The 57,671-nt window shown below is 59.5% G+C and carries 44 protein-coding genes, 1 tRNA gene and 1 pseudogene (1 of these 46 only partly in view); 22 read left to right on the top strand and 24 right to left on the bottom strand.

Annotated features, from left to right (window positions below):
- On the top strand, nt 1-641 hold the 3' portion of the coding sequence (locus tag A4R35_RS10700) for a GNAT family N-acetyltransferase (protein ID WP_112429193.1). The gene continues 238 nt to the left of window position 1, outside the view; 641 of the gene's 879 nt are visible here — the last part of the coding sequence; its start codon lies beyond the left edge, outside the window; it ends in the stop codon at nt 639-641.
- 174 nt (nt 642-815) lie between these two features.
- Here the strand turns inward: A4R35_RS10700 and A4R35_RS10695 are convergent.
- Nucleotides 816-1,343: pseudogene (locus A4R35_RS10695) on the bottom strand (DNA-methyltransferase); the annotation flags it as partial.
- 448 nt (nt 1,344-1,791) lie between these two features.
- On the opposite strand from A4R35_RS10695, the gene A4R35_RS10690 reads away from it, so the two are divergent.
- On the top strand, nt 1,792-2,019 hold the full coding sequence (locus A4R35_RS10690) for a hypothetical protein (protein ID WP_112429191.1): 228 nt from the start codon (nt 1,792-1,794) through the stop codon (nt 2,017-2,019).
- 123 nt (nt 2,020-2,142) lie between these two features.
- Here the strand turns inward: A4R35_RS10690 and A4R35_RS10685 are convergent, their stop codons facing one another.
- The 6 genes from A4R35_RS10685 to A4R35_RS25295 form a co-directional block, all read right to left on the bottom strand.
- Nucleotides 2,143-3,588 (bottom strand): glycosyltransferase 87 family protein, encoded by a 1,446-nt coding sequence (locus A4R35_RS10685; RefSeq protein WP_112429189.1) that lies wholly within the window; start codon nt 3,586-3,588, stop codon nt 2,143-2,145.
- Between the two features lie 305 nt (nt 3,589-3,893).
- A complete protein-coding gene (locus A4R35_RS10675) occupies nt 3,894-4,844 on the bottom strand; it encodes a glycine betaine ABC transporter substrate-binding protein (protein ID WP_112429185.1) in 951 nt (316 codons plus the stop codon).
- Between the two features lie 133 nt (nt 4,845-4,977).
- Entirely contained in the window at nt 4,978-5,655 is a 678-nt protein-coding gene (locus A4R35_RS10670) for an ABC transporter permease (protein WP_112429183.1), read from the bottom strand.
- A gap of 42 nt (nt 5,656-5,697) precedes the next feature.
- Nucleotides 5,698-6,357 (bottom strand): ABC transporter permease, encoded by a 660-nt coding sequence (locus A4R35_RS10665; RefSeq protein ID WP_112429181.1) that lies wholly within the window; start codon nt 6,355-6,357, stop codon nt 5,698-5,700.
- A gap of 122 nt (nt 6,358-6,479) precedes the next feature.
- A complete protein-coding gene (locus A4R35_RS10660; protein ID WP_112429179.1) occupies nt 6,480-7,487 on the bottom strand; it encodes an ABC transporter ATP-binding protein in 1,008 nt (335 codons plus the stop codon).
- 590 nt (nt 7,488-8,077) lie between these two features.
- Nucleotides 8,078-8,320 (bottom strand): helix-turn-helix domain-containing protein, encoded by a 243-nt coding sequence (locus A4R35_RS25295; RefSeq protein WP_112429177.1) that lies wholly within the window; start codon nt 8,318-8,320, stop codon nt 8,078-8,080.
- 366 nt (nt 8,321-8,686) lie between these two features.
- On the opposite strand from A4R35_RS25295, the gene A4R35_RS10650 reads away from it, so the two are divergent.
- From A4R35_RS10650 to A4R35_RS10625, 6 genes are all read left to right on the top strand, one after another.
- Entirely contained in the window at nt 8,687-10,060 is a 1,374-nt protein-coding gene (locus A4R35_RS10650; RefSeq protein WP_112429174.1) for a hypothetical protein, read from the top strand.
- Between the two features lie 567 nt (nt 10,061-10,627).
- Nucleotides 10,628-10,963 carry a tRNA-binding protein gene (locus tag A4R35_RS10645; RefSeq protein ID WP_112429172.1) on the top strand — a complete coding sequence of 112 codons (336 nt, stop codon included), beginning with the start codon at nt 10,628-10,630 and terminating at the stop codon, nt 10,961-10,963.
- Between the two features lie 553 nt (nt 10,964-11,516).
- Nucleotides 11,517-12,974 (top strand): proline--tRNA ligase, encoded by a 1,458-nt coding sequence (gene proS / locus A4R35_RS10640; protein WP_112429170.1) that lies wholly within the window; start codon nt 11,517-11,519, stop codon nt 12,972-12,974.
- Nucleotides 12,975-13,285: 311 nt separating this feature from the next.
- The gene (locus A4R35_RS10635) at nt 13,286-14,725 is read left to right on the top strand and encodes a MurT ligase domain-containing protein (protein WP_112429168.1); all 1,440 of its coding nucleotides are present in this window, start codon (nt 13,286-13,288) and stop codon (nt 14,723-14,725) included.
- 6 nt (nt 14,726-14,731) lie between these two features.
- The gene (locus tag A4R35_RS10630; RefSeq protein WP_223258292.1) at nt 14,732-15,571 is read left to right on the top strand and encodes a type 1 glutamine amidotransferase; all 840 of its coding nucleotides are present in this window, start codon (nt 14,732-14,734) and stop codon (nt 15,569-15,571) included.
- A 274-nt stretch (nt 15,572-15,845) separates the two neighbouring features.
- Nucleotides 15,846-16,631, top strand: a complete 786-nt coding sequence (locus tag A4R35_RS10625) for a phosphodiester glycosidase family protein (RefSeq protein ID WP_189361644.1) — start codon at nt 15,846-15,848, stop codon at nt 16,629-16,631.
- 194 nt (nt 16,632-16,825) lie between these two features.
- Here the strand turns inward: A4R35_RS10625 and A4R35_RS10620 are convergent, their stop codons facing one another.
- The gene (locus tag A4R35_RS10620; protein WP_112429164.1) at nt 16,826-18,610 is read right to left on the bottom strand and encodes a D-alanyl-D-alanine carboxypeptidase family protein; all 1,785 of its coding nucleotides are present in this window, start codon (nt 18,608-18,610) and stop codon (nt 16,826-16,828) included.
- A 248-nt stretch (nt 18,611-18,858) separates the two neighbouring features.
- Here A4R35_RS10620 and A4R35_RS10615 point away from each other — a divergent pair, with 248 nt between their 5' ends.
- Complete coding sequence (locus tag A4R35_RS10615; protein ID WP_112429161.1) at nt 18,859-20,244, top strand: glutamine synthetase family protein; 1,386 nt, start codon at nt 18,859-18,861, stop codon at nt 20,242-20,244.
- Between the two features lie 120 nt (nt 20,245-20,364).
- On the opposite strand, the gene A4R35_RS10610 is transcribed toward A4R35_RS10615, so the two are convergent.
- Together A4R35_RS10610 and A4R35_RS10605 are read right to left on the bottom strand one after the other, a co-directional pair.
- Nucleotides 20,365-22,065 (bottom strand): phospholipase D-like domain-containing protein, encoded by a 1,701-nt coding sequence (locus A4R35_RS10610; RefSeq protein ID WP_112429159.1) that lies wholly within the window; start codon nt 22,063-22,065, stop codon nt 20,365-20,367.
- Nucleotides 22,066-22,312: 247 nt separating this feature from the next.
- Nucleotides 22,313-23,710, bottom strand: a complete 1,398-nt coding sequence (locus tag A4R35_RS10605) for an NAD-dependent succinate-semialdehyde dehydrogenase (protein ID WP_112429157.1) — start codon at nt 23,708-23,710, stop codon at nt 22,313-22,315.
- 279 nt (nt 23,711-23,989) lie between these two features.
- Between A4R35_RS10605 and A4R35_RS10600 the strand changes: the two genes are divergently transcribed.
- Together A4R35_RS10600 and A4R35_RS10595 are read left to right on the top strand one after the other, a co-directional pair.
- Nucleotides 23,990-24,781 (top strand): class I SAM-dependent methyltransferase, encoded by a 792-nt coding sequence (locus A4R35_RS10600; protein WP_112429155.1) that lies wholly within the window; start codon nt 23,990-23,992, stop codon nt 24,779-24,781.
- Nucleotides 24,782-24,825: 44 nt separating this feature from the next.
- Nucleotides 24,826-25,464, top strand: a complete 639-nt coding sequence (locus tag A4R35_RS10595) for a GNAT family N-acetyltransferase (protein ID WP_112429153.1) — start codon at nt 24,826-24,828, stop codon at nt 25,462-25,464.
- Here the strand turns inward: A4R35_RS10595 and A4R35_RS10590 are convergent, their stop codons facing one another.
- A complete protein-coding gene (locus tag A4R35_RS10590) occupies nt 25,465-26,742 on the bottom strand; it encodes a cytochrome P450 (protein WP_112429152.1) in 1,278 nt (425 codons plus the stop codon).
- 307 nt (nt 26,743-27,049) lie between these two features.
- Between A4R35_RS10590 and A4R35_RS10585 the strand changes: the two genes are divergently transcribed.
- Entirely contained in the window at nt 27,050-28,552 is a 1,503-nt protein-coding gene (locus A4R35_RS10585) for an alkaline phosphatase family protein (RefSeq protein WP_112429150.1), read from the top strand.
- A 422-nt stretch (nt 28,553-28,974) separates the two neighbouring features.
- On the top strand, nt 28,975-30,015 hold the full coding sequence (locus A4R35_RS10580; RefSeq protein WP_146747183.1) for an alpha/beta hydrolase: 1,041 nt from the start codon (nt 28,975-28,977) through the stop codon (nt 30,013-30,015).
- Here the strand turns inward: A4R35_RS10580 and A4R35_RS10575 are convergent, their stop codons facing one another.
- Both A4R35_RS10575 and A4R35_RS10570 read right to left on the bottom strand, forming a co-directional pair.
- Nucleotides 30,016-30,972 (bottom strand): ribonuclease Z, encoded by a 957-nt coding sequence (locus A4R35_RS10575; protein WP_112429146.1) that lies wholly within the window; start codon nt 30,970-30,972, stop codon nt 30,016-30,018. It abuts the gene before it with no gap.
- Between the two features lie 13 nt (nt 30,973-30,985).
- Nucleotides 30,986-31,168 carry a hypothetical protein gene (locus A4R35_RS10570; protein WP_112429143.1) on the bottom strand — a complete coding sequence of 61 codons (183 nt, stop codon included), beginning with the start codon at nt 31,166-31,168 and terminating at the stop codon, nt 30,986-30,988.
- Nucleotides 31,169-31,435: 267 nt separating this feature from the next.
- Between A4R35_RS10570 and A4R35_RS10565 the strand changes: the two genes are divergently transcribed.
- Nucleotides 31,436-32,110, top strand: coding sequence for a DUF3267 domain-containing protein (locus A4R35_RS10565; protein WP_189361642.1), 675 nt, complete (start codon nt 31,436-31,438; stop codon nt 32,108-32,110).
- A 113-nt stretch (nt 32,111-32,223) separates the two neighbouring features.
- Nucleotides 32,224-33,252, top strand: a complete 1,029-nt coding sequence (gene mutM / locus A4R35_RS10560; RefSeq protein ID WP_112429139.1) for a bifunctional DNA-formamidopyrimidine glycosylase/DNA-(apurinic or apyrimidinic site) lyase — start codon at nt 32,224-32,226, stop codon at nt 33,250-33,252.
- Here mutM and A4R35_RS10555 read toward each other — a convergent pair.
- Nucleotides 33,239-33,724: a hypothetical protein gene (locus A4R35_RS10555; protein WP_146747182.1), complete on the bottom strand. Its 486-nt coding sequence runs from the start codon at nt 33,722-33,724 to the stop codon at nt 33,239-33,241. The two genes, mutM and A4R35_RS10555, sit on opposite strands and share 14 nt — an antisense overlap.
- A 771-nt stretch (nt 33,725-34,495) precedes the next feature.
- Here A4R35_RS10555 and larB point away from each other — a divergent pair.
- Together larB and A4R35_RS10545 are read left to right on the top strand one after the other, a co-directional pair.
- Nucleotides 34,496-35,308 carry a nickel pincer cofactor biosynthesis protein LarB gene (gene larB, locus A4R35_RS10550; protein WP_112429135.1) on the top strand — a complete coding sequence of 271 codons (813 nt, stop codon included), beginning with the start codon at nt 34,496-34,498 and terminating at the stop codon, nt 35,306-35,308.
- A gap of 104 nt (nt 35,309-35,412) precedes the next feature.
- Nucleotides 35,413-35,721, top strand: a complete 309-nt coding sequence (locus tag A4R35_RS10545) for a KGG domain-containing protein (protein WP_112429133.1) — start codon at nt 35,413-35,415, stop codon at nt 35,719-35,721.
- Between the two features lie 379 nt (nt 35,722-36,100).
- On the opposite strand, the gene ftsZ is transcribed toward A4R35_RS10545, so the two are convergent.
- Together ftsZ and A4R35_RS10535 are read right to left on the bottom strand one after the other, a co-directional pair.
- Complete coding sequence (gene ftsZ / locus A4R35_RS10540) at nt 36,101-37,606, bottom strand: cell division protein FtsZ (protein ID WP_223258291.1); 1,506 nt, start codon at nt 37,604-37,606, stop codon at nt 36,101-36,103.
- Nucleotides 37,607-38,214: 608 nt separating this feature from the next.
- Complete coding sequence (locus tag A4R35_RS10535; protein WP_069802887.1) at nt 38,215-38,712, bottom strand: response regulator; 498 nt, start codon at nt 38,710-38,712, stop codon at nt 38,215-38,217.
- A 510-nt stretch (nt 38,713-39,222) separates the two neighbouring features.
- Between A4R35_RS10535 and A4R35_RS10530 the strand changes: the two genes are divergently transcribed.
- Nucleotides 39,223-39,296 (top strand) — tRNA-Arg (locus A4R35_RS10530).
- Nucleotides 39,297-39,752: 456 nt separating this feature from the next.
- The gene (locus A4R35_RS10525; RefSeq protein WP_112429130.1) at nt 39,753-41,024 is read left to right on the top strand and encodes a tyrosine-type recombinase/integrase; all 1,272 of its coding nucleotides are present in this window, start codon (nt 39,753-39,755) and stop codon (nt 41,022-41,024) included.
- Between the two features lie 204 nt (nt 41,025-41,228).
- Here A4R35_RS10525 and A4R35_RS10520 read toward each other — a convergent pair whose 3' ends face one another.
- From A4R35_RS10520 to A4R35_RS10510, 3 genes are all read right to left on the bottom strand, one after another.
- A complete protein-coding gene (locus tag A4R35_RS10520; protein WP_112429128.1) occupies nt 41,229-41,690 on the bottom strand; it encodes a hypothetical protein in 462 nt (153 codons plus the stop codon).
- Nucleotides 41,690-43,018, bottom strand: coding sequence for a hypothetical protein (locus A4R35_RS10515; RefSeq protein ID WP_146747181.1), 1,329 nt, complete (start codon nt 43,016-43,018; stop codon nt 41,690-41,692). Before A4R35_RS10515 ends, A4R35_RS10520 begins: the two co-directional genes overlap by 1 nt.
- A gap of 659 nt (nt 43,019-43,677) precedes the next feature.
- The gene (locus A4R35_RS10510) at nt 43,678-43,920 is read right to left on the bottom strand and encodes a hypothetical protein (RefSeq protein ID WP_112429124.1); all 243 of its coding nucleotides are present in this window, start codon (nt 43,918-43,920) and stop codon (nt 43,678-43,680) included.
- Nucleotides 43,921-44,124: 204 nt separating this feature from the next.
- Between A4R35_RS10510 and A4R35_RS10505 the strand changes: the two genes are divergently transcribed.
- The gene (locus tag A4R35_RS10505) at nt 44,125-45,315 is read left to right on the top strand and encodes a hypothetical protein (RefSeq protein ID WP_112429122.1); all 1,191 of its coding nucleotides are present in this window, start codon (nt 44,125-44,127) and stop codon (nt 45,313-45,315) included.
- Here the strand turns inward: A4R35_RS10505 and A4R35_RS10500 are convergent.
- The 5 genes from A4R35_RS10500 to A4R35_RS10480 form a co-directional block, all read right to left on the bottom strand.
- The gene (locus tag A4R35_RS10500; protein ID WP_112429120.1) at nt 45,303-47,291 is read right to left on the bottom strand and encodes a replication-relaxation family protein; all 1,989 of its coding nucleotides are present in this window, start codon (nt 47,289-47,291) and stop codon (nt 45,303-45,305) included. The genes A4R35_RS10505 and A4R35_RS10500 overlap by 13 nt on opposite strands.
- Complete coding sequence (locus A4R35_RS10495) at nt 47,278-50,190, bottom strand: type IV secretory system conjugative DNA transfer family protein (protein ID WP_112429118.1); 2,913 nt, start codon at nt 50,188-50,190, stop codon at nt 47,278-47,280. The genes A4R35_RS10500 and A4R35_RS10495 overlap by 14 nt, the downstream gene beginning before the upstream one ends.
- Nucleotides 50,191-50,521: 331 nt before the next feature.
- The gene (locus A4R35_RS10490) at nt 50,522-53,533 is read right to left on the bottom strand and encodes a helicase HerA domain-containing protein (RefSeq protein WP_112429116.1); all 3,012 of its coding nucleotides are present in this window, start codon (nt 53,531-53,533) and stop codon (nt 50,522-50,524) included.
- 39 nt (nt 53,534-53,572) lie between these two features.
- Complete coding sequence (locus A4R35_RS10485) at nt 53,573-53,821, bottom strand: hypothetical protein (RefSeq protein ID WP_112429114.1); 249 nt, start codon at nt 53,819-53,821, stop codon at nt 53,573-53,575.
- Nucleotides 53,822-53,871: 50 nt separating this feature from the next.
- A complete protein-coding gene (locus tag A4R35_RS10480; RefSeq protein WP_112429111.1) occupies nt 53,872-54,690 on the bottom strand; it encodes a hypothetical protein in 819 nt (272 codons plus the stop codon).
- A gap of 869 nt (nt 54,691-55,559) precedes the next feature.
- Between A4R35_RS10480 and A4R35_RS10475 the strand changes: the two genes are divergently transcribed.
- Both A4R35_RS10475 and A4R35_RS10470 read left to right on the top strand, forming a co-directional pair.
- Nucleotides 55,560-56,243: a hypothetical protein gene (locus A4R35_RS10475; protein ID WP_112429109.1), complete on the top strand. Its 684-nt coding sequence runs from the start codon at nt 55,560-55,562 to the stop codon at nt 56,241-56,243.
- 197 nt (nt 56,244-56,440) lie between these two features.
- Nucleotides 56,441-57,244, top strand: coding sequence for a hypothetical protein (locus A4R35_RS10470; RefSeq protein WP_112429107.1), 804 nt, complete (start codon nt 56,441-56,443; stop codon nt 57,242-57,244).
- Nucleotides 57,245-57,671: the final 427 nt, after the last annotated feature.

Raw genomic sequence — 57,671 nt, 5'->3', positions numbered from 1 at the left:
TGGTTCATCCTGACAGGCGTCGCCAGGGTATCTTTTCGCTGCTCTTCCGCCTGGCCAACCAAGAGCTGAGGTCTCGTGGTGTGCCGCGGATTCTGCTCTTTTTTGATCGCAACTCGCTGGGGGCCCAGGGCTTTGCGCAAGCGGTAAAGGCGCGCTATCACAACTCGGAGTATCGAATGGTGCGCGAGTTGGAGAGTGCACCCCTCCAGGTGGAGCGACAGGATGGAGTGCGTATTCGCCCGGCCAGAGCGGATGAGGCCCCTCTGCTGACGCATATTACGGCGCGGGCTTTTGAGATGACGGAGGATAGAGCGCTCTTAGCGGAGACGACACGGGATATTACCAGTCCGCGGCGCGTGACGCTGGTGACGGAGGTGGCTGGCGAGGTTGTGGGGCTGATCCGTTATATCGATGATGAGGACGAGGCCTTCATCTATGGCTTCTGTATGTTGCCCGAACACCAGGGCAAAGGCTATGGACGCCAGACCCTGGCCTGGACGGTTGAGCATGTTCTCCGCCGGCGTCCGCGCCGGATTGCGCTAGAGGTGGATACCAGCAACGAGGGGGCGCTGGCGCTTTACCGTTCCTGTGGCTTCGAGATCACCACCACTTTTGATTATTACGAGGTGCCGGTTGGCTGATCGGACTGGTTCAGTAACAGCCATAAGTCGTGAAAGAGCAGGTCCTGAAAGGGCCTGACTTGCCCTTGGAGTCTCTGGTCTGGCACCCAGTTCGGGCCGATAGTCTACATAGTAGACTCCTTCCAGGCGCGTGAGGAGATAGCTGTAAACGAGAAAATGGTTTCTTACAAGCGGTTAGAAGTATCTGATCGATTGTCTGCGCCTGGCGTTCTCCTGGTCATATAAAATCCACCTCTCTATTGGCCAGTCCTCGACAAGCTCGAGACGTTCAACTGCCCAACGACAGTACTCGACGGATATATCGCAGCCCTTCCAGCGGCGCTTGAGCTGCTCGGCGACGACAGCAGTGGTGCCGGAGCCGATGAAGGGGTCAAGGATCAGATCGCCGGGGTTGGACGAGGCAAGCACTATTTTGCGCAACAGCTCTTCAGGCTTCTGTGTTGGATGAGGAGTTTTCTCGTGCATGCCGTTACAGGTTGTGGGGATCTCCAGGACATCGCGCGGCTTGGCTCCGTGTGGATGTGGTTGCCAGAGATGCGGATGGCCTCGTCCATACTGGCTGCTTGCAGCTTGTGGGTGCTCGGGGTACTTCAGGGTGTGGTTGCCGTAGGGGATGCGTACCGCATCAATATTAAAGGTGAATTGCCGCGTCCGAGTCTCGCTCCCCTTTCTGGTCTCGCGCTCTAAAAGCCACGGGCAACCACCTCTCTCATCCCTCGGACTGGCGACGCTCTCCTGACGAGGGATCATGTGTTTAGTATAGCTATGATACCACACCCTGCCCTCTGGGACCAGTATGGTGCTGGCTTTCCCAAGGCTTCCTGATCAAAGTGCCAGGGACGAGGAGGGCTACGGGCGCATGGGGCGAACGGCAGCGCCCCGCTATCGGAGATCGCGCGATTGGCCCGCATTGATTCCTGCGAAAAGCTGTAGATTGGCTGTGGTTACGCAACCATCTTTCCTCTATGGTTGTTTCCAGGAAAGGAAGAATAACGATGGCAACATGAGCGGGCGGGATGTGGCTAGACCTGGTCGTTCATCGCATCTCTCCCCAGTCAGCAAGGCAGCTGCTAGCTACCGCTGCGCACGGTCGCCGTCGGTCCAAGTACGTTGGTTGGCACATGGCCTGTCCTCATTCAGGAGGTACCTGGTGACTGGCATACTTCTCCTCTTACTGCTGATCTTGCTCATCGCGTTGTTCGACATAGCGGCCCTCCTCTGGGGAGCGGATAGCCGCGATGGCCCTGACAGCCCCGAATGGCAGCGGCGCGGCTCCTGGTTCCTACCCATCGACCATGCGCGTCCCTCGGGCCGCAGCGCTCATGAGACCTATCTCTATCTCTATCGACGCCCACCTCATGATGAGCGAACGTCGTAACAAGAAGCTGTCCTATTCTCACAGGTAGCCGGATCTGAGAGGAAGCTGCCTGCGAAAGTCTAAAGCATCTCTGCCATCGGACGGGGCGCGGCAATGACGCAGCGCCTCCTTATCAGGCGACCTCTACTGACGGACGCGACGATACAGGCTCAGCGCTGTTGCCAGTGTCAGCCCGAGGAGCGGAGGCCAATAGACCAGCGCATAGTAGAGTGTCCAGTCGCGTTCATACATGAAAAAGTAGGCCAGCGGAGTCGTGCAAGCAAAATACCAGGCCCAGAAAGCTATTGGCCTTCTCAATCCCAGCTCGCTCTCGCTGGAGCTAAGGAGCAGCGCAGCCAGCGGGATCAGCACGGTCGTATACCAGGGGAAAATATGGGCTGACACGGCGAACAAGGCGCTGATCAGTAAGAGCGCTGCAGTCTCACCAGCGATGTGGTGCCGCCAGCGCAGCCAGAGCACTGCCAGCGCTGAACCTCCCATGATTGCCCCGATCACGGTCTCCTCCAGCCAATGCAGCAAGGCCGGATTCAGAGAGGTATGCAGGGCCAACCAGTGACTCAGTTGCTGAGGTAAGCCTGCGTTCGGGGTATAGCTACCAGCATAGCTCTCAAAAGGGCTGAGCAGCTGGCCCTGCCCTAGAATCAGATACGGCAGGTAACCGGCGACCAGGGTCACGGCCCAGACCAGCACCAGCAGCCAGTCGCGACGCCGGACAAGGGCCAGCAGCAGCAGGGCTGGATAAAGGCGTACCAGCGTTGCCATGCCCAACAGAAACCCAGTGACAGCTCGCCCGCGAGCACTGGCCTGCCCGGCGTGCCCAGCGGCCAGCAGTGTCAGGAGGGTGAGCAACACCGCTGGCGCATCGACATGGCCTTGAATAGCGAACTCCACGATCGGCAGCGGGCACCAGGCGTAGAGCACACAGAACCCTCCATCTTTTCCCCGCCGATGGAGCAGCCAGGCCAGGACTACACAGGTCAGCCAGTCACAGCCCGCGAAGATCGCCTTCAAAACCGTGAGATTGCTGGGCGCCAGCAGATAGCTGACCAGAAAGAAGAGCTGGGCACCGGGCGGATAGAGCGTTGGCACATTGCGATAGCGACTGTTGGCAAAGACAAAATCGCGCAGATGGATGAAATGGGGATCGCCAGGAGCATAAACATAGGGACTGTAGCCCAACAGCGTCACGCGCGCATCCCACAAATAGCGCCAGGCGTCTGGCGAAAGCACTGGGGGGATAGGCAGCAGCATCAGACGGAGCAGCAGGGCCCCGCCTAGGAGCAGTCCAAGCTCAACGATGCGCGTTCGACCTGAGAGCGGGGGGCTAGTCAGCACAACCAGGCAGGCCAACACATAGGGAAGAAAGGTCAGCAGCCAGTGCCAGACAAAGGCATTGATCAAAGGTGCAGGACTACTCGTCGTCGGAGGATTAATCAGCAGAGGTACCTGTAAAATAAACTGTAGAAGCAGTAGTAGAGATAACAGGGCAAGGCGCCGATTTGCAAGCGGAGGGAAGGCCGCTGGCCTGCGTGCTGCTGGCTGTTCGACCTCTCTAGCCAACCGTGCCATCGCTGTCTCCCAGTGCGATCAGTGAGAATCAAGAGCGGGGCCGTCCTGGCCAGCCTCTATAATAACACAGTGAGCGCATGGCTCCTCTGCTGGTTTTCCCCTGGCTGAGGCAGCAAGAGAGGAAAACCAGGCTGCAAGGCCGGAACGCCTCTGGCTGCGAGCGAGCGAGCGAGCCAGCCAGCCAGCCAGTCAACCAGCCACAGCTAAAAAGAGCAAGGCTGCTGCCCTGTGACGGTAAAAAGGTGGGCAGCAGCCAGTCAGCTAATGCGCAGATTGCGCGTTTGAAGCAGGTGGGCGGAGCGTAGCTAGAGCAGGCCGACGCTCTTCAGCCAGTTCGTTGCCACCTGCGTAATCGCCTGGGAGCGTGGCGTACCACTATTGACGGCCTGGGTCACCTGACGCTGCAGGTCGATGCTGACCTGGGTCGTGAGCTTCGGAGCCAGCGGATTCAGAGCTGTAGCAATAGCTGGCGCCTTCTTCAGGGTATCCTCCCGCACAATAGGGGCCGGATTGTAAATCGGGAACGCGTTCTTGTCGTCTTGCAGCAGCACAAAGCCGTTCTGGTCGATGAGGGCGCTTGTCGTATAGCAGACATTCAGCTGCGCCTGATTCTGCTTCACGGCGTTAAAGGTCAGCGCCTCATCCATCACGATCACCTTCTTGAAATGGATACCATAGATCGACTCCATCGTCTGGAGCGGCTCCTGACCATCTGTTGGGGCCGCGACGGTCAGCTGTGAAGCCAGAGCAGCTGGAAGCTGGGAGAGCTTCGTGATCTGCAAAGGTGCGGCGGCCATCTTGGGGGCGCAGATCCCATAGGTATCATTGAGCGGGGCTACATCCAGCCAGACAATCTTATACTTGCTCTCAAAGCCCTGCTTCACCAGCTCGTAGTCCTTCTGTGGATCGTGCGTCGTCTGCAGGCCCAGACGCTGCAGGCCCGTGGCCGTAAATTCAGGATAGAGGTCGATAGCACCGCTCATAATGGCATTAAAGACCACATCGTTGGTGCCAAGAGCCGGCTTTTCAATCACCTTAAAGCCGGCATGGCGCAGCAGGAGGGTGTACATCTTTGTCAGAAGCTGGGCCTCGACATCGAGCTTCCCGCCGACCGTCAGCGTGATCTGGCTATTAGGAGAGGACCCACCACCCGAGCTGGAAGAGCCACCACAGGCGGCCAGGGTCATTAAGCTGATCCCCACTACAGACAACAGGAGCAGCGCGCGCAGGCGCGCCAGCAAGGCAACAGAGCGCATAGACTCTCTCCTCATACAATCCAAATAAGACAGGCTGACTCCACTCTCAGTATAGCCATCGAGCAAGAATGAAGGATTGAATAGTGAGCGAAAGGCAGAAACAACTGACCAGACTCTCACCCCGGCTTGATCCTCAAGCCCGCGCAGCTTCACTCAAGGCTGTCTCCTGGACCCGCAGGCCGGCGGGCGTCAGGGCGCGCTGGAGCCAGCCCATCAGCAGCTCGATCAGCAGTGCCAGCAGGGCTACCGGCAGGGCCCCTGCCAGAATCTGAACGGTCTTAAACTCATAGAGGCCGTTTACAATGTACTCGCCATAGCCGCCAGCCCCAATAATCGCCGCTAATGTGGCTGTTGCCACGATCTGCACAGCCGAAGTGCGCACACCAGCGGCCACGATGGGCAACACCAGCGGCACCTGGATGCGCAGCAGGATCTGCCGCGTGTTGAGGCCCATCCCGCGTGCAGCATCGATAATCGCAGGCTCGATGCCGCGAATACCAGTATAGGTGTTGAGCAGGATTGGCGGAATCCCCAGTAGTGTCAAAGCAACGATCGTCGGCTTAAAGCCCACTCCCAGATAGGGGAGAGCGGCAGCCAGGAAAGCAATAATGGGGATAGCGCGCATCAGACCGCTGAGATTAACAGCCAGGAATGACAACAGAGGACTGCGGACCACGGCCACCCCGATGGCAATGCCGAGCACAGTCGCCAGGACCACAGAGACAGCGCAGACCTCCAGGTAAGCGACCGTATGGTCCCAAAAAGCATTGGCTGGATCAAGAATGAACTGCCACAATTGGACGAGCAACATGGGGGCCTCTCTCTCTTTTCAAGGCTTCGCCATCGGTCTGGCCTACGATGCCAGGGCCAACTGACTGCGTCCCCGCTCCAGCGTGCGCTGTAACAAGAGCAACAGGAGATCGGCCACGAGCGCAAAGAGCGCCAGGAGAATCGCCCCGCCCAGGATCGTATCGTAGTCCCCCAAGGGGATGCTCTTGAAGATCAAGTCGCCCAACCCTCCCTGGTCTACTAACGAAGCCAGTGAAGCAATGCCAATCGTCGTGACAGTGGCCACGCGAATCCCTGCTATAATCACGGGCATGGCCAGCGGCAGTGTGACACGCCAGAGAATCTGGAACCGATTCAGGCCCATTGCCCGTCCGACCTCGATCAGCAACGGATCGATGCTGCTAATAGCCGTGGAGATGTTGCGTACCAGCACCAGCTGGGCATAAAGCACCAGGGGAATGACCACCGTGGCCAGCGATAACCCGGTGACTGTGACCAGAATACCGATCAGGGCCAACCCGGGGATTGTGTAGAGCAAGCCCATCAAAGTAATGACAGGAAGACGCAGGCGGCGGTAGCGCACAATCAGGAGCGCCAGCGGAAAGGCAATGGCCAGGGCGATCAGCATGCTAATCGCCACAATCGTCAAGTGTTGTAGCAGAAGGTTAGGTATACTGCTTGGATCGGAAAGGTCATAACTTGAAGGACTGGTTAAGTAACGCATAAAGAACCCCGTAAAGGAAAAACGGTCCAGAGACCAAGAGGCAGCTAGACAACTACTGGCAGCAGATGGTCTGCCATCCTCGCTGGAGCAGCTCAGCTCCCCTTGCCCAGCTCTGCCAGGCCTTAGTGGGTTGGGCTGGCCGTCGTCTTTTCTGCCTCTGCATGCCGGGCGGTAGTGATCGCCTGATTGATAGCGCTCAGGGTAATCGTGCCGATGGGGGCCTGGCTCTGCTCATCGTAGACAATCAGAGAGTGAGCGCCAGAGGCGATCAGGCTCATCAGGGCCTCTAGCAGCGTTGCCTCTGAAGAGCAACGTGGCTGGTTCTCATACCTGCCAGCTGCCTCTGTACCTGTCAGCATCGCGCTGCTCACGGGCAGGTACTGGAGCTGACGCTGAATATTGTCGGACCCGATCAGGCGGCTCACAAACTCGTTAGCAGGCTTCAGCAGCAGATCGACCGGGGTGCCGATCTGAACAAGGCGCCCCTCGGAAAGAATCGCGATCTGGTCCCCCAGGCGGAAAGCCTCCTCCACATCGTGGGTGACGAACAGGATCGTCTTGCGCATCTCGCGCTGGATGCGCTGAAGCTCCTCCTGTAGATGGACGCGCGTAATGGCATCTAGCGCCCCGAACGGCTCGTCCATCAGGAGGATGGCCGGGTCGGCAGCCAGGGCGCGAGCCAGACCGACGCGTTGCTGCTGGCCGCCCGAGAGCTGACGGGGGTAGCGCCGGCGATATTCTGCGGGGTCCAGGCCCACCAGGGTCAGCAACTCATCGACACGACTCTCCATGCGGGCCTTAGACCAACCAGCGATTTCGGCAGTCAGGCGCACATTCTCGGCAATGGTCATGTGGGGGAAGAGGCCGACCTGCTGAATGACATAGCCAATGCGCCGGCGCAGCTGAATGGGGTTTTCCTCTAGAATAGAGTGGCCATCGATGGTGATCGTACCGCTGCTTGGCTCGATCAGGCGATTAACCATGCGCAGCAGAGTTGTTTTGCCCGAGCCGGAGGTGCCCAGCAGCATACAGATCGAGCTTTCGGCGACCTCGAAACTGACATGATCAACGGCGGGCTTGCTGGCACCGCGGTAGTACTTGCTGACCTCATGGAACGCGATTCTGGCCATGCGACACTCCTTCGCTAGAGCAATGCTTGCTGCTCTCTCCAACTGATCCCTCTGCGCAGCTCTCTCTTCACTCACGGTCTGCGTTTGTGGACAGTGACAGAGCATGACACGCTGCCGCTGTGCCAGCTGTTGCCTGGTGAGCGGACGGCTTGCTGTTGCCTCCGCTGTGGAATCAAGGGAACGGAGTCCCGTCCCTGTCCGTGCCTTTCTCTCTCGCTTGCTCGATCGGAAAAGAACCTCTTCATTATGGCATATAGCCGTCTCTTCCTGCAAGCTAGCCAGCTACAGCCTGACAGCACGCGGGCGAGCCTTCACCATACAGACACGATGCAGGCCCCATCGAGGTATAGCTGGCAATGAGAAAAAAAAGGAGAGGAGTGGAACGCTTGCCGCAGGCCAACGCTTGCTTCCACCCCTGGCGCAAGGTGGCGCCGCGTCTCGCCGATCTGCACTGCCCACCTTCAGTGCTGTCGAAAAACGTTTTGACGGAAGTGCTGAAGGTACGAGGTGCGACCAGATAGGTGGGAAAGGTTACAGGTGTGGAGGGGATTGCTCACACCCTTCGTGGCATCTTCGACGCAGGGCCTGGCTCATTCTGCGCGCCTCGCGTCCAATGGCTCATCCTCTGGGTCGGGGACTTCTTCAAACAGTGCTTCCATTGGGACGTGCAAGGCCTTGGCAACCTGAGCCAGGGTCGTGTAGGACGGTCTGTAGCTGTCTGGCTCCTTCAGCATCTTACTGATCAGTTGGTCGTGCACCCCGGACCTTCTCACCAGCCAGGACTGTGTCCGACCCTTCTGTTCCAGGACTTCCTTTACCCGTAGCCGATACATTCTCTGCCTCCTCTCACTGCCCAATACTAGGTTAATGGACGATGGGATTGAACACTAGTCCATATCCATTGTCAGATTTTATTGACAATGATCGCTTAGCCATTAATTCTTGCCATTGATTATTGCCAATGAAAGTGGGTATACTTTAGCATAGCGTAGTGTTTGTTGGGATCGTTCTAAGGAGAGCGAGGCTCTTAACATGGTAGAAGTGTATCTGTTTATTTCCTGTGTATATGGTGTTTTCTCGGCATTGTTCTGTGCTGTGTTGCTCTTGATGTCTATCAAATATGAATCTGGTTACGTAGATGCCATGAAGTGTGTTGACAGTGTAAAGCGTGATTGAGTACGTTGCGAAGGAGGAAACAGATGAATACGCCGCTTTTGCCGCTTGTGCCACCGCCCGAGGGCCTGCTCAGGCTCCCTCAAGCGCTGCTGGAGCACCTGGAACAACCGGAATGGGGTCAAGCACACCTGCGCCTCCACTTTGGAAGCGGAAAGATCTACTGGGGCGTCTCCCAAAACGAGACGGACATTGTCTATGCAGTCACGGATCTGCCCGCCTGGCTGGCGTGCACAGCGTGCTCGCAGATGCTAGAGGGGCGCGTCCTGGCGTACAAGACGAAGACGAAGACGAGCGGCAGAGGGAGAGCAAGGACGGAGCTATTCGCCAAGTGGAAAGACGGCGTCCTCTTGCTGCAAGGTCAGGCCCCGCTCCTGGTGGCTCCATCCCCGTTGCTTGCCGCCTTGCAGGAAGCAGCCGCCTTGCAAGCAGAAACCATCGAGACGGGCTATCTTCCCTGGCAGCTTTTTGAACCGCCGCGGGAGTGGCTCTACTGGCCGGGGTATGGCCTTGCCGCATTGGTACCACCTCAGCCTGACCACGAGGGAACCGGGGAAGCCCTGCTCTGTGTGGCCAGTACCAGCGTCAATACCCCCGCTCATGCTCACACTCGCACGAACACTCGCACCCCGGCGCACTCCTCTGGAAGCGGAAACGGCGCAGGCATTCAGACTGGCACATGCTTTGCGTTTGACTATCCGCCTGAGCTGGCACCGTTCTTCATGGACATGATCGTCGTGCGATTGCGAGAGGAGGAGGAGGAGGAGCAGGAACAGGAGGCACGCATCCTGGTTGTTGGCAGAAGCATCCGGGGCCGGGGCGAGGAGGCTCACAGTTACGTGCTCACGCCTGCTCGTCTGATCCCGATCCCGATCCCGATCCCGATCCCGACCTCGATCTGCTCCCAAGACGCTGTCTCTGGGGCGCTGCACGTTGCGGCTGCCATGCAAGACGTGCTTGCTCCTCTTGCTGAGGTGCAGGTCAACGCCCCGGATTTCCTGGCCGCTGGCTTTGAGGCGCTCGCGGAGCGCTTTGACTACGCCCCTGTCGATGTTTGTTTCTTCCGCCACAGCGTGCGGTTCAGGACCATCACCACAGAAGAAACAGCGCGTCTGCGTCAGTTAGACGAAGAGGAAGCGCTCTGTATTGCCACTGCCGAGGAGGGCGATCTGAGCCTTCTGCTGGAGGCGTCCACGCCGTATTTCGAAGGAAACACCCCACAAAAAAGTGGTCAGGATCAGGATAAAGTGCAAGGCGTCCTCAAAGCGAGCCAGATTGCAGCGGTCCTTGCACCATTTGCCGCGGCGCCCTTACCGATCGTCATTGGCATGGGGCGCCGCACCTTTTTTGCGCGCTCTGGCCAGCTCTTTTTCATCGTGCCACTGTGCTCGTGCTCGTAAGGTCGCCATCACGTCCAGAGCCGAAAGATGCATGAGCAAGGGGGTGCCCTCCAGAGCGCCCTCTGTTCATATTCACCTGGTCGCTTCGCATCCCCCCTACAATTTTTTGATAGAAATCTGACAACTTCCCCATACTTTCTTGAAGTTCTCGGCGTATGATCCTGGTGTAACGATAGAGGCCCTGCACAACGAAGCAGTTGCGATGCGGCTTCTCTAGCCGGCGGATTGGCACACAATTTGCACGCACATGATCTCTGTCATGAATCCAATCAAGGCGGGAGGTGAGAGCAGCGGCCTGAGCTGATCGACAGTTGTGTGTTCTGGCGTACCCATTCTGCTTGGACCATACCATCCGGAGGCACCCGGATCGCGCGAAGGATCGGCGATCCGGGTGTTTTTTTTTCTTGCTTGGGGGGACGCCGCTCAGCGCGAACGCTGCTCGGCGAACGCTGCTCGCAGACCCTGCCAGGTAGTGAAACCTTGTGCTATAATAGGCGCCATGCCAGGGCAGTATAAGGAGAAGCGGCGGACAGGGCACTAACAAGGAAGGAGGATCGTATCGTTGCTATGGCAATCATCAGCTATGAAGACTTTGAAAAAGTCGATATTCGGGTGGGCAAAATCGTGGCCGTCGAAGACTTTCCTCAAGCGCGCAAGCCCGCCTATAGGCTGACCATCGACTTCGGCCCTGAGATCGGCCTCAAACGCTCCTCCGCTCAGATCACCAACTATGCGAAGGAAGAGCTATTGGGCATGCAGGTCGTGGCCGTGGTCAACTTCCCACCCAAACAGATCGGCCCATTTCGCTCTGAGGTCCTGACCCTGGGCGTACCCGATGCCGACGGCAAAGTCATCTTGCTGACCCCCACCAGAGAGGTACCCCTTGGAGGGCGCATGTTTTAAGGAGGCGAGGCAGGTCTTCTCTCGTCTCTTCCTCTTCCGCCTCACCTGCTTGACAGCCCACAGGAAAAGGTGTATCCTGAGCGCCAGAGCAAAGCGCTGCTGCGATTAACCCAAAGATAGCATAGTGGAGTGCGGTGATCAGGACCAGTAAGCGTGGCGACCGTTCGACAGCGAGCCGGGACAGTGCAAGCCGGCGAATGTGACCGCGCTGAACCCACCTGAGAGCGTCGGCGAGGAGTCGACCGGTTCCCTCCCCGTTAGCGGAGGAGGCGATCAGAATTTGCCTGCTAGGGCAAGGTGCTGGCTGGCTACTGGCCTGCTTGCAAGAGAGGGGGTTGTCGCTGGGGCCAGGGGTTGAGTGAGACAAGTTGCTGCTGGGGATAGCTGGCTGCCTGGTCGTACGAGTGGGGCTGTCTCGCAAGAGGCTGCTCAAGTAAGGTGGTACCACGGGTCTCGGTGCTCGTCCTTCTCGAAGGGCGAGTTTTTTTATTGGCTGTTTCTCTTCCTATCCGTCTGCTGTCTGCTCTCTGCGAGAGAAAGGGTGTTCTTCAATATGGCCGAAGGAGCAAAGGAGAAATACGTCGAGGAACTTGTCGATCAGAGCGACGATTTTTCACGCTGGTATAACCAGGTAGTCCGTAAAGCTGAGCTGGCCGATTATGCGCCGGTGCGCGGCTGCATGATTATCCGCCCCTATGGCTATGCCATCTGGGAGCATATTCAGCGCCTGCTGGATGCCCGCTTTAAAGAAACAGGGGTGATGAATGCCTACTTTCCCCTGCTCATCCCGCGCAGCTTCCTGGAGCGGGAAGCCAAGCATGTGGAGGGCTTCGCTCCCGAGGTAGCCTGGGTGACCCGCGGAGGCGGCGAAGAGCTAGAGGAGCCCCTGGCTATTCGTCCCACCAGCGAGACGATCATTGGCTACAGCTTCGCCAGGTGGATTCAGAGCTATCGCGATCTGCCGCTCTTAATCAATCTCTGGAACAACGTGATGCGCTGGGAGAAGCGTACAGTACTCTTCCTGCGCACCGCCGAGTTCCTCTGGCAGGAGGGTCATACCGCCCATCGAACGCTGGAGGAGGCCGAAGAGCGCACGCGCCTGATGCTGGAAGTCTACCGCTCGTTTGTGCAAGAGGATCTGGCGATCCCTGTGCTTCACGGGCGCAAGAGCGAGAATGAGAAGTTTGCCGGGGCCTTGCGCACCTACTCGCTGGAGGCGATGATGCGCGATGGCAAAGCGCTGCAGTCGGCCACCAGCCATAATCTGGGCCACAACTTTGCGCAGGGCTTCGATATCCAGTATCTGGATTCCGATGGCCAGCGCAAGTATTGCGCAACGACGAGCTGGGGTCTGAGTACGCGCATCATTGGCGCTATCATCATGGTTCACGGCGATGAGTCGGGTTTGATTCTGCCGCCGCATGTCGCTCCCTATCAGGCCGTGGTTGTGCCGATCTGGCGCAAAGATGCCGATCAGGGGGCGATCATGGAGGCCATCGGGCGCATCGAGCGCATGCTGAAAGGCAAGGTGCGCCTCAAGGTCGATTTGAGCGATAATACACCAGGCTGGAAATTTAACGAGTGGGAGCTGCGTGGGGTGCCGGTGCGCATCGAGATTGGGCCACGCGATGTGCAGAACAATAGTGTGGTGCTGGTGCGCCGCGATAATCGCGCGAAGGAGACCGTGGCGATCGATGCACTGGAGACGCGCCTGCCAGAGCTGCTAGAGGAGGTGCAGCAGGCTCTATTCCAGCGGGCCCTGGCCTTCCGCGAGGAGCATACCTACTACGCTGAGACGTACGATGAGTTTAAGGAGATTATGAGCGAGAAGCGCGGCTTTGTGCGGGTGAAGTGGGCAGAGGATAGTGAGGCTGAGCTGGCAATCAAGGAGGAGACGAAGGCCACACTGCGTGTGATCCCCTTTGACCAGCCCGAAGGTGGGGTTCAGGGACGTTGCTTCTACACGGGAAAGCCGGCGACCTGCGAGGCCGTCTTTGCACGCTCATATTGAGCCTGGAGATCTGGGTGAGGCTGTTCTCACCCAGGCAATGAGGTGTGTCTCGGGCAATTGATCCTGGCTAAGGGGCAGTCTCCTGAGCAGTCTCGGTTAGCTCTGCTTGGGGCTGTCCCTGGCTGCCTTCGTCCAGGCAGGGACGCTGAAGCCAGGCGTCCGGCGGACCCGGCTCTTTCTCTGAAGGCAACCGACCAGGCCGGATGGAAGAAAGCTAGCAAGAAGACCTATCTGACTTGCCCGCCTGAGCCTCCTTTGTTATACTGCTCACGATGAACTATCCGCCTTGAGTGCTGGGAGGCTCTTTTCGTATGGCAGACTACTCGAAACATGGTGGCGGGGGAACCTCATGGCCGGGCCGTGCACGCCTGGCCCTGGCAATCTCCGCTGGCAAGCTGGCGGGGGCCTCGGGCCGCCTCTTTCGCATCGGCGGCGGCACAAGCCTGCCGGGCATGATTGCACGGCGCATCGATCCCAACGTGCTCCGCTCCGTCATGGCGACCACGACGGCCAAAAAAATTGTGATCACCGGCAGCAATGGCAAAACCACTACTGCGCGCATGACCGCCGCCATCGCCGATGCCAGCGGTCGGCGCGTTTCTCATAATCGCACCGGCTCGAACTTGCTGCAGGGCGTAACCTCAGTTGTCGTCAACTTCGCAGATATCTTCGGGCGACTTGATAGCGATCTCTTGCTCTTTGAGATCGATGAGGGCACAATGCCGGTGGCTATGCCCGAGATTCAGCCCGATGTGGTCGTCATTACCAATATCTTCCGCGACCAGCTGGATCGCTATGGCGAGCTATATTCAGTGGCCAAGGCTCTCGATAAGCTACTGGAGAGCCTGCCAGAGACAGCCACGATCGTGCTGAATGGCAATGATCCCCAGGTGGCTAGCTTTGGACAACAGGCGCGGGCCAGAAAGCTCTACTTCGGCCTGCGCACTACTGATGTCGGTCGCCCTGTTCCCGAGCACGCTGCCGATGTCATTCGCTGCATTCGTTGCAATGAAGACCTGGTCTACGAAGTGGCTTATCTTTCTCATCTGGGACTCTATCGTTGCCCCAACTGTGGCTATGAATTGCCGTCTCTAGATGTGGCAGCGACCTCGATCCATCTGGACCCGCGGGGGGATGGCCCCACTCAGGTGACGATGGAGACGCCGCTTGGCCAGTTGGAGCTGACGCTGCCCCTGCCTGGCGTCCATAACGTCTACAATGCTGCTGCCGCGGTCGCCGCCTCGATCGCCGCGGGCTTTGGCATCGAGAAGGTCCCGGCAGCTCTCAGTAACATCCGTACGGCTTTTGGTCGCCTAGAGAAGATCCAGGCTGGTGATCAGACCATCTATCTGGCCTTCGTCAAAAATCCCACCTCTTTTAATCTGGTGCTGCGTCTCATCGCCCAGCACCCGGGTGAGAAGCACCTGCTGCTAGTCGCCAGCAACACGGTTGTCGACGGCGAAGACTTTGCCTGGCTGTGGGACGTCGATCTGGAGGAGATCTCGCCACAAGTGGCTGATGTAATCTGCAGTGGAACCAAGGCCGAGGAGCTGGCGATGCGCCTGAAATATGCTGAAGTGCCGCTTGATCGCGTCCGTGTCATCCATGAGCGTGAGGCAGCACTTGATGCGGCCTTGCAGAACGCCGGTCCTGGCGGCACACTCTATATCATGGCCAGCTATACACCTACACAGGAGCTGCGTCGCATTATGCAGAAGCGTGGCTGGGTCAAACCCTATTGGGAGGAGTAAGCAGGCATGACAAACGAGCAGGGAAAAGATACGCGCCTGGTCTTGCGCATTGGGCACCTCTATCCGCAATTGATGAGTGTAGCCGCCGACCGCGGCAATCTCTTCGCGATCGTCAAACGCTGCAAGTGGCGTGGCATCAAGACCGCTATTGACCAGATTTTTGTCAGGCAAACGCCGGACTTCACACAGTATGATCTGATCCTCTTCCACGGAGGGGCCGATCGCGAGATGGAGGTGGCTGCGCGCGATCTGCAGGCCAAAGCGCCCTCGCTGCGTGAGGCTGCTGAGTCGAATACAGTCTTTCTGGCTGTCTGCGCTGGCTACCAGTTGCTGGGGCACTCCTACAAACCCTTCGAAGGCCCTGAGCTGAAAGGGGTGGGTATCCTTGATCTGCATACCGAGGGCGGAAGCACCCGCTTCATGACCCATATCGCCATCGAATGTGAGTTCCCTGAGTGCGGCAAGCAGGTGCTGGTCGGCTACGAAAATCATAGCGGGCGGACCTATCTGGGACCGGGGGCTCAGCCGTTGGGACGGGTTTTGGCTGGCTGGGGCAATAATGGCAAGGATGGCTATGAAGGAGCGGTCTATAAAAATGTCTTTGGGACTTATTTGCATGGGCCTGTGCTGCCAAAGAATCCCTGGTTCACCGATCTGCTGATTACGCGCGCGCTGGCACGCCGCTATGGGCAGGTTGAGCTGCCGCCTCTAGATGACTCGACAGAGCAGGAGGCCCACGCAGCAGCCTTCAAGCTGGCGATGGCCTTCAAAGGGACGGTCTCGGCTATTGATGCCACTCCCTGGCGCGAACGCCTCTCGCCTGGCTCCGCCTCGCGCTCCCTCTAGCTCTCTGCACGTTGGGGCTCGCGCGCGGGCCGGCTGCCAGGCTTTTTGAGGGGCCGAGTCTGGAACTGGCGTTACGATCGGCTGGCTGTCTTTCCTCGCCCTCCGATCCTGACGAGTGCTACATCAGCTTGAATGCATGAGGGAAGAGTAGGCTCTTACGTTATAATTGTGGCAGGAAGGGACTGTTGTCATGCCCTGGATGAGAGGGAGAGAAAAAGGCAGAAAAGGATTCTCCTGTCTCTTACTCTGTTTGCTGCTTCTGAGCACGTGGCTCATGACAGCTTGTCAGGAGCCGATCAATATCAGCATTACCGGATCAGGCACGCCTTCCCCTACCGTGTTTACCTCCTCTGATGGCACCAGCCGCCCATTAGATCGCTGGCTGATGCTCACGATGGGCGTCGAGCTACGTTATGAGCATTGGAAGGGGCCAAGTGGCAATGAGGACACCATCATGATCACCCGCTTCGATCCGCGACGGATCGCTTTGCGGGTGCTCTACAGCCCCTCTACGCCGCACTTCATTAGTGACTGGCTCAAACAGGAGAAAGGGGCGCTGGCAGTAATCAATGGCGGCTACTTCAACGATCAGGGTGAGGCCACCGGTCTGGTCGTCTCCGACGGCCAGGTCTACGGCAGCTCCTACAGCGGTTTCGGCGGTATGCTCTACGTCGATAGCCAGGGGGCCATCCATCTGCGCTCTCTGAGCCAGTACCCATACAGTCCCGGAGAGCAACTCCAGCAGGCCACCCAATCTTCCCCCATGCTTGTCCTGCCTGGAGGCAAGCGCACCCAGTTTGACGCCGACGCCTCGAGCAACCGGCGTACGGTTGTGGCTTTTGATAAAGAGGGGCGCCTTCTCTTCATTATCAGTCCCGATGCGGCCTTTTCGCTGGACGAGTTCGACGATTTACTGCTGGCCTCTGACCTGAATATTGATGTCGCTCTCAACCTTGACGGCGGCTCCTCGACGGGGATGTACCTGAATGCCGGTGGCCAGCGCTTCGGTGTGGATTCCCTGACGCCGGTGCCGATTGCCATCGTGCTGCAGCCCCGTTAGCGCCCGCTCTGGACCCTGGTCTGGCAGCGGATGCCGCTGTTTCGCTCCTGGGCGCTGTGGCATGGCGATCAAGCACAAAAGCAAGCTGGCCCCGGCCAGCAGCGGTGCTGGTCAGTCCCCACTTCCCCTTGGAAAGTCCGGGTCCCCAGCCAGGGCAGGGGCTGCGCCGAGGGCGGGCCTGGTGACTGGGTGGGCTAGAGACGTTTACACTGCTTACCGGCCAGATCGCACTGGATGGTAGCTTTCTGGAAACGCTGACTGACCAGATTCCCTTGACTGTAGTTGGGCATGCCGATTGGAAAGCCAAATTTATCCAGGCCGCCGTTCTTATCGAAAAAGTTTAAAATAGGAGGTGAGACGCTGTAGCCTGTATAGATGTAGTAGCGACCGTGATTAGCCGTTGGCAGCGTGTTGGTCTTTTTATCACGTACAAAGTAGCCCCAGTCATAGTCATAGGGAATGGGGTGCTGCAGATCGACATCGTAGGGTGAGGTCCACTGGAAATCGTCAAAGCCCCAGTTCATCAAATCGCGCATATCCGTCCACCAGTCTTTCGTGTTCATCGTTACTCCAATCAGGTGGCGGTTATTGCGTGTGCAAGAAACCACCTGTACAAAGTCTGTGTTTCCGTCCCAGCCTGGCTTACCGCCGTCAGCGCCAGGGTACCACCAGAGAAACTGGTTCCCATTGACCAGGTAGTGCTCGGCATGCTGGGCTGTCTTGGGAATATGGTAGATGCGTGTGTTCGCGATCTGGTGGAGGATTGGGTTGCTCATGGTATAGCGACCGAGCACTGCCAGGTCGTGGGCGCTAGAGTAATGGCCAGTGGCGAGCAGGCCGCTGGGGTTCATATAGTGAGTATCGTACATGCCCAGTTCGCGAGCGCGCTGATTCATCATGTCCACGAAGTGTTGATAGGAGCCACCCACCGCGTCAGCGATCGCCACTGCGGCGTCGTTGCCGGAGGGCAGGAGGAGTCCGTAGAGCAAGTCTCGCAGCGTATAGGTCTCGCCCTTCTTCAGCCCGAAGAGGCTGCTGTCCGGGGAGATATGCTGTTGAATATCGCGATCGAGGGCGCTCGTGATCGTCACCTGCTGATTGAGGTTCCCGTGTTCCACGGCCAGCAGGGCTGTCATCAGCTTGGTTGTGCTGAGCATCGGCAGGTGCATGAAGGGGTTGTAGGCGTAGAGCGTCGCCCCTGTGTCCATATCCATGAGATAAGCTGCTGTTGCTAGCACTGGTGGAGGTGGATGGTCGGTATCGTTGGGAATGATCACCAGCTGGTGTGGATTAGTGGGGGCCTGATTAAGTGGTGTGGCTGCCGCTGTGGCTGTGTTCGGTTGCACACTGAGACCCATTGGTCTGGGCGTCCCTAACCAGCTGATGAGTAGCGGAATAAGGGAAACGAGTACTACCAGCAGAGCGGCACATAGCAAAAGCAGGGTCTTGTTATGGCTCAGATCGTGCAAACGGCGAAGCAAACCTGGAGGAGGAGGGGCAGCCGAGCGAGCGGGCTGTGGTGGGGGAGAGACCGCGCGCATTCTGCCAGTACTGGCTGTAGAAGATGGAGGACGGCGCTGCTGGCTTGAGGCTGTCGACACGTCGTCGTCGAAAGTTGGCCAGTCAGAGACGCTGCGGTGGCTTCGGCTTGTGCTCTGGGTCGGTTGCCATGTAGGGCGTGTCTCCGGGCCTTGCTGCCTGTCCAGGCTGGGACCTGAGCGGAAAGCGCTGCCGGGTCCTGGAGCGGCAGGGCCTGCCTGGCCGGCGCCCCGGCTGGCCCGTAGCGAGGCCCGGCGCTTCGGGATGGGGACACTCGTCCAGCGTGGGGTGCTGATCGTTGATGATGGCTCAGAGTCATCGAGAGGTGGCAGCCGATGCGATCTCTGGGCCCGTTGTCTGGCGTACTGAGGAGCCTGCTGCGGAGAAGAGGCAGGCGGATAAGCGCGCTGCTCGTCGTCATTAAGCGGCGTGCGTTGCATCGAAATGTATCTCTCCGTTCTATCGTAGTTCAGCAACACCGGTTCTAGTCTAGCATACCTGTTCAAGAGGAAAAGAGGGGGACGTCATAGGAAAGTGAGACAACCCCCCTCTCTTTCGGCCCTTGACGGTCCAGGTCAGGCATGCTACTCTGCAACCAATGCCTCGATACCTCAGCCGTCTGTCTGGCTCCCTGGAGAGAGTCAACGAGGCGCCAGCCCTCAGTTGCTGAAGAAAGGACGGAGATCGAATGGAACTCGCTCAGATTGAGCAGCTTGTGCGCGATGGCAAACTGGAGTACGTCAAGATCGGAACTCCCGATATGGAAGGGGTCTACCGCGGCAAGCGCGTCGATGCCACCTATTTCTTGCATGCGCTCAACGATGGCTTTGCACAATGCGATGTGCTCTTTGGCTGGGATATTGCCGAAAATGTCCTGCCCAATCTCAGATTTAGCAACTGGGAGCGCGGCTTCGCCGACCTGGTCATGCGCCCTGATCTCTCGACTTTTGCGCTGGTCCCCTGGGAAGAGCATGTCGCTTCTTGTATCTGTGATCTCTGGACCGAGGCAGGTGAGCCGGTGAAGCTCTCGCCGCGCTACCTGCTCAACCAGCTCGTTGAGCGTGCGCGCTCGCTTGGCTACAACGTGGCAGCGGCTGCCGAGCTGGAGTTTCGCCTCTTCCGCGAGAGTCAGGTCTCCCTGCGCGAGAAGGATTTCGGGCCAAATCTAACGCCGCTCAACCCGGGCATGAACTGCTATGCTATCAGCCAGGCCAGTGCCGATGATCATTTGCTGGGTCGCATCGCCCGTATGATGCGCGATTACGGCATCGCTGTGGAGGGCTACAATCGCGAGCATGGCCCCGGCATGTACGAGATGAATCTGCGCTATCAACCCGCTTTGGTTGCTGCCGATTACACTATGCTCTTTAAAACGGGGATCAAGGAGATCTGCTATCAGATGGGCTATGCTGCCACCTTCATGGCGAAATGGCATGACCAGGAGGACGGCAGCAGCGGCCACTCGCATATGAGCCTCTGGGACCTGGATATGGAGCGCAATTTGTTCTGGGATGAAGAGGCGGAGGGTCATATGTCGGCGACCATGCGCCATTTCCTGGCCGGCGTGCTGGAGTCCATGCCGGGTCTGATGGCGCTCTATGCCCCGACGATCAATTCGTACAAGCGTTATGTCGTTGGCACCTGGACGCCGCTCAATACCACCTGGGGCTGGGATAATCGTACCTGCGCAGTGCGTGTCATCAACAATAGTCCGCGAGCCATTCGCATTGAGAACCGCGTGCCGGGCGCCGATGCCAATTTCTACCTGGTCTTTGCCGCTATGTTGGCGGGTGGTCTCTACGGTATTGAGCGTAAGCTGGAGCTGGGGCCGGCTCTGCGAGGAAATGCCTACGATCCGGCGACGATCGCCCGCGCCTCTGAGAGCGCTCCTATCCACTCGCTGGCGCGCAATCTGACGACAGCGACCGACCTCTTTGAGCAGAGCGAGGTGGCGCGCGAGTACTTCGGCAACGAATTCGTGGAGCACTTTGCGGCGACACGACGCTGGGAGGTCAGCGAATTTGAACGTGCAGTGACCAACTGGGAGCGCCGTCGCTATTTCGAACTTATTTAACTGCTGCTGGCGGCCCAGGCGCGCAGCTGAGCGTAAGCGATAAGGACGAGCGAGAGCCACAGCACAGTCGATCAGCGCTGTGCTGGCGTGCTCTCCTCGGGAACCCCATCTTCCTTTCCTCTATGCCGTGGGTTCAGAGGGTTTTTCCTGCTCAATCCAGCCTTGAGCTTCATCGCAAGGAAGACCTTGCTCTCTGGCCTCTTCCGCTGTCAGATAGGGGAGGACATGCCCGACCAGCAGCTGGCCAGCACGATAGCGTTCGAGATTAGCGCGCGCTTGCTCTGCCAGGAGAAGTAGCCCTTGCTCACTCTGGCCCAGACGACGCTCCAGCTCCGCGAAAAGATCGCGGGCTCGTGCCTGCCGGGCGGGACGCAAAGGCTGGCGCCCGAGATAACGCAGGAGAGCCAGCATATCCTCGTCGGGAACCAGACCAAGGTGTTCGCCCCATAAGAGAAGGCGCAGGCCACGAGCCAGCTCACTATCTAGCGTGGCCACGTTCATCTCTGCATCATCACGCATGCCCCGGTTGTTCAGATTGGCTGACCCCACTGTTGCCCAGAGATCGTCAACCAGGGCTACTTTGGCGTGGACATAGATGGGACGGTAGCGCACCTGCCCGTCGACCAGGTCGGAAGTAGCCAGTGTCAGAACAAGCAAGCGACCATCCCTGACAGCCTCGGGGGCTTCCTCACGCAGACGCTGCAGACCAGCATCGCTGAAAGCACGGCCCACGTTAGGATGGTCTGGCAGGACCATAACGAGCTGTGCGCCGCGCCGCAGGGCCTCCCCGAGCAGCCGGATATTCTGCTCCATATCGGGGCTGTCTGGTCCGATAAAGGAAATGTTCAGCCCGAGGAAAGAGCGGAGCCAGAAATACTGATTCTCCAAATAGATCAGGCGCTGAGCGTTGCGAAAGGCTGCTCTGTAGAGCTGAGCAATGCCCTGGATTCCTCCCTCTGGGGTGAAGCTGTAGGTATGCTGAGGGATGGTGCGGGCAATCTGTACCACCGTCTGGCTCTGGAGCGGAGGCGGTAGCGGATGCTCCGGTACCAAGAGCGTGGTCTCAAGCTCTTTGCGCTTCACCACATCGTTCCAGCGCTGGCGGAAATTCAACTCGACGTCGGCGGCTGCCGGTCCTTCGATCAGGGCATGGGCGTCATGCCAGGGGTGGGGTGAAGCTGGTTTGGCCAACAGCCGGCGTAGGGGGGTAAAGAGGGGGTGCGGGTGCATATCCCAGCGATCAAACTCACCATCGTTCTCGATCAAGGGATCAATACCACCCACGAAAGCGTAGCGCCCGTCGATCACGCTGGTCTTCTGGTGCAAGGCTTCCGCTGGATGATGGAGCAAACCACGTGAACTATCATCGAGCAGGCAGAGCACGCCGACCGCGCTCAGCTCCTCGTAGGCTTGCTGAGGGTGATAGTGAGAGAAGATTTCCGGGCAGTCCCAGAGCAAGGCTCGTACTTCAACGCCGCGTTGAGCTGCATAGCCGAGGACCGTCTGAAGGGTCAGCTCGTGGTTGCACCAGAACGTGATGGCTTCCTCGCTCAGGCCAGCCAGGCGCAGCTCGGCAATCAGCTCCTGCTGAGCGGGGCTATCGTCAGGTCCGGCGCGCTGATCTCTGCCACGCACGAGGGGCATCGAGGGGGTAATACCCCAGTGAGCAAGATAAATATAGTCTCTGGCCTGAAAGCAGGCCAGACAGAAGGCGAGGAGCGTCGCATGGCCATCAACCAGATAGATCACGCGCGAATCGCGGCGAACCGGCGTGTCGCCTTCAGCCCACCATTGCCGCTCGTCAGCGCTTGCTGCGCTCATTGCGTCACTACCTCCGTCGCTCAAATGGTGCGCCGGACCACAAAGCTCTTCCTGCCGGCAGGCTCCCTGATTGTAGCATTCTCGCGGTAGGGGATGCAAGCCTGGGATGAGTGAGCTACGAAAGCAGAGTGGCGAGAGGGTCTGACCACCCAAAGCTGACGTTGCACATCGTAGCGAGGAGTGGGTCGATCGGGACTTGGTCTTCCATCTGGCGACCCACTCCTCACCCTCGAAGAAGATGGTCTACTTACTGACGAGCGGGTCCAATCCAGACGGTCTGGATATTGACAAACTCGCGAATACCGAAAATCGACAGCTCGCGGCCATAGCCGCTGTGTTTAACACCGCCGAAAGGCAGACGAGGGTCGCTGGCGGTCATCCCGTTGATAAAGACACCGCCAGTCTCGAAATGGCGAGCCATCTGGCGTGCGCGCTCGATGTGACGCGTCCAGATATTGCCACCCAGGCCAAAGGGCGAGGCATTGGCCAGCTCTAGAGCGTGCTCTGCATTGCGAGCATAGATCACCGCGGCAGCCGGGCCAAAGGTCTCCTCGCGGAACATCGGCATCGCCGGCGTCACTCCGCTCACAATTGTCGGCTCGTAGAAGAAGCCGCGGCCCGAGCCGGGCTTGCCGCCCAGGAGCAGGCGCCCGCCCATCTGCAGCGTCTCCTCGACCTGACGGCGCAGGGTCTCGCGCAAATCGCCGCGGGCCAATGGGCCAATCTGTGTCTCCCGCTGCAGCGGATCGCCCATGCGCAGCCGCGAAGCGGCCTCAACAAAGCGGCGCTCAAAATCGGCGGCCACCGACTCCACGACGATGAAGCGCTTGGCGGCAATGCAGCTCTGGCCGGTGTTCTGGAAACGTGAACGCGCCGCCCATTCGGCAGCGGCATCGAGATCGGCATCCTCCAGGACGATGAAGGCATCGGAGCCGCCCAATTCCAGGACATGCTTCTTCAGCGCGCGCCCGCTGGCAGCGGCTACCTCCATACCCACTTCGGCGCTGCCAGTGAGGGTCACAGCGGCAATGCGCGGATCGCTAATCAGCTTCTCTGTCTCGGAGCCGCGGACCAGCACTGTGCGGAAAACTCCCTCGGGAAAGCCACACTGGCGGAAGACGCGCTCGATCTCCAGAGCGCAGCGCGACACGTTGGAGGCATGCTTGAGCACCGTCGTATTGCCCGCCATCAGCGCTGGCGCCGCAAAACGGAACACCTGCCAGAAGGGGAAATTCCAGGGCATGAGCGCCAGGACGACACCCAGGGGCCGGAAGGCCACATAGCTCTCGCTGGCACTGCTCTCGGCAGGCTGATCAGCCAGGAACTGCTCAGCATGCTCTGCGTAATAATCGCAGCCCCAGGCACACTTGACGACCTCTGCCTCGGCCTCAGCGATGGGCTTGCCCATCTCCAGGGTAATCAGGCGCCCCAGCTCTTCCTTATGCTCTCGCAGATAGGTGGCAAGACGCTGCAAGAGAGCAGCGCGCTCCGAGAAGCTGATGTCCCGCCACTGCAGGAAGGCACTCCGTGCCTGATCGAGTGCTGCGTGGATCTGCTCATCCGTGAAGAGTTCGAAGGTTTCCAGTACCTCTGCGGTTGCCGGGTTGATTGACTGGATGGTCGGCCTGGTCGATTGGATGGTCATCGGCACAACTCCCAGGGAACGAAAATCAAGGTCTCCTCTCGACTGTATTATATCATCCCCCGGGCACCTTCCCGATCGCTTGCTCTCTGGCCACCAGCTAAAATATTGCTATTGCTATCTCTATCTTTCTGGAATATTTGACATATTGCCATGAGTATGGTAAAATTCTCCAAACGATTGGTAAAAATAAACCCAATGGTAAGAATCTTTTTGCTACGCTGGGCGGAGAGCGTTAATGGCGCCCTGCTAGCAAGGGTGAGCTGGAAGGAGGACCGATCTATGCTGACTCAGCCTGGTAGCCGGAAGCCGGATTATGGGATCGATGCCCCCGGAGTGGTGCGTGTGCTCATGCTGGGGGGAGTGCTCCTTGGAGGGGTGGCCTTGTGGCTGCTGATCGCTCTGCATCTGATCTGGCTGGCCATCTGGTGTATTGTGTGGGCCGGCGTCTGTCTGGGGGAGGCTTTGGCCATGCTCTGGACTTCGCGTGTTGGGAAGCTCTGGGAAATTCGACGTATGCTTGATTGCCTCGTGCTCTGCGGCGATGAAGAGGTGCTTGATGTCGGCTGTGGGCGAGGCATGTTGCTCATCGAAGCGGCCCGTCGCCTGCGCAGCGGGCACGCCACTGGCGTTGATGTCTGGAGCGCGCGCGATCAGAGCGGCAACAGTCCTTTGGCGACCCAGGAGAACGCACGCCTGGCCGGCGTGGCGGAGCGTATCAGCGTGATCACCGCTGACGCCCGGCAGCTGCCTTTTCCGTCAGAGCGCTTCGACGTCGTCGTCTCCTGTCTCGCGCTGCACAATATCCACGGGCGGGAGGAGCGCCATCGAGCCTTGCGCGAAATGCTACGGGTACTCAAGCCGGGTGGAAAGATTGCTATTCTCGACCTTGCCCATGTGAAGGAATATGCTCGCGATCTGCAGGCTCTGGATGCTGGTCAGCTCGTCCTTGGACGTCCCTCATGGCGCGTCTTTCCTCCCCTGCGTATGCTGCTGGTTCGCAAGCTGCCAGCCTCGGGAGAGGGCGAGGCTACTGCGACGGCATCTGAAGCGCAGGGAGATACTCTTGCTTGAGACTGGCTGAAGAAGATTGCGAGGAGTGAGGAGGAGCCATTGCCATGAAGGCCCTATTGCATGGCCTGAGACTGGCCTCCCCTGATCTGGCGGACCGCCAAGAACTGCGACGGCTCTTCGCGGTCTGCGGCTGTGGTCTCTACGATGCTGACTATGGAGGTGAGCTGCTGCTCACTGCAGAAGAGAGCTGGCTGGTCAAAACTTGTGAGGGAGAGCCGATTGCCTACGCTGATCTCCGCAGCCAGAGAGTAAATCAAGAGATCGTAGGCACTGCCGGTCTGGCCTGCCTGCTGCGCCTGCTCCTCCATCCTGACTATCGCCGTCGAGGTCTGGGTACGCTCTTACTCCGGCTGGTAGAGGAGCAGGCTAGCCGGCTGGCCCTTGCTCTCTTCCCTCAGCCGAGGGACGTCACCTATGTCCCGCTCCTGCTCGGGACGCCGATACTGCTGAGACGGGACCAACGGGGGGCGCTGCTCTTCTTAGAGCGTGAGGGCTATGCTCCTCTGGCCTTTGGCTGCCGACACTGGCCGCAGACAGAGGCAGAAGCCGGTGCGAGTAGTCCTGACTTGCTGGCTCTTCTGCCTCTGCCAGTGCGGCCATGCCGGCCTCTGGCCATCTACGCCAAAGAGATCGCTCTATCGCTGCCAACGGTGCTCTCCGCCGCTGCCGCGCGAGACCTATAGTTAGTCTTCTGCTGCTGCGGTTGCTCCTGTCGCTGGCAAGACCGAGGCAAACGTCACTGGCAGTGCCTTGATACCGCGGAAGACCAGAGACGGAAGGCGCTCAATCTGCTCTGTCGCCAGGCACAACTGTGGCAGGCGTCGAAGTATGGTCGTAAAGGCAACCTCCGCCTCCAGGCGCGCCAGCGGGGCCCCAAGGCAGAAGTGGGGGCCGTGACCAAAGGCCACGTGGCGATTGTCAGTGCGACGGAGGTCAAGTCGGTCAGGATCGGGGAACTGCTCGGGGTCGTGATTAGCCGCTCCCAACACAGTCAGCACTTCCTCGCCGGCTTTGAAACGTCGCCCTGCCCATTCGACGTCAGCTGTAAGGCGACGTGAAGTCAGCTGCACTGGACTGTCGTAGCGTAAGAGTTCCATCACCGCCGTCGGCGCCAGACTGGGATTCTCCCGCAGTAACTGAAGCTGCTCGGGATGCTGCAAGAGGGCATAGAGGCCATTGCCAAGCAGGTGGGTTGTAGTACCATGACCGGCGGCGAGCAGCAGGACGCAGTTCCCGAGCAGCTCCTCCTCGTTAAGGCGGTCGCCCTGCTCCTCAGCCAGGATCAGCGCCTGCAAAAGGTCATCGCGCGGAGCCGTGCGCCGCTGCGCGATCTGGCGCCTGAAGTAGGCTAGAAAATCTGCGATGCCGCTCAGGGTTGTCAGCAGCTCCTCGAAGCTTAGATGGCCGCCATCCAGCAGCCGGCCGAAGTCCTGTGTCCAGACGATGAACTGGCTGCGGTCCTCGGGCGGCACACCGAGCATCTCGGCGATCACGATGGCTGGCAGCGGGTAGGCGAAATCGGCGACGAATTCCATCTCGCCCTGGTCCTGCACCGCATCGAGCAGCTCGTCGACAAGACGCTGCACACGTGGGCGCAGGCTCTCGACCATGCGCGGCGTAAAGGCCCGCGCTACCAGGCCGCGGAGACGCGAATGATCGGGAGGATCGAGAAAGAGCATCTGGCGCGAGACAGCCCGCAGAGCAGGCTCTAGCTGAGGACGCAGTTCCTCTGGCATCCAGGCCGTTTCGACTGGACCCCAGGCCGATGAGAAGCGCGGATCACGCAACACAGCTACGACATCAGTGTAGCGCGTCAGCACCCAGGCGTGCATCTCCTCGTCCCAATAGATGGGATCGTGCTCGCGCAGACGGTGATAGAGAGGGTAGGGGTTAGCCAGATATTCTGGCCTCTGGACATCGCTCAGCGTAAGACGCTGGTGACCGCTCTGGTGATCTTGCATGACCGTTGCTGCTCCTTGCTGCACAAGCTGCCACTCGTAGGGAAGCGAGAACGAGTAAGACACGGAGCGTTTGTCGTCAGGCCCCGGTCTGTTCATCCTTACTTTCCTTACACCCTATCACAGCGCCCGGGCCGAGGACAATGCTATCTCTCCTCTTCCCTGCGATAGCAGTCTCTGTCAGTTCGAGGCCGCCTGTGGAGAAACCTTTATGAGTCCGTGCCTGGCATTAACCAGATCTTGACAAATTTTCGCTCTCTAGCAGCAACAACTGCCGTATATAATACTAGACAGTAATTTGAGGGGGATCATGCGGGTCTTGCTTATTGGGGTGGATGGCCTGACGTTGCGCATTGTCAAACCGCTGATGGCGCAAGGATTGCTTCCCCATCTGCGGCAGATCTACGAGGGGGGAGTGCACGCCTTGTTACGGGCGCCGCTACCGCCAGCGGCGACCACGCGTTGGCAAGCTATCCTGACAGGTCTTCCACCGCGGCGGCAGGGCTTGACTCCTGGTGACGGCGAGTACGATCGCTGTCTGCTTGAGACAGTTACTGAGCCGCAGTCGGCTTCACGGACCTTGCACGAGCTGGGGCAAGGCGACAAGGCGCTCTGGAGCCTGCTCAGCGCCTGGGGGAGGCGTGTCTTGGTCGCTAATGTCCCCGAGACCTATCCGCCTCGTCCCCTCAATGGTATCATGCTCAGCGGTCCGCCGGCGCCACCATTCTATGCCGGCCTCGCCTATCCACCCGACTTCGCCTCCAGGCTGCTGGAAGTCATCCCGAACTATCAGCTCACTCCTACCTGGCGCGGGCTGGCGGCCTGGCTCGGAGAACCTCTGATGGAGATCCGCCGCCTCTTGGAAGAGCGCTCGGCTCTGCTGGACTTGCTTCTGCGTGAAGATTGGGATTGCTGTCTCTTTGTGCTCCATGAGATTGATCTGCTGCAACATCTCTATTGGGACCGCGTGCTCGATCTCCAGCGCGAGGTAGTTGCTTGCTATCGCCTTCTGGATGAGCTACTTGGGCGAGCGCTGAGCGTCTTACGGTCGTCCGATCTCCTGATCCTCCTCTCGCCTTACAGTTTCCAGGGCATCAAGCGCACCTTCTATCTGCAGGAATATCTGAGACGCTATAAGCCGGACATGCCTGTTCAGGATACGCTCGTCCAGCAGAGAGTCGACTGGCCTGCTCGTCGCAGGAAACTACGGTTGCTGCCTCACCTTCCTGCGCAGCGGCGCTGGCGAGTCTGGCGACTAGCGGCACCTCCTGCAGGGGGGGGCGAGCCGCCTTTGGCGGGTAGCTCTCTCCTATTGCTCCCGACCTCATCACCGCTGGGGGGCTATGCAGCTATTGCCCTTGCCGATCACCTCACGGAGAAGCAGATCGAGGAGTTCATGGCTGATCTGCAGGCCCAGGTCGATCCTGCAACGGCCTATCCAGCCATTGGAGACCTTTACCGAGACGAAAGCTGCCCGGGAAGTCACGTGCCGGCCTCGGAGCCGGAGCCGACACTACCTGGAAAGCCAACACGACGTCTCATACTCCTGGCCCATGATGGGATCATGCTCTCGCTGGCCACAGGGCCGCGGCAGCTCTGGAGCGCGGGCGAGCCATGCTGTGGTATGCATCATCCAGACGGACTGCTCTGCCTCTATGGGGCGGGCCTCCAGCGGTCCGTACTCAGGCCCGTGTCTGCCTATGACATCGTCCCGACCATCCTGGCGGCGCTCAATATTCCTGTCCCTGCGCAGCTGGTAGGCCGCCCGCTCATTGGTGCTGGGGCGCCCCTTGCAAGCCCGTTCTCGATATAGTATCATAGCTAATGAGCTAATTTAGAAGTAAGCAGGATTGCAAGAGCAACCTCAAACTGCCCGATTTACTGCAGCGGCAGGCGAATGACACCAGACAGCACGCCGCTGCCTCTATTTCTCTCTGGGGTGGGTAGGCTATGGCGGGGGGTTCATCTACGTAAAGAAAGCGTGCACCGACTCGCTCGCGTACGCCTGGCTAGTGTAAGGTGCTTTTTTCGCCTTTTGCCTGGCTTAGGTATACCCGGCTGCGAGGGGAGCACCGGCTCACCTGAGCAAGCGAGGGGCCGATGAGCCTGCGGCCTGGGATGCGAGTCGCAGCGTCATAGTGAAGGTATGCTAGTGAGCTCAGCTGTCCCTCTGGGCAGACGTGATCTTGTCCCTCTGGGCCAATCAGCTAGCGAGTAGAAAGGTTGGCGGCCTCTGTGCTAGAGTTAAGCAAGATTCGTGTAGGCAAGCCTTCTTTGAAGCAGCTTTTGGTTGGCGGCCTGGGGAGCGTCATCGGAGTGGCAGGATTCATCGTCACAGTAGCAGTCTATGTTGTTGAGACCCTGATCCGTCCCAAGAAAATCGTCAGTTTTGCAGACCTCTACAAAATCTCCCCGTTTGAGCTTGAGCTGCCTGCCGAGGCGGTGACCTTCCCGGCGTCCAACAGCGACCACCTGGTCAATGGCTGGTACATTCCCTATCCCGGGGCCACTACGACTATTCTGGTCTGTCCTGGCTACCGCTCGGGGATGGCCGACGTGCTTGGCATGTGTGCCCACCTCTGGAAAGCCGGCCATAATGTCCTCGTCTTTGAGTATTACGGGCATGGACAAGAGGTTGGCAAACCGGTCACCCTCGGCTACCGTGAGATTAATGATTTCATGGGAGCGGTAGCCTATGCCAAGGAGCGTGCTCCTCATGCTCGCCTGGGGGTCATTGCCTATTCGATGGGGGCTGCTGTAGCCATCATGTGCAGCGCCCACTGTCAGGATGTAGAGGCAATTGTCGCTGACAGCTCGTTTGCCACTCACTGGAGCGTCATCGACTATAACGTTCACCGCGTGCTTCACTTGCCGGCTGCCCCTTTTACCTGGGTGGCCGATTATCTCCTCTGGTGGCGCGCGGGCTATCGTTTTGACCAGGTGGCGCCGCTGCGTGATATTGGCAAGATCGCGCCGCGTCCCATTCTCATCATCCACGGTGGCAAAGATTCGCTGGTTGACCCGCGCGATGCTCCACTCCTTTACGAGGCAGCCGGCGAACCAAAAGAGCTATGGATCGTGCCCGAAGCCGACCACTGCGGCGCCTACTTTGCCGACCGGCGCGCCTACGTCAGCAGAGTGCTCTCCTTCTTCGAGGAGCATTTAAAGAAGGCACGCCCTCGCCTGCAGCTCGTCGAGGGTGAAGGAACCGGGACGATGCTGCCAGGGCCTGCTGAGCGCGCGGAGGAAATCACAGGCCTCTCGGAGGCCAGCTAATTAGTCAGCAGGTTCAGCTGACTGCGAGCGCTCCTGTTGCTCGCCGGGGGCGGGCGGATAGCTCAAAGTCAGAATCTCTCCATCTCGGGCGGCCCGCGTCGCGCGGAAAATGCGCCGGGCCGCTTTTTCTGCGCTGGAGGGATCATTGATCTTAGGGCTGAAGTGAGTCAACAGCAATGCACGGGCGCTGGCCTCCCTGGCCAGGCGTGCCGCCTCCTCCGCCAGCATATGAGCGTGAGCACGGGCCAGGGGAAGATCCGCCGGATCGTCATACATGCTCTCACAGATCAGCAGGTCAACGTCGCGGGCGAAGGCGCTCAGCCTGGTCGTCGGGCGCGTATCGGTGATAAAAGCCAGAGAGATGCCGCGCCGTGGAGGACCAAGCACCTGATCCGGAGTGATGAGCCGTCCCTCGTACTCCACGCTCTCGCCGTGCTGTAGGCGAGACCAGTACTGGACAGGCAGGCCCAGCGCTTGAGCGCGCTCCACCTGGAACTGGGGACGACGTGGCAGCTCCAGGCGATAAGCCAGACAAGGTATGCCATGCTGAGCGGGGGCGCAGGAGCCTTGCAGTCCTCCAGGCAGGACCAGACGCTCACCGCCCTGCAGCTCCTGCACATGCAGTGGGAAAGGAAGATCTCCCGCAATGCGCAGCAAGCCTTCTACTACATAGGCCGTACCTGGTGGACCATAGAGCTGCAGCGGCTCCGTACGTCCAGCGTGGGCCACCATAAAGAGTACTCCTGGCAGCCCTGCCACATGGTCGGCGTGCATATGTGTCAGGCAGATGGCCCCGAGCTGACGAAAGCCCCAGCCCAGGCTCTTCCAGGGGATCTGTGTCCCTTCACCGCAGTCCAGCAGCGTGAGCGAAGCGCCGCAACGTACCAAAGCGCACGAAAGCCAGCGTCCCGGTAATGGCATCATGCCGCCTGTTCCCAGCATGCAGATGTCGATCATCGTCCGCTCGCATTTACAGATTTTTCTGGTAGGCCCAGGCCAGCCCGAGGATGAAAAGAGAGATCATCAGGTCACTGCTGAGGCTGAGAGTCACCACAATGAAAGGAAAGCCAGAGATGATCATCACCGTGGCCAGCAAGAGCCAGAAGACGAGCAAGGCACCTGCCAAATAGGCGAGGGCAGGAATTCGCCGCATAGGTTGCATCCTTTCACGCCATTTCCCTCGTATGGTAGCACGCCCGGATGGCCTTTGCAACCGGCATGGCAGCAGTCCGCGCCGCAGCCGAGGCGAGAGGAAAGGAACTGAGTCCAGCAAGAGATTCTCTCTCCTTGTCTGGCGACCTCCTCTATCTGCTGGCTCTGGACCAATAGCTGTGATATTATCAATCAGCAGAAGCCTGGTCTCGGGCAGGATCAGGGGCCTGGCCAGTAAGAAAAAATACTGCAAAGAGCAGGCGCAGCTGTGAGAGTTATTGATCGCTTCCATCCTCAACGACGTTACGAGCTTCAAGCTGCTCTCAACGCGGGCCTGGCGCTCCTGCGAGGGGAGGCTTCTCTGTTGGAGCCACCCTTGCTCTACCCTCTGACCTTGCTGAGTTTTCTGCTCCTTCTCATCGGGTTGGTGGGCTTTGGGACCCTGGCTATACTGGCGCTCGTCTGGCGGCCTCTCCACGGCTGGTCTGTAGGGAGCGCCGATCTGCTGGACCTGCTCATCTGGCTGGGGATCAGCGGCGTCGTTTACCTGCTCCTGTTACCCCTTCATGAGCTGCTGCATGGGCTGGCCTTCCGTTTCTGGGGAGGACAACCCTATTATGGAGTGCGCTTCCCTGTGGCCCTCTATTGTGGAGCGCGTGACCAGCTCTTCCGGCGCAACCAGTATCTTGTTGTGGGGCTGGCCCCCTGTCTGGTCCTCTCCCTTCTCCTGGCTCTACTGATGTTCTGCTGGCCGCCGGCAGCTCCTTACCTGGTCCTGGCTGGGGCTGGACATCTCTCCGGCTGTGCCGGTGACTTGCTGGCGGTCTGGTTGCTCTTGCGTTATCCGTCCCACCTTTGCGTCGAAGATACAGAAGCGGGCTTCCGAGTATGGGAAATTTTCCCTCTTCTGTCCGATCTCGACTCCACGATCCAGAAAGACTGAGGCATACTATGCTGCGGGGGCAGGGAGTGGCGGACACGAAGCCAGGGGCTGTCTGTCCCGCCCGAGCGACTTTGCTCCCGGCAATTTATGCACCACGCAAGTGAGTAGCAATCATGCCAGAACTACCTGAAGTTGAATATACGGCGCGTCAGGTTCGCGCTGTCCTTGTTGGAGCCAGCATCGCTGAAGCACAGGTTTTCTGGGGGCGGAGCATTGCACGGCCCGATCCTGACACCTTCTGTCAGGAAGTCGCCGGACGACGCATTGAGGGTGTGCGTCGTCGCGGCAAACTGCTTCTGCTGGATCTCAGCGGCGACTATCTGTTGACCATCCACCGGCGTATGACCGGTAACCTGCTGGTCCTATCTCCCGGCTGGCGCCTTGACTGTCAACTCCTGCAACAGGACCGGGCGTCGTGGGACCGCTTGGGGCCAGCCTTTGTGAATGAGAGCTATCAGTGCCGTTGCCTGGAGAAGCAGCGAGGGGAGCGGGAGGAAACCCTCTGTCTGCTACATGATCAGCCATTCTACTGTCGTCTCTGCTTTACCTTAGCCGATGGGAGGCTCCTCCTCTACAACGACCTGCGCAAATTTGGTAAGCTGGCCCTCTGGCCTCGTACCCAGGAGGCTGAAGCTCTGGCTGGCCTGGGTCTTGAACCGCTCGACCCGGACTTCACCAGCGAACGGCTGGCCGTGCTGCTGCAAGGAAAGAAACGACCTATCAAGCAGGTACTACTAGAACAAACCCTGATCGCTGGCCTGGGGAACATCTACGCCGATGAAGCCCTCTTTGCGGCAGCCATTCATCCGCTGCGCCGTGCCGACACACTCAGTTTCGAGGAAGTGGTCGCCCTACGCCAGGCCATCGTCGCGGTGCTCCGGCTCGGTATCGAACATGGAGGAACCTCCTTCAACGACTATCGTGGCCTCTGGGGAGAAGCCGGCAACAACTATGCCCATATGCAGGTCTACCAGCGTACCGGTCAGCCCTGTCGACGCTGTGGTACAGCGATCCAACGCATCAGCATTGCCCAGCGTAGTACCCATTTCTGCCCGCGCTGCCAGCCAGCCGACCGACCAACCAGCCAGCCAGTTCTGAGTCCTGTAACCGGCGTGCTCGGCAGGCACATTACTGAGGTGTAAAGAAAGCCGGGCTGCAGCGCAGGCTAGCAGGCCCTCCCGGGATATTGGTAAAGGTCACGTCGACCGTCGCCGGAACGTTGCGCGGCTGCCGCCCAGCCAGGGAGAGCGTGAAGCGGACGTAGCCGCCCTGATCGCTCGTAGGCTGTTGCGTCAAAGGAACGTCTCCGCTGCTAAAATGGACCACTGCTGTGGCTGTAGCTCCTGCCACGCCTTGCAGATTTTTTGTCAGGCGAGCATAGATGGTAATCACCGCGGTTGGTGACGGGGCGTTGTTGGAGGCCCAGGCGCCGCAGCGATAGGGCGGCACTGTGGGCAGGGGCGAAGTGCTTGCCTGGAAGGCGGGATTAATGGTCACCGTCGCCGCCGGAGAAAGCTGGTTAGCCGTTGGGCCGCAAGCGCTCAACAGGAGCAGCCAGAGCATAGCCCACCCCGAGAGCAAGGCGCCCATGCGCTTATATCCAGATCTGCTCATACAGGTTGTCACCCTGAACCTCTCTCACAAGGCATCGTGGTTGTCCCTCCGGCCCGGGCGGAATCCAGCAAAGCGGCGAAGCACGGATCTGAGCGATCCTGCTCTGCTCGCTCAACCGTCCTGCGATGTTCACTTGATGCTGACAGGCAGGATACATCTGAAATGGGGATCTGGCAAGCCCATTGCTGAGGGGCTGACCCGACTCTCTCCCCTGGGCAGGCAGGAGACGCCCAGCGAGTGATAGATGATGAGTCGCTGATGTCCTACAAAACCTGAGAAGAAGGATACTTCACGTAGAAATATAAAGCATCCTCCGGCCCGGAGTAGCGGTTACTGGCGCGACTCCATAGCACCTGTTAGAAATAGACCACATTTGGAGGTGCGAGTACATTATATCATAGACAGGTAGTATAGGAGAGCTTGCGCCCAGCCGGCTTGGCCGGCAGACGCTGAAGCGAGAGGACGCTTGATGGAAAGCGGAGGAGAGCAAGAGCAGGTTGATCCTCTTGATAGAGTCAGTCCGTCTGGCTGCTGTCCATCTGGCGTTCTGTGCCACTGTCTCATCTGGCGACTGGCCAGGTCTGTGGTCGTTGTTGGGGGGCGAAGGTTCTCCTGGGAGAGATGCTTGTCCAAAGGTCCTGGTGGCCCTGGCGGTTCTGGTGCTGGCATAATTGCCTTGTTCTTTCTATCGAGATGTGTTACACTACTGGGCGTTGGAGAATTCCTGGATAGGAAGACAATTATTTTGCTCAATCAGGAGTGTACATTTCCATGAGTCATCGGTCTGACGAACAGTGGGAGCTGTTCGCGGAGCTGGAGCGGCTGAGCGAAGGGCCGGAGGCGCGCACGCGAGAGGTATCGAAGCCAGGGCCGTCGAGTGCGCAGTCCGAACCGGTCACGATTCGTCCTGACCCTGGTCGCGAGCGCAGGAAAGGAGCGCCGGAAGTCATCTTTGGGGAGACCAAAGAGACGGCGCAGGTGATTGCCATGGCCCAGGCGTTGCTGGCTGGTTCAGGACGAGCGATTATCAGCCGCATGCGCTCAGAGACGAAGGAGGCACTCCTCGACGTCTTTCGTGACTACACCATTCGTCTGCGCGAAGCCGCCAGAGCGATGGTCATCTCCAGGCCCGATTTTGTGCGTCCCGACACGGGGGGGCACGTTGGCATCATTACGGCGGGCACCTCCGATGTCCCAGTAGCGGAGGAGGCGGCCCTCGTTGCCGAAGAAATGGGCTGCCGCGTGACCTGTATCTATGACGTGGGGGTGGCAGGGCTGCACCGTCTGGTTGGCCCTCTGCGCGACCTGCTCTCGAACGACGTAGATGCGATCGTGGTGGCCGCTGGCATGGATGGGGCGCTCCCTTCGGTCGTGGCAGGACTGGTTCCTGTCCCTGTCATTGGCTTGCCCACTTCGGTTGGCTATGGCCTGGGCGGCAAGGGCATGGCCGCCCTGCTGTCAATGCTGCAGACATGTGCGCCAGGCCTCGCCGTCGTCAATATCGATAACGGCGTCGGCGCGGGCATCACCGCGGCCCTGATCGCCAACCGTGTGGCTCAGGCTCGCAAGCATCCCTTGCGCTAGCTAGAAGGCTGCGAGATTTCTGTCTCTCTCGCTGGGAGCAGAGACTGTCTCGCCGCGTTGTTGGGTAAACGTGGAGTTTGAGTGAAAGAGAGGCGGGACCTTCTATGGCGAACAATAAACGCGGACCGGAACCCGGATCGCAGAAGGCCAAGCATGGCGGTCAGGCTGTGCGCGAGAAGTATGGTACGGAGTTCTACGCACGAATTGGTAAGAAGGGAGGCGAAGCAGTCAAGCAGAAACGCGGCCCTCAGTTCTATTCTGAGATCGGTAAGAAGGGCGGAGAGTCGACGAAGCGTCAGCAAGGCTCGGCTTTCTACTCGCGCATTGGCAAGAAGGGCGGTGAGCGGGGACGTGCTGCTAGCTCCGCCGCTGCTCCAGCTCAGACCCAGGATGAGAGTAGCTCCAACTCTTAGCCTTAGCATTGCTGGTTTCGCCTGCCGGGCACCTCAGAGAGACAGTGGCTTGGCGTGTCCGCTCTCGCCCGTGTCAGGCGGACGTGAGATGAAGAGTGTAGACGCTTGAGACGTTCGGCAGGCCTGCCGACGAAGAGGCTGACGCACAGGAAGAGCTGGCCTGCGAGGGGGCTGGCCAGCTCCTCTGAACTCATCTCAATGGCCGCCTTGTGGTCGTTGAGAAGGGTGCGTTCTTTCTGCTTGGTGGACTACTTCACTCAGCTGCGCTCTGCTTCCGCTGACTCCCATGAACAGACAGGGCTGTCCTGAACGGCTCCATCAGATGCCCGGATGAGAGAGAAGCCGCTCTCCATCTGGCCCGGAGGCTTTCCTCTCCGTCCTAGCGACGGCGCAAAAAGGGGGGCGCGCTAATCTCTCTCTCCTGCTCCAGCCGCTCCTGGTAGCGGCGCGCCAGGCTTCGCAGGCCACGGAGATCTTCCAGGCTGCGCTGCGGGCGTGGCAGAGCCGGCGGACGCAGGGGTGTGGCCGAGGCGGCTGGTGTCCCCTGAGACAGGGAGGGACGCGGCGTCAATGGTGGCATGGGAATCATCTGGTGAGAGGCCCGAGCCGGCTCGGGCGTCCCTGCGCCGTTGCTGGCTTGGGCTGGCGCCTGCAGCTGAGCCGGGCGTGGCGCCCCTGAAATCAGCGCTGGTGTCTGAGCCGTGAGTGGCTCTCCCATACCGGCAGCGATCAGGGTCACGCGCAGGCTATCCTGCAGCGTTGGATCGATGACGGCTCCGAAGGTAATGTCTGCCGCCTCATCGACCACACCCCGGATGCACTCGGCCACCTCGTTGACCTCAAAGAGCGTCAGGTCTTCGCCACCACTGATATTGAACAGCACGCGGTGCGCCCCCTTGATCGTCACATTCAGAAAACCACCGGCGATAGCCTGCTGAGCAGCGATCTGAGCGCGATTGCGGCCCTTCCCCTCACCGATGCTCATGAGAGCGCTGCCAGCATCGCGCAAGACATTACGCACGTCGGCGAAATCAACGTTGACCAGCCCTGGCACGTTAATGACCTCGGCGATTCCCTGCACTCCCTGGCGCAGTACATCATCGGCAACCTTGAAGGCTTCTGCCAGACTGCGATCGCGTGTGCTCGACATCAGCAGCCGATCGTTTGGAACAGTGATCAAAGCATCGACCTCTTTGCTCAGCTCGGCCAGACCCTCCTGGGCCACGCGGCGGCGGCGGGAGCCTTCAAAGCTGAACGGAAGCGTCACAATGCCGATCGTCAGGGCGCCCAGCTTGCGAGCAATCGAAGCCACCACCGGGGCAGCTCCTGTACCGGTACCGCCTCCCAAACCGGCGGTGATAAAGACCAGGTCAGCATCCTTGAGGGCGGCGCGAATCTCCGCCGCGCTCTCCGTTGCGGCGCGCATGCCTACAGCCGCGTTACCGCCTGCTCCTAAACCCTTAGTATAATGGTAGCCCAGGCTAATCCGCAGTGGGGCCTGTGACAGCTCCAGCACCTGCGCATCCGTATTCATCGCGATGAAACGCACGCCCCTGACATTCATATCAATCATGCGATTCACCGCGTTGGTACCTCCGCCGCCTACACCGGCCACCACAATATCAACATGGCGCGGCTCATCGCAGCGCTCCTCGGCGTCGGCAGGCGCCTCAGTAGCAATCATCTCCTCTTCCGTATCCCGCTGCTCCCAGCCGGCCAGGGTGTGCTCCTCCCGCATATCCTCTCCCACCTCTACCTCATGTCGGAGTACGGCCCAGCGGTTCGCCTGCTCATCGTAGAAGTCTGACCCTTCGTTCGCCGCCTGCCCCTGGCGGTCCCAGGGCCTCCCTCTCTCGTATCGATCGCCATGAGATATCGACTGCATGCGGACCCCCGTTTCTCTTCTCTCTGTGAGCGAGCAGCCCTTATCTGGGTGCTGCGATGAGCAGGTAGTATGTTGCCGAAAGGCGTTCTAAGCGCATTGTAGCAAGTGTGTCAAGGGATGGCAAGACGTTCCTTCTTCTTCAAAATGCGAACCCTCCCTATCAGATATTACGGAGAGCATGGCCGGTACGTAAAACGGAGAGTGAAAAGGCCGCTTCTGTCTGCCTGTGAGTTGGGGACTCGGGAGCGCGCTGATGAGATGAGCCAGGCGTCAAATCGAGCAAGTGGATAGCGATGGCGTATAGGATAGAGGAGCGGAAGGAAAAGCCCGAAGCGGTGCGGGCCTGGCTAGACGAGCATGAGACTGGCTCTCCACTTGTCTCCTTGCTGGCTTACTTACTTGCCTTGGCTTGGCTTGTCAGACAAAGGGAAGACAATCCCCTCTCGCTCTGCTCGGATCTCGCTCTGCCTCGGGCTCTCGGCTCGCTCCTGTAGAAGGACTACTGATGAACGAACGAGTTGACCCTGGTGCGGGCGACGGGAAGCCGCCGCCCGACGCTGCTGCGGAAGGCGCGGGTCAATGTATGGCCTGGCTGCCAGCACTATTCATCAGGATTGGGCGCGTACCAATTGCTGCTGTGATGGCTGCTGTTGGGGCGGCTGAAACGGCTGGAACGGCTGCTGAGCGCGGGCCAGCTGCTGCTCTTCGCTTGTAGCCAGGGCGTGGGTGATCACGCGGATCACGCGCCGGATGTCCATTGGCTTGCGCAGGGGATGGATACCGCGCTGCTGCAGCTCCTCATAGGGCAGGTCGGCGCTCATCATGATGGCTGGGGTACCGCGCGTCTCCTCCATCTCCTGCAAGCGATCAAAGACCTCCAGGCCGTTGATGTCCGGGAGCTTATAGTCGAGGAGCAGAAGGCAGGGACGGAGGCGCTTGGCCTTCTCCAGGGCGCAGGAGCCATTATCGGCAAGAGCCGCCTGGTAGGGGGTTTCACTGTTAATAACCTCCTCCAGAAACTTGCCGAAGTCGGCATCGTCCTCGACAATCAAGATAATAGCGCTGCGTGGGCGTTGGGCTGCCGGCGGAAAGACAAGCCCTGACATTGTGTACTCCTTCCCTTTGTCTCTGTCAGCTCAATGGAGAGAGAAAGGATCACCGATAACTACATTGTAGTCTAACGGTTATTCCTGTGGATAGGTGACATGATCGCGACATTGAACCGCGACACCCCTTCTCTCTGTAAAGCATACCATCATCATGCGGACCTGCACTCTGAGTCTGCGCGCTCTGCTTATGAAAGATGTCCTATCTCTCTTTCCATTCTACCTCGTGTCCTCTCAGCTGGGTGGGACTGAGTGATGGCCCGCGGCAGCTCAGGAGTTCAAGCCGCTCAGGGTGGGGAGGGGACAAACAAGTAAGCTGGCGTCCGCTTACCCCCGTTCCAGTGTACCTGCTTTTGACTAGCATAGAGCAGAAAACTTTTTCTGGGAAGGGGGCAGGGAACAACTGGCCCTTCCTAGGCTCTGGTCATTGGTCTGTGCTCCCTCTCTGCAGAGAGAGAGGGAGGGAGGGACTTGAAGATTGGTGGGGAACTATGCTATCATGGAAGCGCTGCACCTGTAGCTCAATTGGATAGAGCGCTTGACTTCGGATCAAGTGGTTGCGGGTTCGAGTCCTGCCAGGTGCGCCTTCCTTCCAGAACCACCGTCTCAACCCGCTTCTCAAGCCCTGCGACGCCACGCAGAGGAGGTGAGCGGCTGAGATGGTGGTCTGCAAGACGGGGTTTCCTCCCTCCAGCGACCACTTGCCTCCCTGCTGCAATGACCACCTGCCTCGCTCAGCTGTGGCAGACACAAGTGTTTCCTCTTTTTGGCGACTGTGACCACCTGTCTGCCTCAACTGGCAACCACCTGCCTCCAGGGGAATCGCTCTCAGCGTCCCACCTGGTTCCCGTCGCGTTCCCTGATGCTTCTGCCCGGCTTCTGGCCCCGTTCTGGGAGCTGCCCCTCGTGCTCTGCTATGGTTGCTTCTGGCAGGCTCTTGCCTGTCCTGCCCAGAAGCGGTTCCTCTCTGAGCAGATCAACAGGCGGGTTGCTGCACGGCTGAAGATGAGCAAGCACGATAGAAAGGAGCGAACTTTCTGATGGATGCACCCTTTTCTTCCTCTCTCTCTTCTGACACCTTGCAAGTCCTGACTCCGCGGAGACAAGTGCGGCGAGGAGGATCTTCGCGTCTCACCGAGCAGCGGGCCATAGCCCAGCGTGCCGAACAGGACCGCAGGAAGGCGAGCGAGCGGAAGCGAGATCGGCGGGAGCAAACCGTCGCAGAGCAAGCCACGCGACCGATAGAACGATCAGCACGCCGGCAACGTGGGTACCTCATCGAAGATCTCATCGAGGCCTATCTACAGGATCAGGCCGGAGGGAATCGCAGTCCCAAGACGATTGCATGGCATCGAATCTCACTGAAGCTGCTGAGGGTTTTCCTGCGAGAGCAGCAAGGCATCGAGACCATTGAGGCAGTCGAGGCGGCGGACCTCAGCGCCTGGTTCCTGCATTTGCGCACCACTCCAGGAAAGTATGGAAAACAGCGCACTGCGCGTACAGTGCAGTCATATGCCCGCTCTATCCGGGCCTTCTTTCATTGGGTGCAACGCCAGGGTATCCTGGAAGACGATTTGTTTAAGCAGGTAACCTTCCCCAAAGCGGGTCGCCCCCTTGTCCAGATCATCACTGAAGAAGAGTTTGAACGCTTACTGCAGGCCTGTACCCCTCCCGGAAAGAGGGAGATTGGCCCTCTGGCCGATCGTGCCAGGACACGCAATCAGGCCATTTTATGGGTCCTGTACGATACAGGCATCCGCGTCTCGGAACTCACCAGCCTGTCCCTGGGAAGGGTGGACCGTAAGAAAGGAGTGCTCACCGTGCTCGGGAAAGGATCCAAAGAGCGAGAGGTAGCGATGGGGCGGAACTGTCAGCGTTATCTGTACTACTATCTGGATAACTACCGCCCGGGTGAGGAAGAACTGGCTGAGTGGGGCAATGCCGGGGACGATCATGTCTTCCTGTCAGAAACGCGCTCGCCTCTCACCAAAGACGGTATGGAGATGCTCTTTAAAAGGCTCAAGAAACGCTCCGGGATCACAGGGAAGCGGGTGAGCCCTCACATCCTGCGGCATACCTTCGCCGTTAATTACTTGATGAACGGCGGTGACATTTTTAGTTTGCAGCAGATTCTCGGACATGAGGATATCGCAACTGTGCGTCATTATATGCATATGACCAATGCAATGGTGCAAGATCAAAAGCGCAAATACAGCCCAGGTGACCACCTGTCGAAGCACATGCCGGGACCGCGTGTGACCAGACGCCGGGGTTTCCGGGCGTCACGGAAGCACCACCAGGAGCCCTCCTGAGTGTGCCAGCCTCACCTTCCCTGGCGCCTGTCAGCCTTGGCGGAGCTGCGAGAGAAGCTGCATCGTCAGCACATCGACTAGAGCGACCCCGGTAAACTGGAATCCACTCCGATCTGGCGTTCGCATGTACCAGCCAGCAGGCCAGGCTCTTGCCCAGCGAGTGAGATGATAAACGAGCAAGAAGCCTGGCTCCTTTCATCCTGATCAAGTTGTAGCTGTGGGCTGCTCTAGGAAGTTAGCCAGACTCACTCCTATTCCTAGCTGCTCCAGGTCCTCTCCCAGGGCTGGAGCCATCTGTGGCTGCTGCAGCTCCCTGTGGTTCGCTGCCGAGGCCTTTCCTTGCCCAGCTCTTTCTCCCTCGGGTCTTCGGGCAGCATTGGTGCCATAGGGGAGCTCTCCATGCTCGATGAGAAGATCAATAGCTGATCCCAGATGCCGTCGCAGCGCTCGCGCCAGCGCAATGGCATCCATCCCGCCCAATCGCCCCTGCGCATCTGGGGCAAAACGAGTTGCTTCGACCAACAACCCCGTGACCAGGGCCTGCCGAAGCAGATCGGCCAGAGACAGATGTGTCTGCTCTGCGAGGGCCTGCGCTAGCTGGAGAGTCGCTGGTGGTACGTTCCGTAGGGAGATCGGTCCTTTGGGTTGCTTTGTGGTAGCTTTCATCAGTGGTCTTCCTCGTCGCGAGACGCTGTTGCCGCGCTCAACCGTTGCTGGATTCGCTGTTGGGCTGCTGCCTGAGCAAGGAGATAGCCTCCCGCTGCGTTGAGAACAGCAGCGAGTTCTCGGGGCACAATCAGCATGCTTTCCTGGGCTCGTCGTTGCCCCAGAAGCGTGCGAAGCGACCGTTCGAGCAGGATTGTTCCTCCTCCAGTACACATCACGAAGGTCTGCTCTTCCTGGAGCAGATGCCGCAAATGCGTCAACAGTCGCTGAGCACGGGCCTGGATGACGTCACTCACAAGCGAGGTGACATCCACGCGCCGTCCTCCTCGCAGCAGCGTGCCGCTCACGAGGACCTGCTGAGCTTCGGTGTCTGACAGACGTATCCCAGGATAGTGACTGCGGAGGTGCTCCCGGACCGCACGGGCCAGGGCAATTGTCCCCTCATCGAGCAGCGTGGCCTGCATGCGCAGGCGCGGTCGGCCATCTGGATGCGGGTCAATCGTCACCGTGCACCGGTGGAGCTGCCCCCCTCCAATGTCCACGGTCACATGTCTGACGACCTCCGTTGGCAACGCCTCTCCTGTGGGACTGTAGTACCAGGCGACAAAGGACCCGAAGGTTTGGGGATAGGGCATCACGTCGACAAGCCGGAGGCGCCACGTGTTCGTTTGGCCTTGCTCATCGGTGCGCTGAACTAGCCGTGGTGTCTCCAGCAAAGGACGCAGTGCCTGGAGCACCGTCGGATGCACACTATTCCTGGACAGCTCCTCGTTGGGGAGCCCCAGGCTAACAGAGAGCCTATACTCACCCTGCCAGTTCTGCCCTGGCCGCCCGTAGCCGGCTGCCTGCAACAGCTCGGCGAGGCAGGCAAAGAAGAAGTGTTGCCAGCGTCGATCGAGCAAGCGCTCGGGACTCATCCCAATGGGCAGGCTCTCCACCGTGGTCGCTACCTGCAACGCCTCATTGCCGATCCAGAATGGTTCGGAGGCATCTACTTGCCACGTGGGGATTTCCTCGCCGACGCGCATCACCTCAGCAGGAGCATAGGCCGTGGAAATCCGGCGGACGGTCAGCTGGGGGAGCTGAGCGTGCAAGAGTGCACCTTTCAAGGCATCGTTGCCATTGTCCACTGCTACGAGGAGCGCCGTTCCTTCAGCGTGCCTGTCTCGGGCTGCTGGGGAGGCATCTGGCTGGTCCGAACGAGGCAGGAACGCCAGAGGAAGCTGACGCACCATTCCCCCTCCAGTTTCTGAAGCTCCCAGGGGCTCCTGACGGCAAAGTCTAGCAAGCAGCGAGGATGGATGCATGGGAAGGTCCATCAGTTTCATCGATTCTTTCTCCTCTCTTGTTGACAAGATGACGACCACAGTGTGTAGGATGACGACAATGTGAGGCAGAACCGGCCTCCAGCCAGTATCTGTGACGCTGATTGTCGTCGCTTTGCCTTCAGAGGAAGGCGTCATGGATGCATGCTGGCGACATGGAATGGTACCCAGCGATCCAGAGAATTCCCCCCGAGCCTCTGGACAGCACCGTATCATACGTAGAGAAATTATGCAAGAGAGGCAGATGTTCATTACTCAAGAGGAAGCTGACCGCACAGCAACTGAGGCCAGCTGCTCTTCCTCGCCTCTGTATATTTTCCCCGGTGTTTCCACTCCTGTTCCCCAATCGTTCCAGCGGCAGACGGTGAACGTTCCCCTTCTGTCCCTGGCTCATCCCGGTTCTGTCCCTAAAAGATGCGAGATGCTTCCTGAGAAAGCGATTCATCGCTCTCCTGCTCTGGTCTCCTGAAGCGCATACACTGGAAGAAAAGCTGTTTCTGTTCCTCGTGAGAAAGGAGAACAGGTGCATCATGCTTTATCGCCCAACATGGCTCCTTGTCCTAGCTGCGCCCAGAAGCCGGTCCAGGCAGTTCCTGGTGCGGTTGGTCTTGCTTATCAGTGCAATTGGCAGCTTCCTGCTCTGGACGCTGCCGGTCTGGTCCTTATTCTGGCAACAGGTGGCCTCCTTCCCGGTCCTCTGGCAGGAGCCAGCCAACCGTTGGCCTATCATCCTGCTGTGTCTGCGTCTCGTTGCTCCGCTGCTCATACCGATGCTCCTTAGTGAGGCCTTTGAAAGCCTGCTCCTCCTGCTGCGTGGAACCCTTTCCTCCTCTGCCGTTGACCACCAGGGGGGGACTCAGGGCAGAGTGGATGCCGTGGGCCGTATCCACATGCGTGGGCTGCATTCGAACCGGTCTGGATCTTCTCCCGAAACAACGGAACTTGGTGCGGGGAGGTCTTTGTCTCCCATGACAGTAGCCTCAGCTCATGAGTTCCCGGAGTCAGTTCCCAGGTCCTCTCCGCAGGATTCTGTGCCGGAGGCATCGTTCTCATTCTCTGCCCATCCTGCTGTCGCTCCTGCCAGCCCCCCACACCCCCAGGAGCAAGTGATGGAGCCGCGTCCTCTGGCTCATGAGGGGAGCTTCTCCCCCGCTCTGATCAACACCTTCCAGCGCTCTGTTCACCAGCAGGGGCCTACTGATGCCAAACGGAAGGCCAGGCTCCATCTCCGTGTGTTCGGCGAGATCGTCCTGACCCTGCGAATAGGAGGAGGGGAAGAGATTCCGGTGTCGCTGGGAAACTACCCGAAGCGCCAGGAACTGCTAGCCTATCTGGCCTGGCATAGGCAAGGAATGCCTCGGGATCAGCTTCTAGAGGAGGTCTTTGGGCATGGTCAGCCCGATGAGGAGGCTACTGCTCAGAGACTGAGTGAACGCTTCGACTCGCACCGGAAGATCCTACGCCGGCGTGTACGAGAGGCCCTCATCGCGCAGGGGATGTTGACGGAGCAAGAGGCATTGCCGGCAGCACTTGATCCCTTCGCCAGCGAGGGAGGAATCTGGCGACTGGCATCCGGCTGTCAGGTCATTGACCTGGATGTGATCCAGGAAAGTTACGCCGTCCTTACACAGGCGCGTAAAGAAGGGCGTCTGGTCCAGGAGGTTCCCAGGGAGGTTGCAAAAGCCTGTGAAGAGTTACTGGCTGCGTACCGTGGAGACTTTCTGGCCAGCTATATCCAGCGTTATCCTGAGCTGGTCCAACCCTGGGAGGGACGCAGCTCCTGGATCCGCAAGCCGTTTACGCAAGGACGTGATTGGTACCTGGAGGCCCTCTGGTGGCTGGGTGAGGCAGAGTGGCGAGAGGGAATGAGCTTTGGGAACCCGCCTCCGAGCAAGCTGGCATTGCGGCAGCAGCAACAGTCATTCGCACGGGCAGCTCAGTGCTACGCAGACTATGCGCTGGCAGCGTGCGCGACGCGGTTTGATAGCAAGGTGAGCTTCGGGTCAGGGAGTGAGCCGGGAGAACGGGTGCTCATGAGTGAGCGGGCGCTGCGTCGCGCTGTCTTACTCTGGGGCTCACTGAGTCAGACCGGGCAGGTGGATCAGCTCTGGCGCACGTACTGGTCCCAGATGCGCAAGATCTCGGACCGGCGCTGGGAACCCAAACAGGAGACCCTGGCGGATCTGGAAACTGCGCGGGCCCAGACCAATGCCTATCGGCTGGCGCTCCAGCTCAGCCAGCAGGAAGCATTCAGCCTGTTACCTTCGTTTTCCCTGGCCGAAGGATTTCAGGGCGAATAGAGTTGAAGCAGCCAGTCGGTCAGTTGGTTCAGCCTATCAGGCTGGTCTAGCTCCGCCTCGAGGAGGGGCAGCATGGGCTGGGGAGCCCCACTTATCTGCCAGCATGTACAGATACGGGCTGTTGCCCGGGGCTGCGTCGTAATGATGAGTACCGGTGGAAAGCGTCCCCGTATCTGCTGGCTGGCGGCAGCATATGTCTCCGCCTTCGCCAGGAACTCTCGCTGCCGACTAGCGCGATCATACTCGATCAGCAGGCGCTCAGGCAGCGGATGCCCCCGCAGCCAGATGATCCAGGTTGCGTCAGGACGCAACTGGATCCATTGCTGTTGCTGTGGATCAAACCAACGGCGGGCACTTTCACGTGTGCTCCACATCCATGAAGCGATAATTGTTGATTCATGCGTGCTGGACCGGAGGAGAGCTGCCAGGCAGGCATAGAGGCCATGTGTGTGTTGCATCTGAGTCAGCTCTGCAGGGGGGAGGGCTACCCAGCCCTGCGGCAGCTCCCCTCGCGTTACAAGATAGGCAACAGCAACCTCTGTCAGCAACCAGCGCTCCTGCCCTCTACTCGGGGCTGCAGGCCACCGGAGGCTGGTGACGAGGTTGGCTGCTGACAGGACCAGCAGCGATCGCTGGAGCCGACGTCGGTCCTGTCCTGGCTCCAGCAATTGCGCCAGCTGAGCAAGGCTGAGCAGAGGAAAGCGAGCCAGTAGCAGCAGCATCCGCTTGTGCCGGGCAGTGAGCGCCAGATTGAGACGCGCTGTGGCGGTGAGGGAACCGGCACCAGGGAGGGCTGACCCATCTGAATCAGGCGCCTGCGCTATAAGGCGAGCCACCCATCCAGGGTCAGGGAGACACCAGCTTTGACTACGCTTCCACCGTCGCTGGTCTTTCTGGCTGGTTCCTGGCCATTGCTTGCGCTGAACCTGTAGCCGCCCCGGCTCATCGTCAGACTGAGGCTGGCTCACTGGCGACTGATCTGGCAGTGTGAGCTGCTCCTGCAGCAACACTCTAACTGTCGGGCGAAGCATGACTGCCTCAGAAGAGGCAGTCATGCTTGCTCTCTCCAGGGCCGCCAGATTGGAAAAGCACCAGCAGGGCGCTGCCAGAAATCCGTACTGACGAACCTGCTCCAGCAAGAGCACGCCCCCCTGGGGCAAGGGGCGTTGAGTGAACGCAGGACGTTGTAATAGCTCGCTCCAGACAGGCAGATGCACTGCTGCACTCACGACTAGAACGAGTGGGGCTGGCCTCAGCCGCGATTGCAGTGCATGGGCCTCCTGGTGGCGAGCAAGCTGCTGCAGCAGACGAGAAGCCTGGTGCCAGGGAAAGGGCTGTTCCTGCTGAGGGCCGATCACTAGCAGCAGCGAGATCGCCTGCTGTCCCTGCCGGAGCAAACACCAGGCTGCATCAGGTCTGCCTGCACCGTGGGATGGTAAGGTGCCTGAGTGCCACAGCAGAGGACGCCAGGAGCAGGGATACTGGAACGCCCGTACGTGCCAGCCCTGCTGTTCCCCTTCAAATTCAATCAGGCTTGTGAAGCAGGAGGCCAGCACTAGAGTAGGGAAAGGACGGGCAAGCCGGCTGAGCAGGTCATCCTGCTCGATGGGATACTGGGCCAAGGTCTGGAGGGACAATGCTGGCTGGAACTGGTGGGCAAAGGCTGCTACCCCCGCGGCACTGAGAGCGTAGCGTTGCTGGGCTGGTGGCCAGCCCGGCTCGTGGAGTCGAAAGGCCAGGAGCAGACCTCGATTGACGAGGTGGTGCACCTGCCTGCCTACCTGGGAAGCTGCCGGTGGACAAAGAACGGGCAACCTCTGGGTCGGACCTGACTGCGTCCTTCGGCGACTCTGTTCCAGGCGCACGAGCTCGCGGCCGGAGAGCAAAGGGTACCAGAGCACCCAGCGCAGGAGCGAGATCTCCGCTGACGGGATGCTGGTCCCTTCAGGATCTGTCAGCAGTTTACCAATCTTCATCTTCCTCCTTGCTTTCTGCCAGCACTCCCTCTGTCACAGGCTGACTCTGCTGCTCCTGGGGGTCAGGTGGGGGAGTCCCGACAGGGACCTTGTGGCGACGCTGGCGCCGACTCCGTCGATGCTTCCGCACGGAAACTGCGGGCTCACTCCCCGGCTGCTCTGTGAGGGAAGCCACTGCGACTGCCGCTCCTCGACCGGGCCCTAGGAATGGCTCATCTCCTGGCGGCTCCTGAGGGCGAGACCTTGTGCGGGTGCGCTGTTCCTCTTCGATCCGTAGAGCCGCTTCCTGTTGTTGGGCTTGCTGCTGTACTCGCTCGGCCTCCCGTTGCACTCGCTTACTGGTAAGCAGTACGTCAGGATGCCGTCGGCGACTTTGCTCTGCCTGCCATTGATCAACCTCTGCTGCTGGTCGCTGTCTTCTGTGCTGCTGCGCGCGAATCGCTGCACTGGTCTGGCCCCTGAGTGCCTCTTCTGTTGTAGGAGGCTGTACCTGCAGTGAAATCACCTGCTGGGGAAACCCAGGCACGCTCAGCCGCCCGTAGCAGTGCAAGGGCGGGAGGCGGACCAGGTGAGCTGCAGAAACCTGCCGGTGCAGTTCTCCTTCAAGGAGGAGAGCGTCAGAGGCAGAGACGCCAAAGATAAAAAGCTGCTGACAGTTTGCCAGGACCAGTTCTAGCAGCCCTTCGCGCAGGAGTGAAAGTCGCTTGAGGCTCTGCGTCGAGAGCTGCAACGCACAGCCGTACTTGGCATCTTCAGACAGCAGCCGCTCGAAATCCGCCCCTGAAAAGGTATGGAATTCGTCGACAGCGACAAGGACCTTGCGTCGCTGGTCCAGGCGCAAGGACTGCTGCAGCCGGAAGGCCCGATGGAGCAAATTGAGCAAGGTGGACCCCAGAATGTTCACCGCTCCCTCAGGCAGTTCCCGGCTTGCCAGCGCACACAATACCAGCTTGCCTGCAGTTATGGCCTCATGGAGCGGAGCCTGTGTGACGGGTTGTCCCACAATCCGTCGCAGCTGCTCGTGCTCACGGAACATGCCGATCTTGGAGACGATCGGCATACAGATTTCGTTGCGGAAGGAGGGATGCAGCGACCAGTACGTGGTCTGCCAGAATTGTACCAGCTCCTGGTGCTGGGGCTGGCTCAGATCCAGTTGAGCCAGCAGTTGCACGGCATAGCTGCGATCCTGTAGCAGCGGATTGATGTCAAGTAGAGTGCACTGCTCCTCTGCCTGCCCCTGGCTCACCCAGTGGGCGTTGAGCTGAGTGAGCAGACGTAAGGCTGCCGTCAGAAAATATGCCATGCGTGGCCCCCACTGCTGGTTCCAAATGCGCTCGAAGCAGGACATGAGGTTGGCCACTAGCTCGTCGGGACTCAGCCCTAGCGAGACGTCAAGTGGATTGATTGCCACCGGATAGGAGGTATCCATCAGATCCAGGAGCAGCACATCCTGCTGACGTGCTGGAGGAACCTGGTCGAGCAAGTGCTCTACCAGGTCTCGGTGCGGATCCAGCACCACCAGACCGGGGGAGGAAGGGGAGAGGGAGGAGTGCAGGAGGGCCCTGGCAATCAGCTGCATCAACACTGACTTGCCAGAGCGAGATTTCCCGACGACAAAGGTGTGGGTCAGGATGCCTTCCGCCGGCAGGGCAACCGGGATGCGATACCCGCGCTGGGTGGAGTAGCCCAGCAACGCGGGAGGGAAGGGATGGCGGTGCCTGAGCAACTGCTGCGCCAGCGCTGGGGACAGCAGTAAGGCTTTGTTGGTGCTGCGGCGAACCAGTGGCAGATCTGTCTCTGGTTGAGGTAGATGGAAGAGTCCGGCGACTTCTAATGCGTTGAGAATCCAGGGCGAGCGGACCCCTCCATACAGCAAGCGTCGGAGAGGCCCATGGGGAAAAGCCGACTCTACATCAGGAAGCTGCTGCGCTTGATGACGATCAGAAGCGCGGATATGCCTGATCTGCTTCAGGACGAAGCCGTTGCAAGAGGGCTGAGTGAATTGCCTGTAAGCCGCCTCTAGTGAGCGCAGCACCTGAGTCAATGCGGCAAGTGGGGCTGTCGCCGGACCGATGATGATCATACGCACTTGGGCATAAAAGCCTACGCGCGAAAGTTTCTCGGCTACTGCGCGTTGATCATAGATCGGGGGAGAAGCGTGTGTCAGCCACCACCAGAGCCACCCAAGTCCCGTGATCAGACTGAGCAGGCCCAGGCCCAGCAGAGGAAGCCAGGCATGAGTCTGCCACCAGCGGCTGGCCAAGAGCACCACCACGGCTGCTCCCACCAGGGCCAGCAGCCTGACGCCTTCGGTCACATCCTGCTGGTGCTGTGACCGAACAGAGTGCGCCTGTCGTATATGCTGCTCCCGTTCCGCCTGTAGTGCAGGCTCCACGGTCTTGCGCAGATCCCCGCCGACCCAGTCATCGGGCGCTCTGGCCAGGGCCACCTGGGCAATGACCCGCTGCCCGGGGCCGACGGTGGCCATCGCCGCCAGCAAGCCAGGTAACGGATCTGCACCCGATTCCTTCAGCAGCTTCCCGGGGAAGGTCTTGATAGGCAGATAGCTGGGAGCCAGCAACCCGAAGCTTCCGATCAACGCCTGCTCGCCTGGGCGGAGACGGAGCGGATCGCGAGCCGGGGAGAGATAGCGTACTTCCACCTGGGGAGCCAGCGCCTCCAGTTGGCGACAGAGCAGCTGCAGCTGCTGCCACGAGCGAGAGCGCAGAAGGAAGCCCTGTGCCTGTCTGGTTCCGACCAGCTCCAGAGCGAAAGGAGCCTCGGAGGCGCTGGCTTGCAGCCAGTTCTCAACGGCTTGTGCCTGGCGCTGTCCCTCAAGGTCATCTGAAGGAATGAGCCAGGCCAGAGCCATCTCTTTCTGCCGCAAGGAGGTGTTCATATCGGTTCCTCCTCACTCGTCAGTCAAATTGTCCGCTGCCAGCGGGTCAGGGCCAAACATGCTGGAGACTCCGCTGGCGCAGTGGCTCGTTCGTGAAAAGCAGTGCTGGTCCTCTCCCGATCCTCGATCCCGCCCCTGCTCGCGCGCAGGCAGGCAGAGAGAGGCAGAACGCTCGCATGCTGCAATAAGTAACGAGTGTATCGGCTACGGCTGCCGTCTTCCTGGGAGCGCGTTCGGAGATAGAGCATCGAGGAAATGCCTCCTTTCTCTCAGGGTGCCCATCTGTCCGGTTGTAGGGAAAGGCAAGTAATTGGAGACCTGGCTCCTGACCCTACAGAGAGCCGCTGAGCTGCGCCCGCCCTACACGTGCCAGGCGCTGGCGATCACGAGGATCGGTGGTCAGCAAAGCCTGCAACAGTGGGCTATGACGGTACGTGACCACATCGAGCGGGGCCAGTTCCCTGCCGCAGCGGAAGACCACCCGGCCTGGGCGAGCCTCTGCCAGCAGTCGCTCTAATTCCTCCGGCAGCTGCAGCCGCTGTGCTGCCTGCCGTTGCATACCGAGCAGAAACCACGTGCTGCTATTGGCCAGCACGACCTGCCCGGCTTCTAAAAAGTCGGCAGGATGCTGGCTGATTGTAATCTGCGCGATGCCGAGCTTGCGGAAACCACGGGCTCCTGCTTCGAGATAGCGACGGCTCTCCGGATGCTCGAGCAAGTACGAAGCCTCCTCTACAATGTATGCCAGATAGCGCCCTCCTCCATGCACCGCGCGATAGCGTTGCACAAAGTTATGAATCACGTAGTTCATGAAGGGATACCAGCGCTTATCAAGCTTGCCAATCGCAAAGATGGTCAGTGGGGTGAGGGTCAGGGTCATATGCTCGGTAAACAGGTAGGCGACTTGGTCAAAGCGCTCGACCAGCATCTCTCGCTGGACTTCAGACGCCGTAGGCACAGTTCGCAGCACCTCCAGAAACGCTGAAAACGTGGGTGGCTCCTGCAAGAGCACCTGTGGGTCCCTGCGAATGGCATCCATGTGTAACCCCCGCTCTGCGTAAGCTAAGCGCGCCGCGTGCGTGAGCGCAGCTTCCTGGGCCCTGGACAGCGCTTCTCCATAGAGTAAGGCCAGCCCGGATAGCAGGTGCTGCTCGATGTGCTCTGCTACTAGGTCGACGGGATCAGCCAGGTCTACATCGCCGGGGCCATAGGGCAGTTCCAGCGGATTGATCGGACAGTGCCCGGCCAGATTGATCCGCTGGCTTGCTCCCCCGAGCGCTGCATGGATGGCGTCATAGTCTCCGTCGCGATCCAGAACCACGACGTCGGCGGTGTGCGTGCACAGCAGGCCCAGTATCAAGGTCTTCGCCAGCCACGACTTGCCCATCCCGGATTCGCCGCAGATCACGATGTGTGGGTTGGGCAACCGCTTGGTGTCATCCCAGGGATTGAGGTAGACCGGCAGCGCGACAGCTGCTCCCTGCGGCCCCTGGCGAGAGGTCCCCAGATAGGCCCCGCTGGGTGTGCCCACTCGCCCGTTTGACCAGCTCAGACAAGTGGCAACCACATCCGAGGGAAGCGTGGTCCCCTCCTGCGAGATGGCCACTGGCAACGTGTGCGTCATAGGCGCCGGAAGGCAGGCGTGCCATCCCAGGTCATGGCGATACGCTAGTGCACGCACCCGCACTTGCTGGTCGCGCAGATGGGCCAGCAGATACCGCGTGCGCTCTTCCAACCGCTCGAGCGTCGAGGCATGAACCGCTAGCAGGAGTTGGATTGAGTGGAAGGTCAGGGTTTTGCTTGCCAGGGCCTCGATGAGCGCGCGCAACTGGGTCGCTTCCAGCTCCACATCCGCTCGGGTCAGTCGGAGCGCCTTGCGGTCTGCCAGCCGCTGGCTTTCGAGTCGGGTCCGCTGCACCTCTAGGCGCCGGAGCATGATCCGGCTGGGCAACGGCTGACAGTGCAGCGTCACAATCAGAGGGATGCCAAGACTGGTCAACCCTTCGAGCCAGCCGTAGGAGAGTTCCGCAGGCAAGCCCCTTACTTCATACGTTCGTAGATACCGGCGCTGTTGCGCATGGTCTCCCACGCTGACCGAAAGCGCGTGCGCCGAGACCTCCACGGCGGATGGGGCTAGCACCTCCGCCAGAGGCAGACCCGGGTCCAGAGTCGCCTGAGGTCTCGGACTGGCATAGCTCAGCAGCTGACCATGCAGGCCGCGCAGACGTTTCATCCAGCGACCTGCATGCGCACGAGACTCCTGCCGGTGGGGGCCCAGCTCCACCTCGAAGGAGGGGACAGAGGTGCCCGGTGCTAGGCAGGAGGCGAAGGTGCTCAGAAAGGCCCTGGCATCCAGTAACCTGACCTGCAGGTCAAGCGCCTCCAACCCCGATTTGACTGTCGCGAGCCGGATGCGCAGCGCGCGTTCAACTTCGACCTCGGCCACTGGCCTGGGTCGGCGAGGCGTCAGCAGAGCAAACACGTGCTGCAGCTGGGAGCTGTCCTGGTCTTCTTGCCGACTCCTGGCCACCTCATGGCTGGACACGGAGACCACGGCCAGGTGGCGAATCTGGCTACAATGCGCATGCTGGTGGAGCTGTTCCTGCAAGCTCTCTCGCTGGAGGTGCTGCAGCTGTGGCCAGGCATCGAGCTGATCCAGGGCCTGCTGTTGAGCCTCCAGCGCGGGATCACGAGCGGGGTCAAGTGGCTCTACAATCCATAAAAGCTTTACTGGAAAGCTGAGTCCATCCAGGAAGCGCTGGCAGCGGCTCAGGAGCTGCTCTTGCTCGTGCTGAGGGAGCAGCCGCAACATGGAGCTGCTCCGCAGTTCGAGAATGGCCCAGCACGTCAGCGCCGTGATACGCCCATCTGATCCCCGTGTACCGCTGCGGGCAATGCTTCCTCGGAGTTCGCCGGCGGGGACCCAGTGCTGGCTGGCGGCTGGGTCCACGCGAGGCCAGAGATGGTGCACTGCCCCGGCAGACGGAGGGCGAAAGCGAGCCTGTTTGGGGAGCCACCAGAAGCGGCCTAGCAGATATAACCAGCAGACCAGAGAAACGCCTCCCACTCGGCCATGCAGCAACAGCATGATGCCAGACAGGGAGACACCTGCCACCCAGAGGCGGGGAACGAAGGGCATGCCCCCAGTCAAGGCCAGTAGCAAGACCCCTGCAGCCAGGGAGAGCAGCAGCTGGGTGAGCGTCATGCCAAAGATGCGCTCCTCGAACTGCAGCAACTGACTGGGAACTGCCCGGTGCGTGCCTGATCTGTCCTTGAGCATCGCAGTCGGGCCCGGTGGGCAGGGCTGCTCCGCCGTCTGGCAGGCAGCGGTGCCCTGTCCCATTCCCGGGCTTCCTCCTTTCTATTTCGGTGCGTGGTGCAATCAGAGCATCCGTCCAAGGCTGGTAGCGAGTTGCACAAATGCCCCCGCAGCCGCGATGATTGCAGCGCAGAGAAAGACCCGTTTAAGATGGCTCCAGCGCTCCGCCCGTGCGGCTGGAGACGTATCCTGATCGAGCATGATCTTGACTGCATAGATAGCGACCAGCAGCCCTGCAATAGTAATGCCAATTCTTGCGGCATTCTGTTGTAGTTGTGCTATGACAGTATTCAAGTTGTTCAGGGTATTCATATCTATCCTCCTCTGTTCTTTTGGGTGAAGGTGTACCGTGCTTATGCCTTCTAGGCAAGTAAGACGACGGCTCGAAAAGCCAGGCTCACTAGTGTGCTCAAGGCCCCATGACCACTGGCTGCGGCTCCGAAGCGTTCGAGCAACCTGGGAACCGATGCAGTGAAATTCACCATGGCTGCTGCCAGCAGGAAGCCGACCAGTCCTGTCTGCCGCGAGCTGAGAAGCAGTTGGAGGCCAAGGGTAAAAGCAAGGAGCTGAAGGAACTGCTCAAAGAGCGTGACAACGTAGAGGCGCAGCCAGGCTGAGAAAACCATGACAGTGGCTGGGTGGATCAGGCAAAGAAAGGCCGGTCCACTCAACACAAAGAGTACATCCAATCGGACGATGCGAGCGATCGCCTGGAACAGCCAGCGGAGGAGGCCAATGCCGAAGATGATGGTCAAAACGGCCCAGAGTACGAAGAACGTGCCTGAATCTAGCCCGCGCCCATGAGTGAGGGTCTGGATAAAAGAAACTGTGCTGATCGGAAGCTGCTCACAAAGCAGGTTATTGATCTGAATCAGCTGCTCTCCCAGGAAGGCTGAGCTATGCATCAAGAGGGTGCTCAGCAGGATTCGGCCCACGAACTGGCCCAGGGGCATGCGCATGGACCCCGTGGCATCGCTCTGCATAATCTGGATCGTTCCGACGATGATCACAAGCCCCAGCATGCCATCGGAGATTGCCAGAAGTGTTCTCCATATGAGCATTACAGTCTCGTTCTGCGTGGTCAACGCAGGCGAGGTCGTAAAGAGCATGCTATTAAACAGGGGCTCGAATGGGTTGAAGTTCATGTTGAGCGTGAGCAGTATCCTAAGCAGTTCATCCATGATACTTCTCCCTTTAGCTGTTGACTGCTACTGGGCCACTATTGCGATGATCTTCCGCCACCTGGGAAGTGGGCGAGGTAGAGGGCGGCGGTGCAGCCTGTGCAGCTCATGAAGAGCATACCAGGTGCAAGCAGAACCGCAGGGAGACACGAGCAGTATCCGAGGAGCGACCAATGAGAAGTAAGGTGGAATGCTCCTGGAACGCGAGGGGAATGGAAGAAGACTCTCCTCTTGCCTGATGGGCTACGGTATTTCCCTTTGCCAGCGAACTATGGACAAAAGGGGGGCCCAAAGTGGCAGTGGCTAGAGAGATCTCAGAGTAGTTGGCGAGAGGACACACGTACTCGTCTCAGAGTGTGGCACTCATCTATTTTGCTCCACAGAATGAATGTCTCCTGTGATCGTGTAAGACGCTTCCTTGTCAGCGGCACCTATACCAGGACAGGGGACGCTAATTAGATCCTCCCCAGGACTCGTGGACACTATCCGGGTGTAGATCCCCAGGCAAAACTGGGTACTGCCAGTGTTGCCTGTATGCGTGCTCATCTGGCGCTCAGGACTCGGGCCTCGTTTCCCCCAGGTACCAGCTGTCTCCTCTGGTCGGCCCAGGTTTGTCCGTCTCTCGTTCCCCAGGAAGTTGGTTTGCTCATGGTAGACTCGCCAGTGTGGACGCGATAGCGGCCACATGCTGACAAGCCATCCAGATCCAGTATGCTGCACAGCGTGCAGCGAGATCATCTGTCATGCCACCGGAGAAAGCCGTTCCAGAGCGATATGCCGGGGCATGGCAGGAGCACGCTGCCCTGACATATCGCCTGACTGGCTGAATCGCCAGGCGCGCATGGCGACAGTCAAGAAGGAGGTATCTCATGCAGATGGACTGGAAGCGTTTCTCGCTCTTGCTGCTGGCCGGCTTCTCCCTGGAGGTGCTGGCTACTGCGACGAGTGCAACAGTGCTCCTGAGTGGGGCTCTGAGGGTAGGAGAAATCCTGGTGGTGCTGCTGATTCTTGGAATGGCGATGCCCCGCTTCCTCAGCTGGCTCTACCAGCGAGGGCAGCAGCTGGTGAGTCTGCATCGCTGGAGTATCCGCCGCGCGCCAGGGCAAAAGGCTCTGGTCCCAAGCGAGGAGCTTGCGGACTTCCTGAAGGAAGTTGAAAAGCTTGCGCAAAGCGCACAGGGATCTAGCAAAGTTCAGGGAGAAGCTCTAGCCAGACTCCTGACGCTCTGCGGGGTGGCTCAGGGGGATGAGCCTCACATCCAGCTGACACCCTGGGCCTTGTACCAGTTCAAGCACTGGCTACGCGAGCTCAGAGAAGTGGAGCAGTATGAACAATACCAACGACAGCGGCTCCACTTTCAGATATGCCAGCTGAATATGCGACTGGTGCAGCTTGTCCCAGCAATGGATCATCCAGGGCTACTGCTCCTCCGTGGTCAGATGCAGGTCATCCAGCAGCTCTCTGCCTCGTATCCTTCTGATCCCCTGCTGAGGCTAGTGCAGCAGCTAGGAGCAGAGCTGGAGCAGCTTTGCCAGCAGATTAGTCGGTCGTAGCTCAACTGATATTGTCTTATTCGTTGACTTTCGGTTCCTGCGGCTCTCTTGCGCAGCGACATCTGCCATCCTGTGCTGCGCAGGAGTCCGGGGGACCGTAGAGCCTTCGAGACATGCTGCTTCAGGACAGCCTGGCAGTTGCTCATCGCTGACAAGGGAGCCAGGAGCCTGGAAAGAAGAGGAAAGGAGGTTCTCTCATGCAAGATCGATACCCGCTCCTGGACTCCCAGACGAAACAGATCACCGGGCACTTCCTACAGAGCCTGAAGAATTTCCTGGCGGCTGCCCAGGCTGGCCAGCAGAGGCAGCTCCAGGAGGATCTCCAGGATCGGCAGAGGCGCCTGGTCCATCAAGAACGCCTGCTAGAGCAGGCGGCCCGTGACGGCTTGCTCGGGTCCACAGGGATTTCCCTCCTCCTGTCTCAGCTTAACACGTGGGCTGAGGAAGAGGCGCTCAAGGTGGCTCTGAGGTATCCATCGATCGATCTCGCTGCTCAGGGAGGGGCTATCTGCTCAACTTTCCAGTGGCAGCTTGCCCAGGAGATCCAGGCCCGCTGGAGTGCCTTGCAAGTTCTCCAAGAGCATTCCTGGCGGCAGCGACAGATCCATTATCAGGAGCAAGCAGGACACTGGCAAACGATCGCCCAGCAGGCGTTTGAAGAGCAGCGCCGACAGCAAGCGGCCCAGGTCCAGTGGTGGACTCAGGTCCAACAGCAGGCCCAGCAGGCCCAACAACACTGGGCGGGGCTGGCCTATCAGGGTGTTGAGATGGTTCAGCATGGTCTGGAGCAGCACTATCGCTTTGCGGAAGAGATCCACAGACAGGCAGTCCAGCAACTCGGCGTGACTGCTCGGAGGCAGGAGCTACTCGTCGAGCAGGCGGTCCGTCGGGCCGCCGTCCAGCGATGGGCTACACGCTGTCTGCTGCTGCTTGCTATCTTGATAGCAGGGGTAGCGCTCTTTGGGTGTGCAGCTCTAGCTGCCATCCATCTGCTCCCCTGACGCCCTGACCCTCCTGGGAGTGAGGAGGTTTGTCCAGACGCTCCCCCCGATCGAGAGCAGGCGGGGATAGGCAACTGCTCTCGGCTTTGAAGTGCACAGTTGAGTGGAGTCCTGTGGCTCTGGCTGCTGTCTCATTTGATGGTTGAGTGAGCACGCTCCCTGCTCAGATGAGGTAGAAGACCAGAAGAGCTTCATAGGGCTGACGCTCCTCGTACCGCTCAGAGTCTCGTGAACAACGAACGCCTCAAACAAGATCAAGCAGAGCACTGGTTGCAGCCCTTTGTTGGGCTCCCGTCTCTCTTGATCTTTTCTTTTCTGGTTATTGGAGGCCTTTCCTTGGGCCTGATCGGATGGCGGGTTCGCCTGCAAACCAGCTGCCCAGTAAGTAACGCTGGAACAGGGCTGAAGCAAAGACCGGACGACCGGA

It is taken from the genome of Thermogemmatispora tikiterensis (assembly GCF_003268475.1).
GTDB classification, from domain to species: domain Bacteria; phylum Chloroflexota; class Ktedonobacteria; order Ktedonobacterales; family Ktedonobacteraceae; genus Thermogemmatispora; species Thermogemmatispora tikiterensis.
The sequence above is the reverse complement of the archived record's forward strand: the minus strand, read 5'-3'. Positions and strand labels throughout refer to the sequence as shown.

Bases quoted from the DNA above. Each gene is read 5' to 3' on its own strand.
- A4R35_RS10495 (WP_112429118.1), bottom strand. From the start codon at position 50,190: ATGAACACCTCCTTGCGGCAGAAAGAGATGGCTCTGGCCTGGCTCATT.
- ftsZ (WP_223258291.1), bottom strand. From the start codon at position 37,606: ATGCAGTCGATATCTCATGGCGATCGATACGAGAGAGGGAGGCCCTGG.
- A4R35_RS10600 (WP_112429155.1), top strand. From the start codon at position 23,990: ATGCTGACTCAGCCTGGTAGCCGGAAGCCGGATTATGGGATCGATGCC.
- A4R35_RS10615 (WP_112429161.1), top strand. From the start codon at position 18,859: ATGGAACTCGCTCAGATTGAGCAGCTTGTGCGCGATGGCAAACTGGAG.
- A4R35_RS10610 (WP_112429159.1), bottom strand. From the start codon at position 22,065: ATGAGCGCAGCAAGCGCTGACGAGCGGCAATGGTGGGCTGAAGGCGAC.
- A4R35_RS10470 (WP_112429107.1), top strand. From the start codon at position 56,441: ATGCAAGATCGATACCCGCTCCTGGACTCCCAGACGAAACAGATCACC.
- A4R35_RS10645 (WP_112429172.1), top strand. From the start codon at position 10,628: ATGGCAATCATCAGCTATGAAGACTTTGAAAAAGTCGATATTCGGGTG.
- A4R35_RS10525 (WP_112429130.1), top strand. From the start codon at position 39,753: ATGGATGCACCCTTTTCTTCCTCTCTCTCTTCTGACACCTTGCAAGTC.
- A4R35_RS10585 (WP_112429150.1), top strand. From the start codon at position 27,050: ATGCGGGTCTTGCTTATTGGGGTGGATGGCCTGACGTTGCGCATTGTC.
- A4R35_RS10570 (WP_112429143.1), bottom strand. From the start codon at position 31,168: ATGCGGCGAATTCCTGCCCTCGCCTATTTGGCAGGTGCCTTGCTCGTC.
- A4R35_RS10515 (WP_146747181.1), bottom strand. From the start codon at position 43,018: ATGAAACTGATGGACCTTCCCATGCATCCATCCTCGCTGCTTGCTAGA.
- A4R35_RS10650 (WP_112429174.1), top strand. From the start codon at position 8,687: ATGAATACGCCGCTTTTGCCGCTTGTGCCACCGCCCGAGGGCCTGCTC.
- larB (WP_112429135.1), top strand. From the start codon at position 34,496: ATGAGTCATCGGTCTGACGAACAGTGGGAGCTGTTCGCGGAGCTGGAG.
- A4R35_RS10685 (WP_112429189.1), bottom strand. From the start codon at position 3,588: ATGGCACGGTTGGCTAGAGAGGTCGAACAGCCAGCAGCACGCAGGCCA.
- A4R35_RS10510 (WP_112429124.1), bottom strand. From the start codon at position 43,920: ATGCAGCCCACGCATGTGGATACGGCCCACGGCATCCACTCTGCCCTG.
- A4R35_RS10505 (WP_112429122.1), top strand. From the start codon at position 44,125: ATGGAGCCGCGTCCTCTGGCTCATGAGGGGAGCTTCTCCCCCGCTCTG.
- A4R35_RS10590 (WP_112429152.1), bottom strand. From the start codon at position 26,742: ATGCAAGATCACCAGAGCGGTCACCAGCGTCTTACGCTGAGCGATGTC.
- A4R35_RS10635 (WP_112429168.1), top strand. From the start codon at position 13,286: ATGGCAGACTACTCGAAACATGGTGGCGGGGGAACCTCATGGCCGGGC.
- A4R35_RS10605 (WP_112429157.1), bottom strand. From the start codon at position 23,710: ATGACCATCCAATCGACCAGGCCGACCATCCAGTCAATCAACCCGGCA.
- A4R35_RS10475 (WP_112429109.1), top strand. From the start codon at position 55,560: ATGCAGATGGACTGGAAGCGTTTCTCGCTCTTGCTGCTGGCCGGCTTC.
- A4R35_RS10480 (WP_112429111.1), bottom strand. From the start codon at position 54,690: ATGGATGAACTGCTTAGGATACTGCTCACGCTCAACATGAACTTCAAC.
- A4R35_RS10555 (WP_146747182.1), bottom strand. From the start codon at position 33,724: ATGAGCAGATCTGGATATAAGCGCATGGGCGCCTTGCTCTCGGGGTGG.
- A4R35_RS10665 (WP_112429181.1), bottom strand. From the start codon at position 6,357: ATGCGTTACTTAACCAGTCCTTCAAGTTATGACCTTTCCGATCCAAGC.
- A4R35_RS10595 (WP_112429153.1), top strand. From the start codon at position 24,826: ATGAAGGCCCTATTGCATGGCCTGAGACTGGCCTCCCCTGATCTGGCG.
- A4R35_RS10535 (WP_069802887.1), bottom strand. From the start codon at position 38,712: ATGTCAGGGCTTGTCTTTCCGCCGGCAGCCCAACGCCCACGCAGCGCT.
- A4R35_RS10630 (WP_223258292.1), top strand. From the start codon at position 14,732: ATGACAAACGAGCAGGGAAAAGATACGCGCCTGGTCTTGCGCATTGGG.
- A4R35_RS10660 (WP_112429179.1), bottom strand. From the start codon at position 7,487: ATGGCCAGAATCGCGTTCCATGAGGTCAGCAAGTACTACCGCGGTGCC.
- A4R35_RS25295 (WP_112429177.1), bottom strand. From the start codon at position 8,320: ATGTATCGGCTACGGGTAAAGGAAGTCCTGGAACAGAAGGGTCGGACA.
- A4R35_RS10500 (WP_112429120.1), bottom strand. From the start codon at position 47,291: ATGAAGATTGGTAAACTGCTGACAGATCCTGAAGGGACCAGCATCCCG.
- A4R35_RS10490 (WP_112429116.1), bottom strand. From the start codon at position 53,533: ATGGGACAGGGCACCGCTGCCTGCCAGACGGCGGAGCAGCCCTGCCCA.
- proS (WP_112429170.1), top strand. From the start codon at position 11,517: ATGGCCGAAGGAGCAAAGGAGAAATACGTCGAGGAACTTGTCGATCAG.
- mutM (WP_112429139.1), top strand. From the start codon at position 32,224: ATGCCAGAACTACCTGAAGTTGAATATACGGCGCGTCAGGTTCGCGCT.
- A4R35_RS10520 (WP_112429128.1), bottom strand. From the start codon at position 41,690: ATGAAAGCTACCACAAAGCAACCCAAAGGACCGATCTCCCTACGGAAC.
- A4R35_RS10485 (WP_112429114.1), bottom strand. From the start codon at position 53,821: ATGAATACCCTGAACAACTTGAATACTGTCATAGCACAACTACAACAG.
- A4R35_RS10625 (WP_189361644.1), top strand. From the start codon at position 15,846: ATGACAGCTTGTCAGGAGCCGATCAATATCAGCATTACCGGATCAGGC.
- A4R35_RS10620 (WP_112429164.1), bottom strand. From the start codon at position 18,610: ATGCAACGCACGCCGCTTAATGACGACGAGCAGCGCGCTTATCCGCCT.
- A4R35_RS10670 (WP_112429183.1), bottom strand. From the start codon at position 5,655: ATGTTGCTCGTCCAATTGTGGCAGTTCATTCTTGATCCAGCCAATGCT.
- A4R35_RS10545 (WP_112429133.1), top strand. From the start codon at position 35,413: ATGGCGAACAATAAACGCGGACCGGAACCCGGATCGCAGAAGGCCAAG.
- A4R35_RS10575 (WP_112429146.1), bottom strand. From the start codon at position 30,972: ATGATCGACATCTGCATGCTGGGAACAGGCGGCATGATGCCATTACCG.
- A4R35_RS10675 (WP_112429185.1), bottom strand. From the start codon at position 4,844: ATGCGCTCTGTTGCCTTGCTGGCGCGCCTGCGCGCGCTGCTCCTGTTG.